The sequence below is a fragment of the Streptomyces sp. NPDC104106 genome (assembly GCF_055584345.1).
This window is the reverse complement of the sequence record NZ_JBVJMF010000007.1, coordinates 113772-169598: the sequence shown is the minus strand read 5'-3', so window position 1 is coordinate 169598 and position 55827 is coordinate 113772. Positions and strand designations below refer to the sequence as shown.

The following is a 55827-nucleotide window of genomic DNA, read 5'->3' as shown; positions in this document are numbered from 1 at the left end:
GCGCGGGGGCGGTGACGCGCGTAGCGAAGGCGTCATGGCGGCACCCGGCATCGGGATCGTGGACGTCGCCGTGGACCACCACCCAGACCGTCACCTCGCCGCGGACGCCGTCCCTGACGCCCCAGTCGTCGGCGAGAGCCGTGATGATGTTGAGTCCGCGGCCGCCGTGCGCGGTCACCGACGGGGTGGCCGGCGCCGGGCGGGTCGGGCCGCCGCCGTCCGTCACCTCGACGATGAGCCGGCCTCGCGGATCGACCCGCCACGCGGCGCGCACATCGCCGTCACCGGCCAGCGCGTCGCCCAGGGGCCGCCCGTGTTTGCAGGCGTTGCTCAACAATTCCGAAAGGATCAGTACGGCATCGTCGACGACCGATTCCGGCACCCCGCCGCCGCGCAGCTGCGCACGCATCCGGTGCCGTGCCTCCCCCACGCCCGCAGGGCCATGGGGTACGGCCATGCTCGACGACGTGGGCACCTCCTGTGCCACCACCAACGCCACCCCCGAGACCTCCTTTGCCCCACGCCACGGAGTGGATGCCCCCTTGACCTGTACCGGAAACCGGCCAATCCCCTTCCGGTGACGCATTCACAACGCCCCTGCACGGAGCGAACGCGCCGGTGCACTCCCTGTGACGACAGCGTCCCGGTGGCTGTCCGGTGGCTGTCCGGTGCGGTCGTCGCGTGGCTGGATTCCGTCGGTGTCGGCCGAGATCGGAGGATTCAGCAGCCGCCGGGCCCGGTCAAGGGATCCGGACGGCTCTTTACCGCCCTCTTGAGGTCACACCGCGGGCATGGGGCGATGACCCGCGTCACATGCGGCTCAGCCGGTGCAGCACCGCGCGCGGGCGGTTGGTGATGATCGCGTCGATGCCCAGCTCCACGCAGAGATCGACGTCCTCTGGCTCGTTCACGGTCCAGACATGCACCTGGTGACCGGCCCGTTTCAGCCGTTCCACGTACCCGGGGTTGTTGCGGAGGATCCGGATCGAGGGGCCCGCGATGTGCACGCCCGCGGGCAGCCGCCCGTCGCGCAGCCGCGGCGTGAGGAACTGCACCAGGTAGACGGTCGGCAGCGTCGGGGCGGCGGCACGCACGCGATGCAGCGACCGGGCCGAGAAACTCATGATCCGTACCGGGGACTCGGCGGCGGTGGCCGGCGCGTCCAGCCCGAACCGCTTCAGCAGGGTCAGCAGCCGCTCCTCGACCTGGCCGGCCCAGCGGGTGGGGTGCTTGGTCTCGATGGCCAGCTCCACCCGCCGCCCGGCGTCCGCGACCAGTTCCAGCAGCCGCTCCAGGGTGAGTACGGAGGTCTCCTCGCGGTCCTCCGGCCGGTGCTCCCAGTCCGGCTCCTCGTCGTCGGAGGTCCGCCCGCGCCAGGCCTCGCGCGTCTTCCGGGAGCCGAAGTCGAGCGCGGCGAGATCGGCCAGCTCCAGGGCGGAGACGGCGCCGCGGCCGTTGGAGGTACGGTTCACCCGGCGGTCGTGGACGCAGACCAGGTGGCCGTCGGCGGTCAGCCGGACGTCGCACTCAAGGGCGTCGGCGCCGTCCTCGATCGCCTTCCGGTAGGCGGCCAGGGTGTGCTCGGGCGCGTCTTCGGAAGCTCCCCGGTGGGCGACCACCTGGATGGAGCGCTGTGGTGCGTGGGTCACCGCGTCATGGTGCCACCGTCCGGGGCCGTGCGGGCATCCGTAATGGCGAGCTATGTGACTTTTGCTTGAAAAGCCCTATGTAAAGACTGGTCATGGACCCACAGCCACGGCTTATGGTGCTCTGACGGCCCGTGGGAAAAGCTGACTCCAGTACAAACGGAACAGTGAAGACTGAGCACAGCACCACGCACCGCTGCCGAGCGTGACCCAGTGCGACCGACAACAACAGCCGTGGATCGAGGAGAAGAGCTGTGAGCACCGAGAACGAGGGCAACGAGGTACCTCCGGCCCCGTCCGCACCTCCTGTGCCGGTGGCCTCTTCCGCCGATTCCCCGCAGCGCCCCGCGCCTGACGGGAACGCGCCGACCACTCCCCTCCCGCCGGTACCGGAAGCCGCCCCCGCCGCGCACGCCCCCGCAGAAGCGCACGCCGCGCAGCCGTCCGGCCCGGCCCCCGACGGCGCCTGGCCGCCCCCGCAGCCGGGCACCCCGCCGCACCCCGGGGTCCCGTCCTACGGTGACGGGGGCGTGGGCGGGGCCGGCGGCTTCGGCGGTCCGGGCGGCCCCGTCTGGGGCGCGTCGTACCAGCAGCCCGCCCCCCAGCCGCGCGGGCGCGGCGGACTGGTCGCCGCGGTCCTGGTAGCCGCGCTGGTCGCGGGCGGTCTGGGCGGCGGCATCGGCTACACCCTGGCCAAGAACCACGACGACAGCGGCTCCACCACCGTCTCCGCCTCCGACAGCGGCGCCACCCAGGTCAAGCGCGCACCGGGCTCGATCGCCAGTGTGGCCGCCAAGTCGCTGCCCAGCACGGTCACCATCCAGGCCGAGGGCACCAACGGCAACGGGGGCACCGGCACGGGCTTCGTCTTCGACACCCAGGGCCACATCATCACCAACAACCACGTGGTGGCGGACGCCCTGAACGGCGGCAAGCTGACGGCGACGTTCCCGAACGGCAAGAAGTACGACGCCGAGGTCATCGGCCACGCCCAGGGCTACGACGTGGCGGTCGTCAAGCTCAAGAACCCGCCGTCGGACCTCAAGCCGCTTCCGCTCGGCGACTCCGACAAGGTGGTCGTCGGCGACGAGACGATCGCCATCGGCGCCCCCTTCGGGCTGTCCAACACGGTGACGACGGGCATCATCAGCGCCAAGAACCGTCCGGTGGCCTCCAGCGACGGCAGTTCCACCAGCAAGGCGTCGTACATGAGCGCTCTGCAGACCGACGCGCCGATCAACCCGGGCAACTCCGGCGGCCCGCTGCTCGACGGCTCCGGCGCGGTCATCGGCATCAACTCGGCCATCCAGTCGACCAACAGCGGCGGCCTCGGCTCCAGCGGCCAGTCCGGTTCGATCGGCCTCGGCTTCGCGATTCCGATCGACCAGGCCAAGTACGTCGCCCAGCAGCTCATCAAGACCGGCAAGCCGGTGTACGCCAAGATCGGCGCGTCCGTCTCGCTGGAGGACTCCACGGACGGCGCGAAGATCACCGACCAGGGCACGGCCGGCTCCGCCGCGGTCGAGGCGGGCGGCCCCGCCGACAAGGCGGGCCTCAAGCCCGGCGACGTGATCACCAAGCTGGACGACATGGTGATCGACAGCGGCCCCACCCTGATCGGCGAGATCTGGACCCACAAGCCTGGCGACAAGGTGACGATCACCTACAAGCGGGGCGGCCAGGAACACACGGTGGATCTGACCCTGGGCTCCCGGGTGGGCGACAACTGACCCACTGCGGACCACTCCGCCCGCCGAACGCCCGCTCCCGGTACGCTGTTACCCGCTCCGTCCCAGGTGGACGGCGCGGGGAGGCGTGCCCGAGCGGCCGAAGGGAACGGTCTTGAAAACCGTCGTGGCAGCGATGTCACCGTGGGTTCAAATCCCACCGCCTCCGCAGAGGTCATAGATATGCTGGTCAGAAGGGGTGTCCCTCGATGAGGGACACCCCTTCTGCGTGCGGTCTGTCTCATCTTGATCCGGCTCTGTCGCGTTGTGGATCAGTGCGTGTGGACCAGGCGTGGACCACGTTCCGGGAAGAAGTCGCAGTTCAGCGCCACGCAGGCAGCCCGGGAATGCCCCGGTCCACGGTGCCCGATGTGCCTGACTGTGGTGAGCGGTCGCTTCCAGGACCAGGCCGGGCAGGTCACGCCCGCCCGCACGGGAGATCGGTATCCCGCGCCGGGTCTCGGCGGCCTGCAGCCAGGCGGTCTCCCGGGCAGCGGCGCGGGCCGTGCGCAGTGCCGCGAGTGCGGTGGTGTCGATGTCGGCCAGCAGACGCCAAGCGGTGGGGGTGGAGGTCACCGGACCGAATACCTCGCGCTGATCGCGCAGGAGGGCCAGGTCCGCGATTGCCTCGCCACCGTCGGCGAGCATCACCGCCAGGTCGACCGCCACCCGGCCCGGATTGTGGCCGGTGCCGCGCGGCCGCAGCAGGCGCAGCGCGTCGGTGAAGGAGCCGGTCAGGCCCGTGGCGTCAGCGAGATCGTCAGCAGGCGGGATCCGGCGTGGCTGACCACTCCGCGACCGTCGGACGAGACGACGAGGTTGGGACGCGACCCGGTAGTGTGCACGCAGAAAGTGCCTTCCTGCTGTGGTGACAGAAGCCCTAGACAAGCCTCATCATCGCAGCTCAGAAGGCACTTTCGTCTTTCCGCTCAAGATCCGGACATGTGCGCAACTGAAACGCGCAGGCGAGACCACTACGGCATCCCCCGGTCGAAGTCCTGGCGAACGCTGGGCAGTTGACCTCGACCGCTCCAAGATCCCCGACAGAGTCAGACTGAGGGGCTGTGCCGGGTCCCGGAAGGGAAATTCAAAAACTCGTTGAACATCCCTGAGTCTTTTCTCGTACATCTCCTCGAACACAGGCGACGCGTTTGTTGCGGGAGCCATCCGTGACTGCTGCTTTCATGACCTCAACCCCCCAACTCGAGTGAGGTATCCCTATGTCCAGGGCTCTTCCGAAATACAAAAAGGGCCGGGTAGCGATCATCGGCGGCTCCGCCGCAGTCGTGCTGTCCGGCGCGATCATCGCTGGTTCCGCCTTCGCTGGCGAGTCGCCCAAGAGCAACACACCTTTCGCAGCCCCCGGAACGATCTCGAGCGCGACGGCCACCCAGCAGGCCGGGGGGAACAACAACAACGGGAACGCGAGCAATGCGAACGCCGCGGACACGATCTCGTGTCCGGACGTGAAGTCGCAGCTCCCGGCGGTCCCTGCCGCCGCCCAAGCCGAGGTCGACCGCAACCTGAAACAACTCGACGACCAGATCGCAAAGGCCAACAAGGAGCTCGCCGCAGCAGTCGGTAATGCGGGCAACGCCGGTAACGTGGGCAATGCGGGCAACCCGGGTGACGCGGGTAACGCCGGTAATGCGGGCAACGCCGGTAATGCGGGCAACGCCGGTAATGCGGGTAACGCCGGTAACGTGGGCAATGCGGGCAACCCGGGTGACGCGGGTAACGCCGGTAATGCGGGCAACGCCGGTAAGGCCGGTAAGGCCGGTAAGCGCGGCAAGGCCGGTAAGCGCGGCAAGGCCGGCAAGGGCGGCCAGAACGCCATCCTCCGCCAGCTCAAGAACAAGCGGGCGGCCACGATCAAGCGCATCGCCAACGCGATCGGCCGCGCGGCTGCCAAGCCGCAGGGGCTGGAGGGACTGGCACAGTGCGCCGTGAATAACGGTGGCGCTGCGAACAATGGTGGCGCTGCGAACAACGGTGGCGCTGCCAATGACGGTGGCGCTGCGAACAATGGTGGCGCTGCGAACAACGGTGGCGCCGCGAACAACGGCGGCGCCGCGAACAACGGCGGCGCCGCGAACAACGGCGGCGCCGCGAACAACGGCGGCGCCGCGAACAACGGCGGCGCCGCCACCCCGAGCGCCGCAGCCACCCAGTAGGCCGGCGGGACCGCCGGGAAGGCGGGCAACGCCGGCACGCTCACCCAGTGACGTGACGGGCGCCCGTGGAGGCCCTCGCCGCCGGCCACGGGCGCCGACAAACGGCTATCGCATCCAGGCCGAACTGGCCGCGGCCGAGCTGGAATGGCAGGAGTGGGCACCGTCCTGGCTCCGGAGGACGGTGACGCCGGCAGCGCGGAGGTCACCCTGGATGCGCGGGTTGCGGACGTGCAGCCGGCGCCCCGGGCCGGGTTGCGGCGAAGCCGAAGTCGCCGGTGCCAGTGTGGCGTGAGGGGCTGACCTGGTCGGTGCTGTCGGTGGACTACGAGCGCATCCTCACCGCGCTCGCGGACCGGGACCGGCTCCATCAAGGGCCGCTGACCTGCCAGGAGTTGGCCGTGATGTTCGGTCTGGACGCGGTGCCGGCCAAGGTGGAGGCGCTGCGGTCGAAGGCGAAGCGCCTGGTCGCCTGGGTCTGGCTGGCCGAGCAGCAGCCGGGTCGGTTCACCTGTCGCATTGAGGTTGTCCGTGGATCTTGCCGTGACCTGCAGACCCGTCACGTTGACTGGGAACTCCGCCACGCCGCGTTCTCAATACAGCTGGCTTCTGCAGAATCCCGGAGGCCGGCCGCACCTGTCCCAGTCAGTCTGGATTAACCGCCATCCGGGTGAGCCGCATTGCCGTGGCTGCGCTCATGAATGCTTCAGGAACCTCAAACCGCATGCCGCGAACACCAAGACGATTCCGACGTTCACCATCAGCCGCTCCCAGAACTGGTGCCTGAAGAACAGAACGTCCACGCCAACCACGACGGCTACCAGCGCGAGCGCGTAGAGCACGACGACAGCCTGTCTTCCCATCCTTCCTTTCTACTACGTGCGGTCGCCGTGAGAGTGGGGCCAGAGGGGCACAATCTCTGAACACAGGCTGGGCGACACACCGCTGGTATCGAGGCAGGAGCCGTGCCCCTCACATGTCGTACCGCGATCGTCGGCTCCGGACAGGCCACCGCGCGGCAAACCCTCAAGCCGCATAGCCCGTGTCCAAGATTCCGGGTCAAGGCCCCCCGCGTCGGCGGAGCCTCCCCGCCCAACCGCCTGCCCGCTCCTGCGGATCAGAAGGATCCGGACGCCTTCCGGCTCCCCAACCACATGGCGCCACGGAGGTGGGCACGCCAGAGGATCCTGCGGTAGCTCTTCTCGCCGGGGACGCCAGCGCAGCCCTAAGCTCGCAGATGCCGGCGTAGGGCTGCGGCCGGGATGCTGATCAGGGCGGTGCCACTGACGTGTGGAACGGAGCCAGTGGACCCCGTGTGGACCACGCCACCCGCCGGACGTTGGATCCCGGAACTCTGTACCCGCTCCGTCCCAGGTGGGCGGCGCGGGGAGGTGTGCCCGAGCGGCCGAAGGGAACGGTCTTGAAAACCGTCGTGGCAGCGATGTCACCGTGGGTTCAAATCCCACCGCCTCCGCACACGCCGTAGAAGACGTGCTGGTCAGAAGGGGTGCTCCTCGGCGAGGGGCGCCCCTTTTGCATGGGGACTGTCTCGACCTTGATCTCGGCCCGGGGTCCCTGGGTGTTTCCCATGTGCCGCGATGGACGCCTTCGTGGTCAACCATCGTCAGCCGACCCATGGCGGCCGTAGAAGTCCTCCCATGCCTGCCGCTGGATCTCCTCGGTGTTCGCGAGGAGCTTCTCCAGAGGCTCCGCGGGCCCAGAAGGGGGAGGGGGCAGCTGCATGAGCGTGTCGTAGAGGAACTCGCAGGCTTCGGCTTCGGTGCCAAAGCGCCGTATGACGTTGTCCTCGGACCGTTGACGCAAGCCGACGGTCCACGCGTCCTCGTCACGGCGCAGGAAGTGGTAGGCATCCAGTTGGATGGGGACGTCGTGGACACCGGGGATGTCGTAGAACGCCTCCGGGACGTCCGCCTGGCGGAGTCTTTCGACGAGTTCTGCGCGGTCCATCAGGTCCGTCCCATCGCCTGCCTGAGGGGTGGCCACCGGCCTGGCAGGCGCGGGGGCCGCCCTGGGCCTGGTCGTGTCAGGTCACATGCACTTCTGCCAATTTGTACGCGTTGATGAGCATGGGGATCGTCGGCTTTGTCACGTACTGGAGGCCCAGGCCTGGCTGGCCGAACCAGGGCCTGATCGGACCCGCCTCGACGGTGAACGGCTGGAGGACCCGGTAGAGGTGGTAGCTGTACGGATACGTCTTGGTGTAGGTGTCGAGATTGCTCGGCGGGATCGCGCGCTTGGCGTACGGCGTGCCCGCGGGGGCGAGGAAGTTGCCGTTTCCGCTGCCGAAGAGGTCGACCAGTTGGCCCTTGCGCAGTGTCACGGAGTGCTCGACCGGCTTGCCGTCCTTCAGTACGAAGCCGTTGTTGTCGGGGTACCACCAACCCGACTTCTTCGTCTGGGGGTCCGTCTGCCAGAAGCACGCGAGGAACCGGTACGCGGAGGTGTGGTCCGTGCGCTGATACCCCCTCAGCATCCTGCCCAGAGCGCCATTCTGGGGAAGGTATGTCGGTCCCAGCCGCCAGTCGTTGAGGTAGTAGCGCTGGTATGCCACTGGCGGGGCGGTGTTGGACCCGCGGCTGCGGTGCGTGGTCGGGCATTGGGTCCCGTTCCCCGCACGGGGGAGGCCGGCCTGGGCCGTGGCCGGTGAGATGCCGATCAGCAGGAGGAGCGATGCGAGGCCGCTCCCCAGGAAGGTGCGCAGTGCGCGCATTCGGTGTCCCCTCTCTCCCGGCGCACACCAGGCGCCGCGTGGGGCGGGCAGCGGGCGGTGACCCGTTGCCGGCCTCATCGTTTTACCGGGCTCATTCCATGCGCGGTGTATGCGCGAGGGGCGGAGGCGTCGCAGATAGTCACCCGAAACGATGAGCGCAGGTCCTCGGATGGCCGAAGACTGGTAACCGCGGCCGAAAGCTTGAGAGAGATCGGTCACGGAATGCGCTGTGGAGCTGCTCGGCCGGCATCAACGGCCGGTTCGCTGGGGCAGGTCAGGGCTGCCGATGACTCCTGGACGTTCCTGTTGTTTTTCACCGAAGACGACAGCGGGCTGATCGCCTACACCGGCGTGCGGCGGGCCCACGTCTGCCCGGGCCGATGGCAGCCAGCCACGCCGCCGATGCCGTCGATCAGAGCGAGCCGCGACAGCCGGTGTGTGACCACGGCCCCGGAGCCCTCAGCTCGGGGCGCTTGCCGAGACGATGTTGGCGTACCAGTGCGGTGCATTGGTCGGATCCCCGGCATAGGCGGCGACCTCCGCACAGGGACGGGCGATCACGATCTCGGTGAGGACGTCGACAGCCATGACCTCAACGCTAGCCCCGCCGCTCATGCTCGGAAGCCCGACACACGTGCAAGTACCGCCGCCGCTGCGGAAGCGCGGCATAAAACCGTCGAGAAGGCAGAGCACAGAATCGGACGCCGTCTTCCCGAACTGCTTCGGCGTGGCCATGCACAGTCAGCGTCCACGAAAGCAACCTGTCAGAAGGCATGCCGCCGTCATGGCTTTTCCTGACCTTCTCATTGACTGCGGTCGACAACCCGGTGCTTCCCTACGCTGACGGCGGGGACGTCTGGCAGGAAGTCCTATGACTGCCCTTCTGGACAAAGGCGACGTCGCTCCCCACGTTCATCGCATTCTGAAACGGTCAGTAGGGCTCACGGCTGGGCTGACCTGGGGTGCAAGGGCCAGATACCTGCGGGCGAGTGAGCTGACTCCCCGGTGCTCCCTGTGGTTTTCCCGCACGATCTGGCACACGTCTGGCACGTGTGGCCGGGTAGTACGGGCCCGGCGTCATGAGGTCCGATGAGGACGCAGTCAGAGGTGCGGCAAATGAATAGGACCCCGGCCCGATTACGGCGGGCCGGGATCCTGTATTGTGCGCCTGGCCGGAGGGCGCCGGCCCAATTGCGGTGGGCCGGCGTTCTCCAGCATGCGCATCAGGTGGCTGCTGGCTTAGTCCTCGCCGAATTCGTCGCCCTCGCCCTTGTGGTGGCGCTTGATGACGCGGAAGCTGGCGATGACGCCGTTCTTGACCTTTACGCCGCCCTCCATCTCCTCGTGGTGCTTGCCCTGCTCGCCGTGCTCGTGGTGCTCGCGCTCCTCGCAGTTCTCGTTCTCGTGCTCGTCCTTGATCCTCGGGCAGACGCCGTTGGCGGAGCTGTGGGGGCCGACGGTGGCGATGGGGGCGCCGTTGTCACAGACGGCCCCGCGGAAGACCTCGACCACGTTGCGGCTGTCGTTGCGGACGTTGATGGTCCTGGCACCCAGGTCGCTGACGACGGTGATGCAGCCGTCGGGGCGGCCGGAGAATGAGCGCTCGTTGACGAAGATCCTGCCTTCGAAGTGGCGGTGATGCTCCTTTCCTTCTCTGCCTTCGTTGCCCTTGCCTTCGTTGCCCTTGCCTTCGTTGTTGGTGGGGGTGCTGGAACCGCCGAGCGGTGCCGCCATGACAGCCGCCGGGGCGGACTGGGGAACCGGCGCTGAGGCGGCCGAGGCGTAGGTGATACCAGTCGCGGTCAGTGCCGCGACGGCCGCGACGGCCGTGGAGATCTTGCGGGAACGGATCATGGACATGTCGCTTGTTCTCCTTCTGAGGCTGAGACAGAAGCGCCCGCTGTGGCAGCTGGTGCGTGATTGAACGTACTAACACCCACTATTGCTGTCATATCGAGCAAATCGGGATCTCGGCTTCATGGGGCTGATCGGGTATGCAGAGGCCCTCTACGTCCACCCACAGACAGAGCTGACGAGGCGTCAAAGTCGCTTTGACTCGGCATGGTTGGCGTGCAGTTAGCCCTAGCAGGTGATCTTCTGGCGCCTCGTCACCCGCGGTGGCTGTGGGTCGCCTGGAATTCTCGGCGAGTCGCTGCTTGACATGAAAGCTGTAACCGTCAGCCGGGCTGGGCCTGCGGTGCTGCGCACCCTGCGAGTGGCGCCGGCCGGAGCGCCTGTCTCATCCTGGTCCCGCTCGGTCGCGTTGTTCGTCCAACCCTGCCGCCGCATGGCCGGTTTCATGCGCTACTCTGCCGCCCACTATTCGAACATCCGATGCATCGGACAACAGAAAACGGGGGTCGTGCCATGCGTGGCATGCGATTTCGTACGGTCGTGGCGGTCGCGGCCGCCACGGCGACGCTGGGCACGATCTCCGCCTGTGGCGGTAAATCCACCTCTGCGACGGGCCAACACGCCTCCGCCGAGCCGACAGCGGTCGCTGTCTCACCGGTCGCCTACCTGCTCAAGGTGGAGGACGCCACGGCCAAGGCTCACTCGGCCAAGCTCGACCAGACCGTCACGGTGGGCACTCTGAGCCAGATGCATCTCGTCGGAGACCACGACTGGGCCCACGGTCTGCAGGGCAACGTCACCATGTCGGTGAAGGCGGCCACTCCGACGCCGGTCCCGGCGATGCAGATGGAGATCCGCAGCGACGCCATGTACGTGAAGGTGCCCGCCCAGAAGGTGGGCAGGATGGGCGGCAAGCACTGGCTCAAGGAGCCGCTCGCCCTTATCGCCGCGCAAGGTGCCGCGGGCAAGGCCAGCACCGACCAGATGAAGCAGGCGAACCCCGCCCTGGCCGTACGGATGTTGATCTCCAGCGGGGATCTGCGCAAGGTCGGCCGGGAGACGGTGCGCGGGGTGAGCGCCACCCACTACGCGGGCACGCTGGACGTGGCCAAGCTGATCGCGAGCAGGCAGGGTCTGACGCCCGAGGACGTGAAGTTCCTCAAGAAGCGGCTCGCGGCATCGGGTGCCTCGGACGACCGGATCGATCTCTGGGTCAACAGCGAGAACCTGCCGGTGGAGACGCAGGAGCGGATGCAGATGGACACCGGCGAGATGACCTCGGTCACCTGCTTCTCCCACTACGGCGTCACGGTCGACCTGTCCGTCCCCGATCCCTCGGACACCTTCACTCTCCACTCGGTGACGGGCGGCGGCCGGACCGGCGGGGCCTGAACCGGGAGTTCTCAGAAGAAGGGGTGCCCCGGATCGGGGGCGCCCCTTCTTGCCGTCACGGCCGGTGGCCGGTCATCCGCGCCGCCGAGGCGATGGTCGCGCGGGCCTCGGCTTCGGTGAGGCCGGTGTGGAGGGCCGCCTCGGTCAGGGGGTCGGCGAGGCCGGGTCCGAGGCCGTTCTCGTAGGCGCGGCAGGCCGCCCAGAACAGGCGGGTGTTGCGCTGGCCCTCGTGCGCGCCGAGCACGAACTGGATCAGGCCCCGGCCGTGGTCGCCGTGGTCCCCGGACGCCCGCGGGGGCGGGTGCGCGGTGCGCGGCGGGGGCAGCAGCAGGCGCAGGAGGGAGGGCGGGCAGGGGGCGGGGGCGAGGTGTCCGGTGCCCGGCGCGGTGGTGTAGACCCCGTGGTCGGTGCGTGAGCCCGGCCCCACCAGGTAGCCGCCGGCGCCCCGGATGTCGATGCCGGGGGCGAGGCGCCCCGCCGAGTTCGGTACGACGACGTCGGGCGGGCCGGTGAGCCACAGGTGGCGGCCGCCGCTCGGGGTGCGGACGACGACCGTCTCCGGGATGGTGAACAGGTGCCGCAGGGCCAGTTCGCGCAGGGCGGCCGAGGCGTCCGTGCCGCCCTTGGTGTCCAGGTCGATGCCGATCAGGTGGTACGGCGGCAGTCCGCAGGCGATGCCGTAGCCGGTGGCCCGGGGAGCGGCGGCGAACATCGCGCGGATGTGGACGGGGTCGGTGGAGGCGTCGTACACGCCGTGTCCGAGGCGGCCGCACGCGCCGTGGCAGCGCGGTCCGGCCGGGGCGGGGTCGTCGCGGTGGGGGGAGCGCAGGGCGGGGAGCTTCGTCCGGGACAGGGGGATGACGGCCAGGCCGCGTTCGGCGGCCGACAGCGCGTGTGCGAGGGCCAGGGTGGTGGCCTGCCGTTCGGTGGGGGCCATGGCTTCATGTTCGTACGTACGTTCGAAAAAGGGAAGGGGGTGCGTGGGGTGCGCCGGGATGGCCGACGGTGGGGGCGGGGGTATGGCGAAACGATTCGTTCCTTGTGTCGCTTGAAGGGTGAAAATGCCGGGACGCGCGTCTTGGGCGGAAAGTGGCGAATGGTGACGGAGAAGGTTTATCGACTTTTCATCACGGTTGCGTGGTAATCACGGCTTCCGGTGTGGTTCGTCGGGGACCGGTGGGCAGCTCTTGCTTCGCGACGTCGTCCATGAAGTCGAGGCGGTCGGCCAACTGCCCTGACATCAGCTGTAGTTCAGTTACTTCCGGCCCTCGGGTCGCTTTCTGGAGGAACAAGAAATGGCAAGCATCCGTACCGCCCGTGTCGTCACCGCCGTGGCCGCTCTTCCACTCGCCGCCGCCCTGTTCACCGGGGTGGCCGCCGCGGACAACGGCGCGATCGCGGGGAACGGATCGAGCGCCGGTGTGGCGAGTGTCGTCGGCAGCGGTGCAGGCCACGACAACTTCGGCAACTCGGCCACCACCCAGCAGAACGCGGTCGGCGCCGGCGCCTCGAACCAGAGCAACACCGCTCAGGTCAATGGCTCGGCCTTCACGAACGTCCAGCAGGGCAACGAGAACACCGCCGTCCACTTCACCCGCCTCTGGTGAGCCGGGGGCGAGGTCCCTCCCGGTGAGGGGTCTCGTGGGGTGTGCTTCGGGGTCATGACACGTCGCGCGGCGGTACTTCGGTGCCGCCGCGCCGGCGTTCTCCCGGGCCCGGCCTTGACACCTCCCCGCATCTGACGGACAGTCAGGAACCGTTCGGGTGGCGAGGTCGGGGAGGGGCGGCGATGACGGCGAGGAGCGCGCAGGCCGACGCGCTGGGGGCGCGGCTCACGGCGTACGAGGGGCGGCCGGCCGCCGCCACGGGGACCGGCAAGGACCCGGTGAACGCGGCGATGATCCGGCACTGGTGCGAGGCCATGGGCGACACCAACCCGGCCTATCGAGGCCCGGACGCCATCGCCCCGCCCACGATGCTCCAGGCCTGGACGATGGGCGGCCTGTCCGGACACGAGAGCCGTACGGGCGCCTACGACGAACTGCTCGCCCTGCTCGACGAGTCGGGCTGTACGTCGGTCGTGGCCACCGACTGCGAGCAGGAGTACCTGCGGCCGCTGCGCCCGGGCGACGAGGTCTCCTTCGACGCGGTGATCGAGTCCGTCTCCGGCCGCAAGACCACGAAGCTCGGCACGGGGTACTTCGTGACGACCCGCATGGACGTCCGGGTCGCCGGTGAGCTGGTGGGCACGCACCGCTTCCGCATCCTCAAGTACGCCCCCGCGCCCCCGAGAACGCCCGTCACGCGCCCCCGGCGGCCCCGCCCGGTGGTGAACCGGGACAACGCCGGCTTCTGGCAGGGCGTGGAGCGGCACCGGCTGCTGATCCAGCGCTGCACGGGCTGCGGCACCCTGCGGCACCCCTGGCTGCCGGGCTGCAGCGCCTGCGGCTGCCCCCAGTGGGACACGGTCGAGGCGAGCGGCGAGGGCGCGGTCTACTCGTACGTGGTGATGCACCACCCGCCCTTCCCGGCCTTCGACCCTCCGTACGCGGTCGGCCTGGTCGAACTCGCCGAGGGCGTGCGGATGGTGGGCAACGTGGTCGGGGTGCCGTACGACAAGGTGCGCATCGGGCTGCCGGTCCGGGTGGAGTTCCGCACGTACGAGGACGCCGGAGGCGGTGAGGGCGCGCTGGTCCTGCCGGTCTTCCGGGCCCGGCAGGAAGTGCCCGGGGAACCGGGGGAGTTGAGCGCGCATGGCCGGTGAGGTCGCGGCCGGACCGCGGGTGGGGGCCGAGCTGCCACCGCTGGAGATCCCCGTCACACGCACGCTGATCGTGGCGGGGGCGATCGCGTCCCGGGACTACCAGGACGTGCACCACGACGCGGAGCTGGCCCGGCGGAAGGGTTCGCCGGACATCTTCATGAACATCCTGACGACGAACGGCCTGGTCGGCCGGTACATCACGGACCACTTCGGGCCGACGGCGGTGCTCCGCCGGGTCGCCATCCGGCTCGGGGCGCCCAACCACCCCGGCGACACGATGGTGCTGACGGGGACGGTCGAGGAGGTCGCCGGCGACACGGCGACCGTGCGGGTCGTCGGCGTCAACCGCATCGGCCGGCATGTGACCGGCACGGTGACGGTCACCGTCCCCGGCACGGGGCCCGTCCCCCTTCCCGGTACGGAGTCCGGTACGGAGCCGGTCCCCCTTCCCGGCGGAGGCGCCTCGTGAGCGCACGGACGCGGGATTCGCTGGGCGGCCGCGCGGCCGTCGCCGGGATCGGGGCCACCGAGTTCTCCAAGGACTCGGGGCGCAGTGAGCTGCGGCTGGCGGTGGAGGCGGTGCGCGCCGCGCTGGACGACGCGGGGCTGGCGCCGGCCGACGTGGACGGGATGGTGACGTTCACGATGGACACGAACCCGGAGATCACCGTGGCCCAGGCCTGCGGGATGGGCGAGCTGTCCTTCTTCTCCCGGGTCCACTACGGCGGCGGCGCGGCCTGCGCGACCGTCCTGCAGGCAGCGCTCGCGGTGGCGGCGGGGGTGGCCGAGGTGGTGGTCTGCTACCGCGCCTTCAACGAGCGCTCCGGCCGCAGGTTCGGCGCGGGCGTGCAGCACCGGGAGCCGTCGGCGGAGGGCGTGGCGCTCGGCTGGGTGCTGCCGTTCGGGCTGCTCACACCGGCCTCCTGGGTGGCGATGGCGGCCCAGCGGTACCTGCACGCGTACGGGCTGACGCCGGAGGTGTTCGGGCACGTGGCCGTGGTCGACCGCAGGTACGCGGCGACCAACCCGGCGGCGTACTTCCACGGCCGTCCGCTCACCCTGGCCGAGCATGCCGCCTCCCGCTGGATCGTGGAGCCGCTCCGGCTGCTGGACTGCTGCCAGGAGACCGACGGCGGGCAGGCGATCGTCGTCACCTCGGTGGAGCGGGCCCGTGACCTGCGGCATCCTCCGGCCGTGATCACGGCGGCCGCGCAGGGCGCCGGGCGGGCGCAGGAGCAGATGACCAGCTTCTACCGGGACGATCTGACCGGCCTGCCGGAGATGGGCGTGGTGGCCCGCCGGCTGTGGCGCACGAGCGGCCTCGGCCCGGCCGACATCGACGTGGGGATCCTGTACGACCACTTCACGCCGTTCGTGCTGATGCAGCTGGAGGAGTTCGGCTTCTGCGGGAGAGGGGAGGCGCCCGGTTTCGTGGCCGAGGAGCGGCTGCCGCTGAACACGCACGGGGGCCAGCTGGGGGAGGCCTACCTGCACGGCATGAACGGCATCGCGGAAGCGGTGCGCCAGCTGCGGGGCACGGCCGTGAACCAGATACCGGGCGCGTCCCGGGCCCTGGTCACGGCCGGCACGGGGGTCCCGACATCGGGGCTGGTGCTCACGGCGGACGAGTGAGGGTGAGGGGACGGGGACCGGCGGGGTGAGGGGGGAGCCGGCGGTTCCAGGGGAGCGACGGCAGCCGGTCGCGGGGCCGTTACCGGCACCGTCCCCGACCCGGCTCAGGGTCGGACCCGCAGACGGGGCGTACCCGTACTCCACCTTCAGGAGGTGGAGCCTGCCCCGCCCCTACAACCTGAGGGGGACTCCGCTTCGGGACCTGCGGGCGATCCGCCGGGGCGCGTCCCGCTCCTAGCGTGGAGCCATGACCACACCCGTCTGCACCAGCGCCTCGGCCGCCGCCGCACCAGCGGGACAGACCCCTGCCCACGGCCGCGTCCGCACGGGCGGCGCGGCGCCCGCGTACCCGTCGTTCGCGTCGTACGTCAGGGCCCGCCAGCCGGTCCTGCTGCGCACCGCGCGCTCGCTCACCGCGAACCCGAGCGACGCCGAGGACCTGCTGCAGACCGCGCTCGCCAAGACGTACGTGGCCTGGGACCGGATCGAGGACCAGCGGGCGCTGGACGGCTACGTGCGCCGGGCCCTGCTGAACACCCGGACCTCGCAGTGGCGCAAGCGCAGGGTGGACGAGTTCTCCTGCGACGAACTGCCCGAGCCCGAGCCGGTGCCCGGCGACGACGATCCGGCCGAGCGGCAGGCGCTGCACGACGCCATGTGGCGGGCGATCACCAGACTGCCGGCGCGGCAGCGGGCGATGGTCGTCCTGCGGTACTACGAGGACCTCAGCGAGGTGCAGACCGCCGAGGTGCTCGGGGTCTCGGTGGGCACGGTGAAGTCGGCGGTGTCCCGAGCGCTCGGCAAACTCCGCGAGGACCCCGAGCTGGGGCTCGTCCGCTAGGCATCGCCCTGTTCCGCCGAGGTGCTGTCGAGTTCCCGTCGGCTTGGTGACGTACCCCCTAGTGACATACCGCGCGGTATGTGCGCAGAATCTGCGCAGCCCTTACTGCCGCGCAGGGCAACGCCGCCCCGGGAGGACCGCCGTGCTGAGCACCATGCAGGACGTACCGCTGACCGTCACCCGCCTCCTCGTGCACGGGACACTGGTGCACGGGCGGTCCCTGATCACCACGTGGACCGGGGAGGGCGAGCCACAGCGGCGCACGTTCGCCGAGGCCGGGACACGCGCCGTACAGCTGGCGAACGCCCTGAGGGACGAACTCGGCGTCCGGGGCGACGACCGGGTCGCGACCCTGATGTGGAACAACGCCGAGCACGTCGAGGCGTACTTCGCCGTGCCCTCGATGGGCGCGGTGCTGCACACGCTCAACCTGCGGCTGCCCGCGGAGCAGCTGGCGTGGATCGTCAACCACGCCGCCGACAAGGTGATCATCGTCAACGGCTCGCTCGTCCCGCTGCTCGCGCCGCTGCTGTCCGAGCTGCCGACGGTCGAGCACATCGTGGTCTGCGGACCGGGCGACCGCTCCCCGCTCGCCGGTGCCACCGCGCGGGTGCACGAGTACGAGGAGCTGATCGCGGACCGGCCGACCACCTTCGACTGGCCGGAGCTGGACGAACGCCAGGCCGCCGCCATGTGCTACACCTCGGGAACGACCGGCGACCCCAAGGGCGTGGTCTACAGCCACCGTTCGATCTACCTGCACTCCATGCAGGTCAACATGACCCAGTCGATGGGCCTGACCGACCAGGACACCTCCCTGGTGGTGGTCCCCCAGTTCCACGTCAACTCCTGGGGCCTGCCGCACGCCGGCTTCATGACCGGTGTGAACATGCTGATGCCGGACCGCTTCCTCCAGCCGGGGCCGCTCGCCGAGATGATCGAGCGGGAGCGGCCGACGCACGCGGCCGCCGTGCCCACCATCTGGCAGGGCCTGCTCGCCGAGCTGGCCGCGCACCCGAGGGACGTCTCCTCGCTCACCCAGGTCACCATCGGCGGCGCGGCCTGCCCGCCCTCCCTCATGGCGGCCTTCGACAAGCTCGGCATGCGGGTCTGCCACGCCTGGGGCATGACCGAGACGTCCCCGCTCGGCACGGTCTCCCGGCCGCCGGCCCATGTGATCGGTACCGAGGAGGAGTTCGCCTACCGCCTCACCCAGGGCCGCTTCCCGGCCGGCGTCGAGGCCCGGCTCACCGGCCCCGGCGGCGCACGCCTGCCCTGGGACGGGGAGTCGGCGGGCGAGCTGGAGGTGCGCGGCCCGTGGATCGCGGGCGCCTACTACAACGGCCCGGACGCCGAACCGCTGCGCCCCGCCGACAAGTTCAGCGAGGACGGCTGGCTGAAGACCGGTGACGTCGGCACCATCTCCCCCGACGGCTTCCTCACCCTCACCGATCGCGCCAAGGACGTCATCAAGTCCGGCGGCGAGTGGATCTCCTCGGTGGAGCTGGAGAACGCCCTGATGTCCCACCCGGACGTCGCCGAGGCGGCCGTGGTCGCCGTACCCGACGAGAAGTGGGGCGAGCGCCCGCTGGCCACGGTCGTCCTGAGGGAGGGCGCGAGCGCCGACTTCACGGCCCTGCGCACCTTCCTCGCCGAGGAGGGCCGCATCGCCAGGTGGCAGCTCCCCGAGCGCTGGACGATCGTCGCGGCGGTGCCGAAGACGAGCGTGGGCAAGTTCGACAAGAAGGTACTGCGCCGGCGGTACGCGGACGGCGAACTGGACGTCACCCGCCTCTGACCGCACACGCCGGGTTCCGCCGCGCCGCCCTGCTGGTGCCCGGCGGTGCCGTGCGGTCCGTGCCCGGCTTCGCGCCATCCGGATCGTGTCCGGCTCTGCCGTCCGGTGTGGGTCGGGCTGCGTGGTTGGGCGTGTCTGGTGCGTGGCCTGGTGTGGGGCCCCGCCGGTTGTCGTCGGCGGCCCCGCGCCCTCGGTCTTCGTGCCGGTCTCGGTCAGCGTCTCGGTACCCCCGGGTCTTCGTGTCGGTCGCTGTCAGCGGCGCCTCGCCGGGCGGCGTGCCGCCGTCGCGGTCCAGCCCAGCACCAGCCACACCGCCGCCACCGCGCACACCCCGGCCCAGCCCCAGTGGCCGAAGGCGGGGCCCGCGGCGGCCGAGGCGAGGGCGCCGCCGGCGAAGCCGGAGACGACGTAGGCCGTGTTGGCGGCGGCCGGGCTGGCGGTGGTGGTCAGGGCGAGGGTCTGGTTGGCGACGTGCGAGGCGACCAGCGCGGCGTGGATGGCGACCGCGGCGGCGAACAGCGCCACGAGCACGTGCCCGCCGAGCCAGAAGAGCGGTACGGACACGACCGCCAGCAGATACGCGGTGCCCACGACCCGCGCGGCGCCGAACCGGTCCACCAGACCGCCGGCCAGCGGGGCCACCGCGCTGGAGGCCAGTCCGAAGAGGCCGAAGAGTCCGGCGGTCGCCGTCGACAGGCCGTAGGCGGGGCCGGTCAGCAGCAGCGCGAGCGAGGTCCACAGCGCGCTCCACGCGCCGAACATCCCCGCCTGCCGCACGCACGCCCGCCACAGCTCCGGCGAGCGGCGCAGCAGCCCCGGTATCTCGGCCATCCCGGCGAACAGTCCGCCCCGCCGCGCGCGCCGCTCCGTGGGCAGGGCCAGCGCGGTGGCGAGGCCGAGCGCGAGGGTGAGCACGGCGGACCCGGCGAAGACCCAGCGCCAGCCGAAGGCCTGCCCGGCCAGAGCGCCCACGACGCGGGCGGCGACGATCCCGGTGAACAGACCGGCGACGACGGCGGCGACATGGCGGGCGCGCCGGTCCGCGGGGGCGCGCTCGGCGACCAGCGGGACCAGCAGCTGCGGTACGACGGTCGCGGCGGCGGCCGCGAACACGGCGACGGCGAGGGCCGTGGTGCCGGGCGACACGGCCGCGCCGACCAGGGCCAGCGCGGTGGCCACGGACAGGGCGGCGACGAGCGGGCGCCGGTTGACGCGGTCGCCGAGCGGGGCGAAGAAGAGCAGCCCGGCGGCGTACCCGAACTGGGCGACCGAGGCGAGCCAGGTCACGGCCGAGGGGACCGTGCCGAAGCCGTGGGCGATCAGGGGGAGCAGTGGGGCCGCGAGATAGATGTTGGCGGCCGTGACGGCGGTGCAGACGGCGATGAGCAGCAGGAACAGCCCACCGCCGGAGCGGACGGGGGACGGCCCCGGAACGGCGGTCGCGGGGATCCGGTCGGCCCGGACCTGCCGGGCGGGGTCGGTGCTGGTCACTGGCGGCATGAGCGGTGGCACTCCTCGAAGCCCGGCGAAGCCTGGGCCGGTCGCTGGCTCTGGTAACCAACTGGTTGGTTGTCTGACCCCAACAGCGTGCCCCGCCCCCGGCCCTTCCGTCAACCAAATAGTTGGTTACCTGATCGGACACTCCGGCCTACCCTGTCCCCATGGCACCAGCAGTGAGGGATCCAGAGGCCACCAAGGCCCGCATCTTCGGCGCCGCCGTGGCCGAGTTCGCGCGGCACGGCATCGCGGGCGCCCGCATCGACCGCATCGCTGCCGAGGCCAAGGCCAACAAGCAGCTGATCTACGCCTATTACGGCAACAAGTCGGAGCTGTTCAGCCATGTCCTCGGCCGGTCCATGACCGACCTCGCGGCCGCCGTCCCGGTCGACCCGGACGACGTCGACGGCTGGGTCGACCGCCTGCTCGACTACCACGCCGCCCACCCGGAGTTCCTCCGCCTGCTGTTCTGGGAGGGCCTCGAGTACGGCAGCGCGGAACTGCCCGACGAACCGGTCCGCCAGGAGCACTACGCCGTCAAGGTCGCCGCTCTCGCCGACGGCCAGGCCCGCGGCGTGATCACCGACGCGATCCCGCCCGGTGACCTGCTGCTCCTGATCACCGCGGTGGTCAACTGGATGGCCGTGGTCCCCCAGATGCGGCGCATCGTCACGGGCACCGAGAGCACCGACCGGGACCGCCTGCGGGCCTCCATCAAAGAGGCGACCCGCAGGATCGTCGCCTGCTGACGTTCCTCCGGTGGGTCCGGTGGGTCAGTTGGTGCCGATCCGCGCCAGCAGATCCACGATCCGGGTCTGCACCTCGCCGCTGGTGGACCGCTCCGCGAGGAACAGCACGGTCTCGCCCGAGGCCAGCCGGGGCAGGTCGGCCTGGTCGACGGCGGCGGTGTAGACGACCAGCGGGGTGTGGTTGAGCCGGCCGTTCACCCGCAGCCAGTCGATGATCCCGGCGAACCCGGCCCCGGCCTGCCTGCGCTGCACCTGCATCAGGTCCATCACCACGAGGTTCGGCCGGAACTGCCCCGCCAGTGTCACCGCGTCGCCGTCGCTCGCTGCCCGCGCCACCTGCATGCCGCGCCGCTCCAGCGTCGCGGTCAGCGCCAGCGCGATCTCCGCGTGCTCCTCGATCAGCAGCACGCGCGGCGGGTGCTGCTCGCTGTCGCGCGGCGCGAGCGCCTTCAGCAGTACGGCGGGGTCGGCGCCGTACGCCGCCTCGCGCGTCGCCTGCCCCAGCCCGGCCGTGACCAGCACCGGCACCTCGGCGGCCACGGCGGCCTGGCGCAGCGACTGCAGGGCCGTACGCGTGATGGGCCCCGTCAGCGGATCCACGAACAGCGCGGCCGGGAACGCCGCGATCTGCGCGTCGACCTCCTCACGGGAGTGCACGATCACCGGCCGGTAGCCGCGGTCGCTCAGCGCCTGCTGGGTCGTCACGTCCGGCGCGGGCCACACCAGCAGCCGGCGCGGGTTGTCCAGCGGCTCCGGGGGCAGCTCGTCGTCCAGCGGCTGCGGCCGCGGCGGGTCCGCGACCTCCACGGCACCGCCGGGACCGTCCAGCGGCTCGGGGCCCTCGGCGGCGTCCGCGTCCGGTGCGCCTATGGCGTACGAGCGTCCGGCGCCCTCGGTGCCCGGCGCGGGCCGGGTCTGCCCGCCGAGCGACGGCTGCGGTACGGCCGGCTGCGCGGGCGCCGCCTCGGCCGCCGGATGCGGCCGGGCCGCCTGCTCAGGCTGCGGCTCCGGGCGGGTGGCCGGGTCGGGGGGCGTGCCCAGCTTGCGCCGGCGGCCGGAACCGCCGGGCGCGTGCGGCGGCGGGGTCTGCGTCTGCGTCGGCTGCTGCACCTGCGCGGCCTGCCGGGCGAACGGCACGCCCTGCCCGAGCGTACGGACGCTGATCGCCCGCCCCTGCGTGGAGCTCGGGTCGGCCGCGGCACCCTCGACGGGCAACGGCTGCGCGGCCCGCGGAGCCGGCGGCACGGCGGGCGCGGGCGCCACGGGGGTGCCCGCACCGGAGGTGTCGTCGGCACCGGGCCACTGCTGCGGCACGGTCACACCGGGCGCGGCCACAGCGGCCTGGGGCTGCCGGGGCTGCTGGGGGGCCGGTGCGGCCTGGGCGGGCAGCGGTTGCGCGGCCGGGGTGCCGCCGGGCGGAGTCGGGGCCTGGGCCTGCGTCTGGGCCGCCTGCTGGGCGGGCAGCGGCTGCCCGGGCGCGGCCCCCACCTGACCCGGAACGACCGGCTGACCCGGGACCTGCGCGGGACCGGCCTGCGCCGGACCCGCCTGTACCGGACCGGCCTGCGCGGGGCCGGTGGACTGGACCGGGATGCGCTGGCCGGCCGTACCCCGCGCCGGGACCGCGCCGTGAACGGGGGTGCCCGGAGCGGCAGTCGGCGGGCCCGCGGGCTTCTGGCCGGGCTGCGCGGGAGCGACCGGAACCCCCTGAGGGGGAATCACCTGCCCGGGACCGGCCACAGGCGAGGGTGCGCCCTCCGCGCCCTCCGCCGCCTGCACCGGCGGTGCGGCCACGGCGCGGCGGCGCCGTCCGGTCGGCGCGCTGGTGGGATGCGGCTGCGGCGGGGTGTGGTCCTCGGACTGGTCGAGCGGTACGGCGTCATGCCGGCCGGCGTCACCGGGCACACGCGCGCCCGTGCCGCCGCCCGTGGTTCCGGGCGCGCCCTCGACGGGCGCCGGGAGCTGCGCGGACACCTGCGGGTGTCCCTGCGCCGGCGGCGGGGCGACGGGCTGCGGTGCGCGGTCGGCCTCGGCCGGCGGCAGGGCGAAGACCGTACGCGGACCGGCCGCCTCCTGTGCCTGGGCGCGCTCGGCCGCGGCGGCCAGCGCCCGCCGGCGCCGCCCGGTCGGCTGGCCGCCCTCGCCCGAGGCGCCCTCCGTATCGGAAGCGTCCTGCGCCCCCTGGACCGCCTGCGGCGTGCCGCTCCCCACGGCCAGGGCCGAGGGCCGGGCCGGGGGCAGCGCGGCCTGGGCCGCCGCCGCGGCCTCGGGGCGGGCCGGAACGCCCTGCGGCGGCACGGCCGCGCCGAGTCCCGCACCGGCGGCGGCCGCACCGGCGGCGTGCTCGGCGGCGGTGACCACGGCGCCCTCGCTCACGCCCGCGCCGTCCCCGGCACCGCTGTCGGCGGGCCGGCCACGGCGTCGCCCGGTCCCGCCGGATGCCGCGGACGGTCCGCCCTCGGCCGGGTCCACGGCGTCGGTGCTCTCCTCGACGGGTGCGGCGGCACGCCGGCGGCGCCGCCCGGTCGGCGCGGGCGCGTCCGCCTCACCGGTCTCGCCCGCGCCGGGTACGTCACTCTCCAGGAAGGCGTCCGTGGAGGCCCGCCGGGCCCGTCGCCGGCCGCCCCCGCCGACCGTCTGCCCGTCGGCCGCACCACTCTCGTCCAGGGCCACCGCGCCGGTCCCGGCCGGCGCGTCGGCCACGGCCGGTGCGGCGTCGGCCGCCGGTGCCGAGGCGGCGGTCACGGCCCCGGCTCCCCCGCCGATCGGCACCTCCAGCACGTACGCGCTGCCGCTCATGCCCGGCACCTCGTGCGTCTGGAGCACCCCGCCGTGGGCCCGCACGATCCCGCGCACGATCGGCTCGTGCACCGGGTCTCCCCCGGCGTACGGCCCGCGCACCTCGATGCGTACGACCTCGCCGCGCTGCGCCGCCGCGACCACGACCGTGTTGTCCAGATAACCGCCCACGGCGGCGGGTGTGTTGCCGGTGGCGTCGACGCCGGCCACGTCCGCCACGAGGTGCGCGAGCGCGGTCGCGAGCCGCCGCGGGTCGACCTCGGCCTCGATGGGCGGCGCGTGCACGGCGAACTGCACCCGCCCCGGCCCGATCAGCTCGACGGCACCGTCCACACCGGCGGCGACGACGGCGTCCAGCATCACCTTCGTACGGGTGATGTCGTCGCTGCCCGCGTCCAGCCGCTGGTAGCCGAGGACGTTGTCGATGAGCGTCGTGATCCGCGAGTACCCGGCGGACAGGTGGTGCAGCACCTGGTTGGCCTCGGGCCACAGCTGCCCGGCGTCGTCGGCGGCCAGGGCCGCCAGCTCGCGCCGCAGTTCGTCCAGCGGCCCGCGCAGCGACTGCCCGAGCAGGGTCAGCAATTGCTCGTGCCGCCCGGCGAGCGCCTCGTACCGGTCCTTCTCCCGCTCGGCGAGCGCCGCGTACCGCTCCTCGGCCGCCGTCACATCCTCGGCGTGCTTCTCGCGCAGCTCCTCGACCTCGGTGACGTGCTGCTGACGCAGCGCGGTCAGGTCGGAGGCGTGCTCCTCGGAGAGCTTCTCCAGCTCCTCGGCGTGCGCCTTCTCCTGCGCGGCCTTCTCCTCGGCGAGAGCCTCGTACGGCCGCCGGTCGGTGAAGGTCATCACCGCGCCGACGAGCTGGTCCCCGTCGCGCACCGGCGCGGTCGTGAGGTCGACGGAGACCTGCTGGTCGCCCTTGGACCACAGCACCTGCCCGCGCACCCGGTGCTTGCGCCCGGAGCGCAGGGTGTCGGCGAGCGGGGACTCCTCGTAGGGGAAGGGCGAGCCGTCGGCGCGCGAGTGCAGCACGAGGGCGTGCAGTTCCTTGCCGCCCAGCTCGCCGGCCCGGTAGCCCAGTATCTGCGCGGCGGCCGGATTGACGAGCACGATCCGTCCGTCGGTGTCGGTGCCGACGACACCCTCGGCCGCGGCCCGCAGGATCATCTCGGTCTGCCGCTGTGAACGGGCCAGCTCCGCCTCGGTGTCCACGGTCCCGGACAGGTCCCGTACGACGATCATCAGCAGCTCGTCGCCCGTGTAGCCGTAACCGTCGTACGCCTGCTGCCCGTTCTCCAGGTTCGCGCTCGTCACCTCGACGGGGAACGAGGACCCGTCGGTCCGCCGCGCGATCATCCGGGTCGGCTTCGTCCGGCCCCGGGGGTCCATGTGGTCGGGCCGCCGCATCGAGCCGGGGATCAGCCGCGAGTCGAACTCGGGCAGCAGATCGAGCAGCCCGCGCCCCACGAGAGCCGTACCCGGCGCCTCGAATGCCTCGAGCGCGATGGTGTTGGCGTTGACGACGGTTCCGTTGGCGTTGACCAGGACCAACGCGTCCGGCAGAGCGTCGAGTATGGCTGCGAGGCGAGCAGCGCCTCGGGATGGCCTGCTGCTCACGAGACGCCTTCCTCCCTGTTACCGCACCTTGCCGACCGCCCGGGCCATCTTGCCAACCGGCCCGCGACGTGTCACGCGAGGGAGTCTATGCGCACGCGTTGCGCTCGGGACGCCGGATGAGAGGGAGGTCCCACGGGGAAGTGACACCGAACCCGTGACCGACCCCCTGACCTCGGCTCCTGCCCCGCCCCCGGCTCCGCAAGACCTTCGCGGGACCTTTACGGCCCGGGTGATACGGGGGCGACGCGCCCCGTCGCCCCCGCCTGCGCCCCCGGTCGGGTGACTGGCCCGATGACCGGCCAGGGGCGCGGTGCCAGGGGCGCGGTCAGGCGGCCGGTCCCGGGGCGGCCGGTCCCGGGGCGGGGAGCAGCGGCACCAGCCGGTCCCACCGCCCGATCTCGCACCCGTTGCTTCGGTTGTAGTCGGCGTCGACCGGCCGGCCGGCCCACCTTCCGGTGACATGGGCGGTGGCCGGGCCGCCGTAGAGCATGGTGCAGGTGGAGCCGGGCGGCACCGGGGCGAAGGTGCCCCGCCCCCACTGCGTCCGCCCGTCCAGCGCCCGGCAGGCCCCGGCCGGGTCCGGATGGTTTCCACCGTCCGGATGACAGAACAGCTCGTACCTCCCGTCCTTCCCGGACCCGGCGTGCTCCACGACGACGGTCAGACGGTCCCCGGCCCCGTCCTCGGGCCGGGCGGGCGGCGGCGCGGCGGGCGCCGCGACGGCGGGTACGGCGGCGAGGGACGCCAGGGCGGACACGGCGGACACGGCGGCGAGAGCGGGCGTACCGAGGAGACGCGCCGCCCGCCGCGGGGAGAGAAAGACCATGCCCTGCCCAACGCCGCCGCCCACCAGACGTTGCGCACCCCGGACGCCGCGCCCTACCTGGCGGAAGCCCTTTGCTTTGCCGGCCGAGTGCCTAGTACCGTGGAGGCCGATTGGTGACAGGGCACTCGGCTGTGTCATCATCTGCACGCACCACTCGCGCGCTCGCGTGAGCGGTTGTGCTGGAGGCGTCGCCTAGTCCGGTCTATGGCGCCGCACTGCTAATGCGGTTTGGGCCTTAAAGCCCATCGAGGGTTCAAATCCCTCCGCCTCCGCCCTGATCCCGAAGCCCCGGTCCACTGGACCGGGGCTTCGGCGTTCCCAGGCACCTGCGCACGCCCCCCTGACGGCGTTTCCGCAGGTCAGAGTGGGTTTGGGGATCGGATTTCACATGACGGCGGCAGTCATGTAATGTTCTTCCTGTCGCCGGGACGGGCCGAAAGGACCGAAACGGAGACGAGAACAAAAGAACAAGCACTCGTAGCTTAACGGATAGAGCATCTGACTACGGATCAGAAGGTTGCAGGTTCGAATCCTGCCGAGTGCACACAGGTCAAAGGCCCCCTGGGATGATCCCAGGGGGCCTTTGACATCAACCACTGACATCAACGCGACCAGAAGTGCCGATCACTCCTCGGTGGCCGACTCTTGCTCGCCCCCTGATCCTTCGCCCGGATCATCCAGTCCCAGAGCGTCGTCCATCCGATCGGCGGCGGCCTTGAGCGTCGTGCTCATCACATGCGCGTAGGTGTCGAGCGTCATCGTGATCGTGCTGTGCCCGAGGGTTTCCATGATCGTGCGAGCGTCCACGCCCTGGGCGAGCAGGAGTGAGGCGCACGTGTGCCGGAGATCGTGCACTCGCACCCGTCGTACGCCAGCGTCCCGACACAGGATGGTGAGCATCCGGTTCAGGCTGCGGGGGTCCGTGACGCGGCCGGTCGTCGTGGTGAAGATCAGACCGTCCGGCTGGCTCGGCGCGGGTTGCCACTTCTTCCCGGCGACCTTGCGTTCCCGCTCCTGCTGGGCCCGGTGCTGCGCGAGTGCCCGCATGCAGTGCTTCGGCAGAGACACCGTGCGGATGGAGCGCATGGTCTTGGGGCTGCCGAAGATCAGCTCACGTCGGATGCGCTGTACGTTCCGGCGGACGCGCAGCTGTCCGTTCGTGAGGTCGACGTCTGCCCAGGTGAGGGCGAGCGCTTCGCCACGCCGCAGGCCCGTGGATACGAGCAGCAGCCACAGGGCGTAGAGGCGGTGGGAGCGGGCGGTTTTGAGCATGAGGCGAGCCTCGGCGGCGTCGAGCGGATGCACCTCCTTGCGGGTGACGGTCGGGGTCTCCACGATCCGTGCGACGTTCCGCGCGATCAGCTCCTCTCGGATCGCCTGCTGAAGCGAGGACCGGAGGACGGCATGGATGTACTGAACGGTCCGGGCGGAGGGGCGACGTTCACAGCAGCGGCCCACGGCGCAGCACGAGCGCTTGCCCTCCGGGCGCTCCGCGTCCGCGCCCCGCAGGCAGCACAGGCAGGAGTCCTTGAACTCCGCCAGGAACCGGCGCACGTCCGCCGGCGACAACCGGTTCAGCCGCTTCTTGCCGAGAGCGGGTCGGATGTACAGGCGGGTAAGCCCCTCGTAGCTGTTCAGCGTGGACGGCTTGAGCCGCTGCGGCGCGATGGTGGCGAGCCAGTAGGTGAGGTAGTCGCCGAAGGCCATGGTGGACTCGGCGGCCGGAATGCCCTGACGGGTCTTCTCCTGCAACTGGGTGAGCTTCTCGGCTACTTCCGTGCGGGTCTTGCCGTAGACGAACTTCCGGGTGCGGGTCCCGTCAGGGCGGTAGACGTAGGCAGCCGCCTGGTAACGGCCGTCTGCCCGCTTGGTGATCGTTCCTTCGCCGTTGGCGCGACGCTTGGCCATTACGCGGCTTCCTCCATACGGTCGTTCATGTACTGACGGACGGCTGCTACGGGGATGCGTCGGCTTCGGCCTTCCGTGTAGGAGGGGAGCCGGCGGGAGCGGATGAGGTCGTAGACCTTGCTGCGGCTCATGCGCAGGTGGGTCATGACCTCCGGGACGGTCCAAGCGGTGGGGACTTCGTCGTCGGGGACGAGCGTGAGCACGCGGCTACCTCCGGTTTGGGGGTGGGGCCTGCGAAGGGGGTTGGTTCTACGGACCTCGGGAGCCCGTGGCTGTCCGAGGTGCGGATTTCTGCGTCATTGCGTCATCAGCGTCATTCGGGCCTCTGACCTGCTGTTTTGCGTGACGCAGCGGTTCGGGGCTGCGTCATCGGTGCGTCATGGGCTGCGTCATCGCATGACGCAGATGACGCAGGATGACGCAGGGCCCGCCGTCTGCGTCATGCCGTAAGCCGCAGGTCAGGGGCAGTTTTTCGGCCTCCATGACGCAGATGACGCAGCGTTTTCCCTCTTAGGACAAAAGAGGGGGTGGCTGTTGTAGTTCGGTGCGCCTCAGAGCGTGAAGAAGGAGCCGCTGCGCGGCGCGACCTTTGGGCGGCGTTCCGCCGAACAGCAAGAGGAGCACCCCTCTGCCGCCTGGTGCTCTTCTTGCTTGTCCGGGCCGAGCGTGCGAGCGCGGTCAGAACATCGGTTTGTGCTGGTGTAGGGCGCGGGCGGCGGTGCGGGTCATTTCGAGGTAGCGGCCCTCGCTGGTGCGGCCCGTGTCGATGAGGACGCCGCGGGCGGCCAGGGTCGGCTGGAGACGCTTGAGACGGTCGGAGAGGACCTTTCCCGTGGTCGGCCAGCCCTTGGGCAGTGCCCGCAGTTCCTCGCCGCTGTAGAGGCGGCTGAGGCAGTGCAGCCACTCGGTGGAGGTCATCCGTTGCGCCGCGCCCGGCTCGATGCCGTCGGCGTGCCTGAGAACGGTCTGGGCGAGGAGATCGCCCTCGATCACGTCGTCGTTGAGGTCGTCCAGGCTGGCCCGGTAGGCGGTGAGCGCTCCGAGACCGGTCGCCGCGTCGAGCTGCGCGCACAGGTGGGCGAAGTCCGCCATCCGCAGGTCGGTAGGGGTCTCCGCCTCAGCTGCACGGACCCTGACCGTGAGATCGAGCAGGGACCCGAGGACGACGGGCAGCACCTGTTCGTACTCCGCCCACAGTTCCGCCTCGGTGCGCCGGACGCGGGGCCGCTCCAGACGGAGCGGCAGGAGCCGTTCGGCGAGGTCGGGTCGGATGACTCCGACGTCGATACCGGTCAGCAGCAGGGGGCGGCGGTAGCCGACACGGAACACGTCCCCGTCGGTGAACAGGGCGCGCTTGACGTTCTCGGCGCCGGTGACAATGCAGCACATGGCGTCGGACAGGTCCGGGCTCATGTGGGAGAGGTTGTCCAGGGCGGTGACCCATCCGGCGGCCACGGCCGCAGTCAGGTTCTCCTCGTCCTTGGGGGCGCGGCGCAGGTCGCCGCTCATGCCCTCGATGACCCTGACGAGCATCCGCCCGCCGGTGGACTTGCCGGCGCCCTGCGGGCCGGTGAGGAACGGCGCGGGGACGGGCACGGACGGCCCGAGACAGCCGATCAGCCAGGCGATGGCCAGGCACTCGGTCTCGGCGTTGGCGAAGTTGCACAACCGCAGCAGCAGATCGATGCCCTTGCCGTCGGTGTCCTTGGCCGGCAGGGGGAGTTCGCCGGTGAGCTGGGTGCGTCGCCAGCAGACCTCGCGCGGGTCGGGGACGGTGATGTCCCAGCCGGTGGGGTGGATACGGACGGACTTGCCGTCGTCGCGGCCCAGGTCCAGCCAGGTTGCGCCGTCGAATCCGGGAGCGACGCGGATGTGGACGGGCTGCACGTCCTCCGTCATCGCCAGTGCTTCGATCAAGTCCAACGCTTCCTTGAGCGCGGTTCCGTTGAACACGCCGATGCCGTCCTTGAACATGCCGACCATGAGTTCCTGGCGGTGGCTGCCCGAGGTTCCCTGGGAGCGCATCGGGCGGGCGACGGGGTGGCCGTTCTTCTGCGCGTACACGGTGCCGTCGGCGGTGCGGAAGTACCGGAAGTGCGCCTGCGCGTAGTCGGCGATGACCTCGCGGGCGGGGTTCTTCTCGTCGTCGGCCATGGTCACAGTCCCAACCGGGTGCGGGCGTTGGTCCACGCGTCGGTGCAGTGCCGCAGGGATTCGCCCTTGGCCTGCGCAGCGGTGAACAACCGCGCGACATGGGCGCCAGTGAGGCAGCCGCACCGGCCGTGGGCGGACAGCACCGCGAGGAACGTGCGGTACACGGTGGTGTGGATCGCGCTGCGGGCCTCGGTGATGCGCTGCTCGGCCATGGCGATCCCACGTTCCAGGTAGGCGGGCGTCCGATGACGGCACTCCCCGCCCCCGGCCTGGACGGGCACAGCGATGGAATGCAGCGCCGGCCGGACCACGGCGGGTTCCTTCACGGCCAGCGCGCGCACGACTCCCGGCAGCGCCGTGATGGTGCCGGTGCCGGGGCCTCGCCAGCGGGCGTAGGCCATCGTGGACTTGATGTCGACGCCGTCGCGTACGCCGTTGGCGGACTGCATGGTGCCCCGGTAGATCCAGTGTTCTCCGCGCGTGGTGGCTACGGTCTGGGTGGGTGGCAGGGCCTCGCGTGCCCAGGCGACGGCGGCCGGGTTGTCGAGGTCCACGACGGTGAGGCCAGCGCCGCCGGGGTGGTAGGCAACGGCTGCAGCCTCGCGCCACGCCAGCGCCCACCGGGCCGAGTTGATGACGTCGGGGTCGGTGGTGGCGGCGGCCCAGGCGTGGCAGGGCGCCGGGCAGGCGCAGGGGCCCGGAGTCTTCATGTTCGGTCGGCCGCCGCACGCGTTCTTGACGCATGCCGGGCAGTTGCCGAACGGCACCTTCCCCGCCCGCAGGGGCAGTACCGGCACGCCCGCCTTCGCGAGGTCCAGCGCGATGCGCAGGTGGCTGGTCGGGGCGAGCACTCGCCCGATGTCGGTCGGATGGGTCATGCTGGGTGACCTCCACTGTTCAGTTGGATGGGTGGAACAAGGGCGGCCCCGGACTTTGGCGAGACGGGGGCCACCCTTGGCGTTGCTACTGGTGGTTGTTGGTTTTGGCCCACACGCCGCGCGTGGTGGTGTGGACGTTGCGCTGGTCCTGGTAGACGGGGCCGGTGTAGTGGTGGTGGGTGTCCGGGGCGGGCTTGGCGCGCTTGGCGAGCTTGGCGAGGGCGAGGAGGAAGGTGGTGGGGGCGCCGAAGACGATCGCGCACACCAGGGGGTTGGCGGTCTGGGAGGCGTACATGACGACGGCGGCGGTGAGGCCGGTCATGGAGACGGCGGCGCCGCCGGACAGCATCAGGACGCTGGCGTCGGTGGCGCCCTGGCTCATCGGGGGCCGGCCGGGCTGGGCGACGGGCGGGGTGGGGCCGTAGGCGGGCAGCGGGGTGGTGTCGCGGTGCGCGGTGGGCACCACGGGCGCGGGCCGGTAGGCCTCGGTGATGATCCGGCGGGCCTCGACGGCGGCCTCGTCCTCGCTCATCGCGGCGGCCACTGGGGCGGTTGCGGGGGTGGTGTCGGAGGTCATGCGGAATCCCTTCCGATGCGTCGTCGGGGAGGCGGCGGCACCCCTTTGGGGGTGCCGTGTGGAGGGGGTTTTCGGGGGTGTGAGCTGGGCGCCTCCCCGTCTCCCCGAAATGATGTTTTCGCTGATCAGCGTGGGGGAGGCGGGGTGGGGGAGGCGGTTGGGGAGTTCTCCCCGCCTCCCCGCGCCGGGCGGGTGCGCCTCCCCGTCATCCGGCGGCGGAAGCGGAACCCTCGTCGTCGCGTTCGGCGAGGGCGCGGAGGACGTCGTCGCGGCGGACGTTCATCAGGCCGTGCGACTTGTACGCCTCGACGCCGGCCGCCTCCAGCACCTCCTTGAGGTCGCCGAACGTCCAGTCGCCGTAGGCATCGTGGTTCAGGGCGTCGAGCCGCTTGAGGATGTCCCGCGTGAGCGTGCGGTCCGCGTCGCCGAGAACGGCCGCGATGTCGGCGAGCGGGTCACGCTCGGCGTCGTCCCGCTCGACGGCGCGCAGGGTGGTCACGCCGGTCCGCAGCGCACGGGCGCGCTCGGCGATGGCCTCGGCCGGCTCGTCGTCGATGAAATGGGTCCGGACCGTGATGAACGACTGTCCCTTCGGCATGGTCATGCCGTCGGTCGTCACCACCAGGGTTCCCTTGTCCAGTCCCTGGCGCAGCATGTGGGGGGCGGCCCCGTCCTCGACCGCCTTGTCCCCGAGCGCCATCTTCGACTGGGATTCGGTGCCCAGTACGAGGGAGGCGCGGGTGTGGGCGCCCTCGCGGACCAGCTTGGGAAGGTTCTCGTCGGTGGGGTCCTGGGTGCCCTGCCACATCAGCACGTCCACGGCGCGGCCCTGGTTGTGAATCTCGCGGACGGCCATGAAGTACCGGGACGTTGCCTTCCTGCCGCCGTAGGGCCGCCTGTTCTCGTCCACGGCCGGGCACATGAACGCCTTCTGTGCCTCGTCCACAAGGACGATCAGGGGCGGGAAGACGGCGTTCGGGTCGGTGCGGCGCACCTCGATCCGCCGGTTCATCTCCGCGACAGCGTCCTCAACCATCTCGGTCGCCTGGATCACGTGGTCATCGGACGGGCCCTCGATCAGGACGTCCGCGATGCCGTAGAACATGCGCCAGTCCCCGACGCCCTTGAGGTCGGCGACCCAGAACTTCACCGACCGGTCCAGGGCCAGCCACAGGGCGACCGCGCGCAGGGATGCGGTCTTGCCCTGGTTCGAGCGGCCGGTGATGAGCATGTGGCGCTGGTACACGCTCAGTTCGGCCGCATCCCCGCGCAGGTCCTGTCCCCACGGGGCCTTGCCGGTCTTGTAGTTCGCCGTCATGGTCTCGTCGGTGACCAGTGGGGACGGGCCGATCGGCTCGTCCAGCGCACCGGAATCGGCGATCCACAGGCGGACCGTGCGGGCTGCCTCGGGGATCGTGATGAACACCTCGTGCTCATGCCGGGACAGGTTCTCCGCCAGCTTCCGGCGTCGCTGTTGAACCTCGTTCGTCGCCACCCCTGAGGGCAGGGTGACGTCGACCTCGACCCCGCACCCGGCGATGGTGATCGGGGACAGCATCGAGGCGCCGGCGTCGCCCATCTCTGTGATGACCTTGCGCAGCGCGGGGACGCCGAGGTCGCGCAGGGCCTTGACCACGATGGACGGGGTGATCGGCTCCCCTTCACCGTTGCGGACGCGGTCGGGAAGGGCCCACTGGGGTGCGGCGTGCTGGTGGGCGCCGACCGACCACAGCGCGAGCAGCGCGAGGAACGGGCCGAGCGTGAGCGCCGGTCCCCACACCACGCGCACGATGGTGACCATCAGGTTGATGAACTTGATGACCGCCATCAGCGGCGTGACGACCTCCGTGGGGTCCTTCGTGGCGATCGCCATGGCGATCCCGAGCAGGACCAGGCCGCCGATGCCCATACCGGCGCTGACGGCCGCGCCCTTGGCCGCGTCCAGGGGCGAGTGCAGCAGGTCCATGCGGCGGCGGTGGCGGGCCTCGCGGTAGCGCTGCCCGCGCTCTTCCCACTCGGCAGCCGCCTCGTGGTTGCCCGCGGCTTCGGCCGCGCGGAGCATCCGCTCGTAGCGGGCGGCGGTGCGGCCGTCCCAGGTACGCCGGGCCGCGATCCGGGCGCCGCCGGCGACGTAGAGGGTGTGCCGGGCGAGGGCGCGGCCGGTGGCCTTGGTGGTCTCGTGAGTGACGAAGCCCTTGATGGCGCGGCCGGAGCGGACCCACAACGGCACGGGTGCCGGCGGTGCGGGGTCGGGGACCACGGTCAGCGTGGTCACGCTCGCCTCATCGGAGATCGGGTCGGTGTTCTTGTGCAGGTGGACGACGTTCTCGGTCATGCTGGCATGGCTCCTGACTACCCCGAGCAGGGGCGGGAGTTGAAGAAGGAAGGGGTGCCGGGGCGGTCGGGTCCGTGGCAGGGACGGCCGCCCCGGCAGCCAGGACGTACGGGCCACGCGTCACCCGGCGGGGAGAACGCGCGGTGGGAACGTGGTCACCACCACCCGGCGGACTTCTTGGCGGCCTTGGCCTGCGCTTCCTCGGTCACGAGCCGCTGCCGCTCGGTCTTGAGCGCGGCGATCTCGGTGACGAGCCGGGTCTCGGCCGAGCTGAACAGGTTGTCGATGCGGTTGTCCGCGCGGGCGGTGCCGTTGCCCCGGTGCAGGCTGTAGGCGCCGCCGGCGGCGGCCCGCAGGATCGCCCGGCGCTCGTGGCCCTCCAGCGGCCACATTTCCTGGTTGCGCACGGCCTGGAGCTTGCGTTCGGTCTGCTGGATCGCCTTGTCCAGGCGGCGGATGTCGGACTTGCTCACGGTCAGGCACTCCTTGCGGCTGGGGAGGGTCCGGGGAAGGCACAGGGCACGCACGTGCCGAGCGAGCGCGGGATGACGTACCCGGCATCCCGCCGGCACTCCGGGCACGTGCGGCGCGCGGTGTTGGCCTTGGCCAGGGCCGCCCACTTCGCCGCCGTCATGGGGCGTACGGGCTGGGCCAGGTCGACGCGGTAGAGGTAGGCGACGAGCGGGCCACGCCGGCGGCGGGGACGTTCGAGCTGGGCGGCCACCGGCTGACCGCCGGGCCGCAGCCCTTGCACCCTCAGTTGGCGGTAGGTGGCGTAGCCGTCCGGGGCGAGGCGCCACCGGAACACCGGCAGCGCCGCCATCACGCGGCCCGCTCAGCGAGCAGCGCATCCCGCAGCACGCGGGCACGGGCCGGGGAGACACGCAGCTCCCGGCGGATGCGCTCCCCGGTGAGGTGGGACTGAGGCCAGTCGGCCGTCAGGGTCCGCGCCTCAGCAAGGAGCTGTTCCTCCGTGCGCCTGACGCGGGGCGTCTTCGCGGCTTCCGGCACCCGGAACGTGGCCCGCACCACCGGGCGGGCCGACTCGGCCGCAACCGGCCGACCCGATCGAGCCGGCCCCGCCGGGGTCGATCCGATCGAGGGCGCGAGGGCCGGGAGCGGCTTGAGGGGGAGACTCGACTTCCCCGCATCGGCCGGGACCGGATCGGGCACCGCAAGCCGGGTCAGCGTGACCACGGGCGGGGTCGATTCCGGCAGGTCAGCCGTAGACCGAAACCTCTCGGTCTGGGACGAATCCTCCGCATTCACGGTCGTAGTATCGGGCGGGTCGATCGAGCCGAGCGGGGGCGCCGGAACCGGCTCGATCGGGCCCCACACCGGAAGAGCCCAGGACGGTGCGACATCGGGTGCGGGACGGCTCGTGACGCTGGCCAGGGCCCGGCCGGTGTCCTCACGGGCACGCGACTTCTCCAGCTTCGACCACGCCCCGGCAAGGGTCGTGGCGGTGGTGGCCTGGACGCGGGCGACGCGGGCGCCGGCGCCGGTCACCGCCGTCAGCCGGGTCTCCTCGGTGACGGCTTCCGCCCGCAGCCGGGCGCGGTCGACGGCCGCCCTGTCGCGGGCTTCCTGCTGGATTCCCCGGATCTGTGCCAGGGCGGTCGGGGTGAGCGCGGTGCGCTCCCACAGCGCGTGTACCAGCCAGAGCGCCTTGGCCGCGAGCGGGAACCAGGCCACGGCCAGCCACGCGGCGGCGTAGCCGGCGGTGAGCGCGTGGGCGACCAGGACGCCGGTCGCGATGACGCCGAAGGACCAGCCGACGCCAGTGACGACGTTGCTGTGGTCGCCTTGGGCGGCGAGACGGCGCTCGTAGGCGAGGGTGGCCAGCCATCCGCCGTCGATCCCCAGACCGACGATGAGCGCGATGGGCCACGGCACCGCAGTGCCCAGCCACATCACGACCACGGCCAGCGTGAGGACCATGGACACCGCCGTCATCGCGACGGCGGGCAGCGCGGTCTTGGCCTTCATGCCGAACCCCCGTCATCGGGCCAGGGGGTGTAGGTGAGCGGCCGTTGCGCCGTCCACGTACGCAGCGATTCGGCGGCGCCGGTGAGACCGTGGTTTTCGTCCAGGACACCGGCGAGGATGACCCGCACGTCGGACACCCGGCGCTCAATCAGGGTGGTGTACGCGCGTTCGTCGCCGTCGCTCAGGCCCGGAAGGGGGATGTTCAGCGCGTCGTGGACCGCCCGCAGCAATGCCACGGCCCCGTCGGGCAGGCCGTCCGGGCGTACGGGGAACTCGTTCATGCCGCACCGCCCGGCAGGATCGCCGTGGCCGTGCGGTTGGCCAGCGCCGCCCGCTCAGCCAGGACCCGGCGGCGGGCCCGGCGCAGGCGGCGTGCGTCCAGCTCGCTCGGCGTGCGGTCCAGGGTGGTGATCTGCGCGTCCAACAGGTCGACCTCCGCCAGGATCAGGGGGAGTTCCTGCTCGATCGCGTCCAGCTCCGCGTTCGTCGGCTCCATGAAGTCGGCGAACGCAGTAACAGCGTCCTGAACAGTGACGATGTGCTCCATTGGGTCGTGGATTCCTCTCACAGGTGAACGGCCCGAACAGCGGCTCCCGGGAGGCACCCCGGGAGCCGCGCGCCGTTTCAGATGGGTGGGCGTTAGAGGAGCTAGCGGCCGTTGACGTCGCGGATCTTGACGTTCCTGCCGTAGCCGTCGCGGTGACGGACGAGCTTGAAGTAGCTGCCCCCGACGTCCGTGATCCGGTGCCACTCGCCCTCGTACTGGACGTCCGTGCCGACCTGGTCCACGTTCGGGTGCTTGGGGTTGGTGATCCTCCGTCGCATGCGCGCGTCCTCTCGGGTCGGGAATGGAGACCGGGCGCGGAGTGGTGCTCCGACTCCCCGCACTCCTGTCCGTACGGCACCGCCGAAGCGGCCGGACGGGCGGGAGAGGCAGCCGGCCGCAGCGGCAGACGCTGCGAGACCAGGGAGCGGACCGGGCGCCGCCGGCCGGTCCACGGACCGGCGGCGCTAGGTATGTCGTCGGTTCACACCGACCTCCCGCGAGATCGCAGGGACACGGCTTCACCGGCGCACCGTTGCCACGGCAACACCGGTCCCGAGCCGGGAAAGTCGGGCGCGTCATCGTCACTGTTCTGACGCCAGCAGGGCGGCGCGTACCGGGTGGCACCCCTGAGGCTGGCCTCCACGCAATGAAGGGATGGTCCCCAGGGCTGTTCTCCAGAGCCGATACGCGGGACAGGACACGTTCACCTGTCACGAAGTGGCCGCCGGCGGCCGTCACCCGGGCCGTTGCGGGGACGGGGACTCGAACCCCGTCGATTCGACACACTGTTGAATTCTCAAGTAACTGACGCTTCCTTCGTACTCACCCCTGACGGGCTTTCCTCCGGGCGGCATCTTGTACAGCAGAGCCGTACGGGCTACCTCGTCCGCCTTGTCTGGAGGAGTGCCGCTGGCATGAGATTGCACGAGTCTTACTTGGAGAGTCAAGCCCCCTGGTCTAACTTGTACGGAGGAGTCGGAGCGGAGGAGACGTCTTAGTGGTGCGACGCGGTATGACGAAGGCGCAGGAAATCGCCTATGACCTGCGCGAACAGATCCTGTCCGGCGCGCTGGCGGGGGGTGAGGCCCTGCCGAGTGAGTCCAAGATGATGGGCCAGTACGGCTACAGCCGCGAGACCATCCGCGCCGGCGTACGCCTCCTGATCGAGGAAGGCTTGGTCGTCACCGGACAGGGACAGGGCAAGTACGTCCGCGAGGACTACCCCCCTGTCGTGTGGAACTGGACGACACTCGAGAGTCGAAGCCGGCACGCCAACGCGGTTGAGGGCCGCACGGCTGGCGACCAGTGGGCGAGCGCAATCGCAGAGAACGGAAACGCTCCCCGCCAAGAGATCTCGGTGTCCATCGTCGTGCCCCCACCCCACGTTCGAGAGCGACTTGGACTCTCTGAGGGCGGGTTGGCTGTGGCTCGCAAGCGTGTCCGGTTCATAGACAACCGGCCCTATGCACTCGCCGACTCGTACTTCCCTCAGGAACTGGTGGTCGGCACCCCCCTGATGGAGCCCCGAGACGTCTCCGCACCCGGCGGCATCCTCGCGTCCGTAGGACTCGTGCAAGCCAAGTACGTGGACGAAATCTCAGTCCGTATGCCGACTCATCAGGAAGCGGAGCAACTTGGCCTTCCCGCAGCTACTCCAGTCGCAGAGCACACCCGAACGGGCTATGACGCGGATGACCGCCCCCTCCGCTGCATGGTTACCATCCTCCCCGGAGACAGGCACAAGATCCTCTATGAAGTCAGTACGGACTGAGTACCTTCGCCCCGCAGCGGCGGAGGACGTACCCGCCCTTCTGGCCCTTCGAGCAGAAGCCGAAGGGTGGCTACGGACCAAAGGGACCGACCAATGGAGCGACCCGGAGACTGGCGAGCGCGCCATCTCGAAGTGGCGCGCGAGCATAGACGAGGGACGGGCATGGGTTATCGTCGGCGCAAGTGACCAAGTGCTTGCCACCGTGAGCCGTGGCCCTGTCGACCGGGACTTCTGGACCGATGCCGATCGTCCCGAAACAGCGCTGTACCTCTACAAGCTGATCGTCGCTCGTGAAGCGTCCGGCCAACAACTCGGAACGCGTCTCATCGACTGGATGTCCCGCCTTGCCGCTCTGGAAGGGCGAAGCTGGGTGCGCATCGACACCTGGCGTACGAATACCGGGCTGCACGCCTATTACGAGGGGCTTGGCTTTCGCCACGTCCGCACGGAGTCGCCGGCGCACCGGCGGTCAGGGTGGCTTGCTCAGCGGCCCGCGGGTGAACTAGTCATGCCCGATGACCTCTTGCCCGTCTTCCCGAACGTTGGGAGCCAGAGCGGGTCGCTTACTGCTGACTCCCAGGTGCCGCATCAGCGAGGATGACGTCTCAGCCCTTCCGCTGTCGCGCGAGCGCCCCCCGAATGTGGAAACGCGATCGGGGGGTCTTCCCTGTGCCGCCCTCAAAGCTCTGCCGGAATGCTTCCTCAGCCTGCCTCTCGCCTACGGAGCCCGTGTGGCAAGCGCTGCACGAAATGCTGTCGCGCAGAGTTACGGGACATTAATTGACTGTCAGGGGCAGATACGGTCGACCGTGTTGCTCCAGAGAAGGCCGGTGAGGTCGCTCGGGTCACGTCGGCCGTCGTTGGCAGAGAAACTGATATTAACGTCGCGCGAAACGCATGGGATCTGGAGACCGGCGGTTACCGTGCCATCGTTTCGGGCTTTGATCGGCCGCCAGTAATAGAGGTGATAGACGCGAGGTCCACCGATGTAGTCAGGTCCAATCCTTGCTAGCCGGATCGTCACATCTGCGCCACTCCGGTATCCAGATCCCGTCACGTAAAATATACTGCTGGCCCCGGATCCGCTTGTTGACACCGCTAGGCGAGGACGAGTCGGGGGTGGCGGCGGAGGCGAGATGTCCCCCGGATCGATCCTTTCGCCCACCGGAATCGTCCAACCATGCCAGCAGCGGTTGGGACCAACGGGTCGGGTGTCGCATCCTTCCACGACGAAGGACCACCATCCAGGTTCGTTCAGAGCAAATGTCCACCAACCTTCAGTATTGCCGGAAATATCCATCTGGCCCCTATTTTGGCCGTCCTTGTCCCAGCGGATGATGAAGTAGTCATACCTATAGTCACTGTTGGTGTTCCAGTGAACGTGGATGCGATTCTTCTTCTTGATGGTCCAGATCGTCATTTTTGGCGCTTGATCGGGGGACCAAGCCATTTGGCCATTCTCGAAGTCCTGGATCCGTCCATTGCGATTCGGGACATTACGCTCAAGGTTGATGGGGCACTTGAGCCTGTCATCGAACACTACTGTTTTGTTCCCGCCCATGACCCCAATATTTCCACCCTCTTTCCACGTATCACCGATCAAGCCGGACGGCATGAAGTAGCATGGCGCCTGCTCGGTCGTCTTTGGAACGGCCGCTACGGCTGGTGAGATCAGGCCGCCAGCTCCAGAGAGGATTACTGCCGAAGCCGCAGCTATCGCTCGTCGTGTACGCCTGTTCTGGCTCATGGATTCTCCTGCGACTTGAGCCCATGGGGCGAACCGAAGGGTTGTGACGACAGCGCGTCATGCTCCGCCAGCCGCCATACCCCCAGGCTGAGAAGCAATGCTCCTAATGCGCCTGAGGTCCAGTGCAGGTGAGCTACTTACTCACCGAGCGCTTGTAATCCCCCTTCAGTACACAGAGATCTGTGTACTCCTGGGTAATATTCGTTGGCGGCATATGCATGACGGTGTCAAATGCAACCCCGTCGATGCGTGCATCCATTGCGGACGGGTTGTCGTCCATCTCGGAGAATTCGGGCAACTCGACCGTGAAGAGAGTTGAGCCCGCATCAAGCGTACGCTTGAGAGTTACAGTCAAGGCCAATGCTTTGGGGTTGGAAATTTGCGAGACCGAAATTTTGTCACCGCTGTATTCCTTGGGCCCTTGCCCCACATCGACAGTCAGCTTTGGTGCGGGAACGATGTCGGGTTCGATACCGCCATCTGAAATGCGGTGAGACACAGTGTAGTTCACCGAGACCTTCTCGTTCTTCAGGCTGTAACGTTCAGTCACGAGTGGCATGGTCGATCTCTCTCTGTGACGCATCACCGGTAGCCATCGAGCTACCTTGTGAGTAGAGGTGTCAACGTCCTATGGGGATGACCTTGGGGCATCGCACCAAGAACGGACTGAGCAGAAGAGGAAGTAAATCCACCGTCCGGGCAGCCAATTTGCGTGCCACCTCCTAGCGTTGCACGTCTCGCGCTTGACCGCATCTGGAGACGTCAGGCCTGTCGCAGGGCTGACAGAGATTGAAAGTCAGATGGATGGGTGCACCGTTATTCAGGTTGAACTCCTGGTGTCCGGTGGGCTGATCGCGTCCAGGTCCGTGGTCTGTCCGGCTCGTCTGCTCCAAGAGTCCCGCCAGACGTCCGCTGCCCTAGCTGTGCTCGACCGCCTTCGTGGCCGACAGGATGTCAGCGCGAAGGCGCGAAACCACCGGAGGCCCCGCTCGGCGAGTGGGAGTCAGGGCGAAACCAATGGCCAACGACGGCTTGACCAGTGAAGACGCGCCGTCACGCTGACATCAACGCCTGACATCAACAGCCGTGCACACCAGCACACAACAACGGAGCAGTATCGGTCCACCCTCCGGACTGACGGCGCTGAACGGCTGGTTGGCGCCTCATGCTTCCAGGGTGAACGCGCCTACGGATCAGAAGGTTGCAGGTTCGAATCCTGCCGAGTGCACAACAGACCAGAGGCCCTGTGGAGTGATCCACAGGGCCTCTGGCTTTGCTGGGTACTGCTACTCATGCGTCCGCCTCGCTCGCACGAGCAAGATGGCGCGCATGAACTTACCCGTCGCCCCGCCGGCCTTCGACGCGACCACCGGCCCTGGACCGCACCGGCGTGCCGACCGGGGCGCCGACATCGGAGCCGGGTGCGGTCTGGTGTTCCTGGAGCTGATCGCCTTGGCGGTCATCTTTGGACTCTGGTTCCTGTCCGGGTTGGACCTCGACCCGGGCAGGACCGTCACGACCGACGCGTTGTGGGACTACCTGGCCGCCGCCGGCGGGGTCGGAGCCCTCGCCATCGCGGCGGCCGCGCTCGCCGCGCGGGCCCGGGCCGCCGTAACGGTCGTCACCCAGGCCGTCATGGCCGCCCTGATCTGCGTCATCCTCTCCGGTGGGGCTGCGGCGCAGGCCCACCAGGACCGGCTGTGCCGTGACATGCCGTCAGCCACGGGCTGCAAGGACAGCCGCTAGCTGCGGTTCGTCCGTCCGGCGCAGGGCGATCAACTGCCGATGCACCGCACGCAGCGGCTCCGGATCCGTCACTTCCCGGGGTATCACCTGGGCTCATGGTGCGACCACTAACGTCTACATGAATGTAGACGTTAATCCGCGTGTTGCCTGTGGGCTTGTTCCGGGCCACACGTGCGCCATGCGTTCCGCGGAGGGTCGGGCACGAGCCCCCCACCCTCACGGCTTAAGGAATGTCATGGCAAAGGCGTCCACCAAGTTCGTCCGCATCTGCGCGGGAACCGTCGCGGCTGCGGCCGTCACCGGGCTCGGCTACTCCGCGTCGGCGAGTGCCGCGACGACCCCGGCGACCGTGCCCGCGGGCTTCTCCACGACCGTGTTCGCCCATGCCGGGGGAAAGCTGACCGGGGCGGACGACATCGCTCGGCTCGGCGGCAAGCTCTTCGTCGGTTACCAGAACGGCGTCGGCTCCCAGGGCGAGCCCGCTGCCGACGGCACCAGGAACAGCACCGTGGTGGAGTTCGACAAGCACGGCAAGGAGGTCGCGCACTGGGACGTGGCCGGCAAGGTCGACGGTCTCGGCGCCGACAAGCGCACCGGGCAGGTCATCGCCACGGTCAACGAGGACGGCAACAGCAGCGCTTACACCATCGACCCGGACAGCAGGCACCACGCCGTCAAGCACTACCGCTTCAGCTCGCTGCCGCACGGCGGCGGCACCGACAACGTCAGTGTCCGGCACGGCGTCGTCTACATCGTCGCCTCCAACCCGACCGCGGACGCCAAGGGCAGCACCGCCGGCCGCCCCGCGCTCTACAAGGTCACCTTCCACGGCACCACCGCCAAGACCACCCCCGTCTTCGACGACAACATCACCGCCACCAACCTGGTGACCGGCAAGCCCGGCGCGCTCAACCTGACCGACCCGGACGCCAGCACCTTCGTCCCCCGCGGCGTGCCCGGCCTCGGCGGCAGCCTGCTGCTCGACGGCCAGGGCGACCAGCAGGCGGTCTTCGTCAAGAACTGGGGGACGAAGAAGCAGCACGCCGGCGTCCTGCCGCTGAGCCAGCAGGTCGACGACACCGCCTTCGCGACCTCCACCGAGGGCACGCTCTACGTGGTGGACAGCGCCAAGGGCGAGGTCATCGCCGTCACCGGCCACTTCGCCAAGGGCGAGGCGTTCGTCTCCGCGAAGGGCGGTCTCGGCACCCTCAGCCTGAAGACCGGCGCGGTCACCGCCTTCGGCAACGCCGTCTCCAGCCCGAAGGGCCTGCTCTTCGTCGCCGCCGACCGCGACGAGCGGAAGTAGACCGTTCCCCGCCCCGTAAACACCGACGGCCCCGGACATCTGCGGGGCCGTCGGTTTGTGTGCACTCGGCAGGAACCGAACTGCCCGTTGACTCGCCCTTACGGCGCGATCACCGGTACCGGCAACGCCTGAACTGCGCCGACAGGCCACGGACCATCGATACCCACCCTGGAACTCGAATGGCCGAGGAAAGGGAGTCGTGAACCTAAATGAAAGTCCGACCATGCGAATGTTGAGACGCTCGGCCCTCGGACGGAGTTCCAGGCTCGAAATGCCAGGCGAAATGGCGCGAGAGTCCGCAAGGGCCGGATCAGGTACCCGAAGGTTCCTACCGAGCAACCAGGAGGAGTACTCGTTATGCGAGTAGCTGCCCAAGCAAAGACGCAGTCGCGACGGCCGGGCCGGAGCGCCCGGCTCGTCGGCGTCGGCCTGACCACGACCGTGGCACTCGGCATCGCCGCCGGCCCCGCGTTGGCCCAAGCCGGTCCCGCGAGCGATGCAGGCGTGCAGCCCGTGCAGGTGGCGGACAACCCGCCTGTGTCCTGCCCCACGGGCGCGACGGGATTCAGGGTCGACAATCCCGCGACAGGCACCGTCTCGATCCCCGGTGACGGAACCTTCCAGCTCACTGTCACCAACACCCCCCAGGGACAGGTGTTCGGCTTCAACATCCCCCCGAATGACCACCGCGCGGCGGTCAAGGTCACCGCGAAGGGCGGAGCCGGCGGGGCCAACGTCTACACCTACGACAGTTCGACCGGTTTCCCCGCCGGCATTGCGGCCGACGGATCGCTCCACACCCCCATCAACCCGAGCGGCAAGTACGCGGACCTCAGCCACATCGACTTCTGCGTCGTCGTCAGCCGCTACCCCTGAGACGCCGACGGCGGACACTCACGAGGCCCCGGAGAGATCAGGGGCCTCGTGCGTTTGTGCGGCAAACGGGGCATATCGGGCTAGCGTGGAAGAGGGGGGCGTCGGGCAGATGCCCGGCGTCGGCCGATCGAACGGGGTGAGCCATGACCACTCACGCACGCACGACAGGTTCCGAGGCGGCGGCTTCCGGTGCGCCGGTTTCCCTCGTGCGGTCTCACGGGCCCCGCGCTGCGGCTGAGCACGTCGTCGCCGGCGATGCGGTGACCCTCCGCCTGGGCGGCGTGCGGCTGGAGCTGCCGCCCAGGGACCAGCTGGCGTTCCTCGCGGGCCTCGGCGTACTGACCGCACTCGAACTCATCGAATGGCCGGTCGCCCTCGCCATAGGTGTCGGGCACGAACTGGCCCGCAGCCGCCACGGCAAGGTGCTGCGTGAGTTCGGGGAGGCTCTGGAGGACGCGTGACACGCGTGACGGACGTCAGTTCAGCTGGAAGGTCGTCTCGACCGGGTAGTGGTCGCTGGGGGCGTCGGTGTCGGTCTGGCCGGTGCTCCAGCCGGACTGGGGGTCGAAGTCGACCTTGACGGCGGACGTCGCGGCCGGGACCGGGCGGCCCGGGGCGTCGAGGTAGCCGATGTAGTCGAGGTCGTCGCGGTAGTCCTTCGGGAAGGACTCGACGCCGGACATGTACTGGCACCAGGCGGAGACTGGGCAGTCCATGGTCCGCAGGGCCTGGCCGGGGTCGGTGGCCGGGGTGCCGAGGACGCCGTTCACCGCGCTCTGGGCGTTGGCGTGGTCGCCGCGCGCCTGGCCGCCGTAGTACTCGATGTTCATGTCGCCGCCGATCAGCACCGGCCCGCTCGGGCCGGCGACGCCGTCCACCCAGTTGCGGATCTCACCGAGCTGGGCGAGTCGGGTGGACTGGGTGGTGTCGGTGGACGTGCCGGACTGGTCGGCCTGGAGGTGGGTGCCGACCACCCAGCTCTTCACCCCGTTCTTGTCGATCTGCGCCAGCGCCGCGCCCTTGTTGGCCTGGTAGTCCCAGGTGCCGGTGGTCGAGTTGCTGAAGACGTGGGCGTACTGGGCGGTGATCGGGTACTTGGAGAGGATCATCGTGCCGCCGTTGATGACGAACGGCGAGTTGGAGCAGTCGCCGCTGATCCCCGTCCAGCCGCCGCCGGAGCAGACCTGGCCGACCACGGGCGTGTGGTACGGGTACAGGTCGGCGAGCTTGCCGGTGATGTCGGCGGTCGAGGTGTTGTTGAAGTCCTCGTCGAGCACCACCACGTCCGCGCTGTGCCGGCGGATGACCGACTCGATCACCGGGGTGCGCTGGGCCGCCTTCTCGTTCTGGGTCGTGTCGACGATCGGGGTGCCGAGGTCGACGTTCCAGGCGAACACCGACAGGCCGGTGCCGGTGGCCGCGCTCGCGGCGGGGGCCGTGTAGCCGCCGGCCCCGAGCAGCAGGGCAGCCGCGGCGGCGGTGAGGGTGGTGGCGGTACGACGCGGGACCATGCGCTCTCCTGAGGGGTTGGGGGCGCGTACATGACAGCGCGACAGACTCTAGGTACTCGCGGGTACGGCCGGAAGGGCGTCGGCGCGAACAGTGGCGGACCGGCGCGTGGAGAAAAGGTGTCTGGACAAGTCGCGGACGGGGGCCGTCGTCGCGGCGGGCTTCGCCGCTTCAGCACTCCTCGTCCGGGTCGTTCCGGTGCGGCTTCTCCAGGTACTCGTGCGCGAGGCCCGAGGCCCGGGTGAACCACGGCCCACTGTCAGACCCACCCTCTACGCTCGCGAGTGATGGCACGCGAATGGAGATGCTCGGGGGTGCGCTGGTCGTCGGACGGTCCGGTGCTGGTCTGGGACGGCGGGCGGCGCAGTGCGCTGCCGTGGGGGAAGCGGATCGCCTTCGCCGTGCCGGAGGACGGGGGGCGCCGTTGCGTCGGGGCGCGGGGGCACGGCTGTCCGGTGCGGGCCGCGGTGTCGGGCAGGAGCACGGGGGCCCGGTGCGAGGAGTGCGCGCGACTGGACCGGGCGCACTCCGTGGCCGCCGACACGATCGCCGACGACCCCCGGCCGTACCGGGTGTACCTGGCGTGGTTCGGGCCCGGGATGGCCAAGGTCGGGATCACCGCGGCCGAGCGGGGGGACGCCCGGCTGCTGGAGCAGGGAGCCGTCTGCTTCAGCTGGCTCGGTACCGGCCCGCTGATGGCCGCCCGGCGGACCGAGGAGCTGTTGCGGGCGGCTTTGAGGGTGCCGGACCGGATTCCGTACGCGCAGAAGCGGGCGGTGCGCTCGGCGCTGCCGCGGACCGGGGACGAGCGGGCCGCCGAGGTGCGGGAGCTGCATGCCCGGGCCGTGGCGCTCCCGGCGTGGCCGGAGTCCCTGCGGCCCGCCGCGTGCCACGTCGTCGATCACCTGACGGCGTTCGGGCTCGACCGCGCGGCGGCCGCGTCCGGTGAGGTCACCGAGCTGGTGCCGGGCGGAGCCGTCGGCGGCGAGCTGGTCGCGGCCGCCGGGCCCGATCTTCATCTGGCGGCCGGCGGGCGCGGGGCCGTCGTGCTCGACACGCGGCTGATGACCGGCTGGGACCTGGTGCCCCCGGCGGGCCCGCCATCCCACCGACTCGACCTTCCCGTACGGGAGTTCCGGGCCGCGCAGGACGGCCTCTTCTGAACGGGGCGGACATTCACCACGGGTGCGGACGCGGACGTGAGGAAGCGGGCGCGAAGAAGCGGACGTAAAGAAATGGATCCCGGACGGATCCCCTTCTGCAAGGTCTGTCGACGCCAGGCCGGCGCGCCCGCGAGAGTCGTGCCATGACCGAGCGGACAGACCACGAACCCCCTTACTACGCCGTCGTGTTCACCTCCCTGCGCCGGGCCGGCGACGAGGACGCGTACCAGCGGACCGCCGCCCGTCTCTCCCGTCTCGTCCGGGACGTCCCCGGGTTCCTCGGCGAGGACTTCGCCCGTGGGCCGGGGCCGGACGGGCTCGCCATCTCCGTCGCCTACTTCCGCGATCTCGAGGGGATCGAGCAGTGGCGGCGGCACCCCGAGCACCTTCAGGCCAAGCGGCGCGGACGGGAGCGGTGGTACGAGCGGTACGCCGTGCACATCGCCAAGGTCGAGCACGCGTACGGCTTCACGCGCGAGTGAGCGGGGGGGAGCGCTCGCCCAGGTCCTGCCTGGGAGCCGCCTGTGAGTTTCTCAGGGAAATCACAGATTGCGGAAAGCGTCTTCTCAGAGGACCCGGACAGGGTGTGCACCATGACCACGACCTCGCCCCAGGGGCGCACCGAACTGCTGAGGCCGGACGGGAGCCCCGTCCGAGTGCTTGTGGTGGACGACGAGCTGTCGATCACCGAACTCCTGAGCATGGCTCTTCGTTACGAGGGCTGGCAGATCAGGAGTGCGGGGGACGGACAGGGCGCCATACAGACCGCGCGGGAGTTCCGGCCCGACGCCGTCGTGCTGGACATGATGCTGCCCGACATGGACGGGCTCGCCGTCCTCGGCCGGCTGCGCCGGGAACTGCCGGACGTGCCCGTGCTGTTCCTGACCGCCAAGGACGCCGTCGAGGACCGTATCGCCGGACTCACCGCCGGCGGGGACGACTACGTCACCAAGCCGTTCAGCCTGGAGGAGGTCGTCGCGCGGCTGCGCGGGCTCATCCGCAGGTCCGGGGCCGCCGACCGGAGGTCGGACTCCGTGCTCGTCGTCGGGGACCTGACCCTCGACGAGGACAGCCACGAGGTGTCGCGGGGCGGCGAGAACATCCACCTGACCGCCACCGAGTTCGAGCTGCTGCGCTTCCTCATGCGCAATCCGCGGCGCGTGCTCAGCAAGGCGCAGATCCTGGACCGCGTGTGGTCGTACGACTTCGGCGGGCAGGCCAACGTGGTCGAGCTGTACATCTCGTATCTGCGGCGGAAGATCGACGCCGGGCGCGAGCCGATGATCCACACGCGGCGCGGGGCCGGTTACCTGATCAAGCCCGCCGTGTCATGAGCGGGCGGCGGCGGTCGGGTCTGCCGCAACGGCAGAAGCGGCGGAAGCGACGGGCGGGCCGGCCGCGTACGCTGCGGACCCGGCTCGTCGTCGCGTCGGTGACGCTGATCGCGGTGGTGTGCGCGGTGATCGGCACGGTGACGACGCTGGCGCTGTGCTCCCATCTGTACGTCCAGCTCGACGGTCAGCTGCGCGAGGTCGGGAAACGGGCGTCCGGCCAGTTCGGCCCGCCCGGCCAGGGCAAGGACGAGACGCTGCCCGGCGGTCGGCCGGACGGCCGGCAGAGCGGCCACCGGGTCGACCTCGACCAGTTCGTCAGCCGGGGCCCGCAGCCGTCGCAGAGCACGGTCGTGGCCATGGTGCGGAGCGGCACGGCGAGCGAGGGCAGGGTCGGTCACAAGTCCGCCGACGACTTCTCCATGAGCGCCAAGTCGCTGACCAAGGCGCAGCTCGCGGCGCTCGGCGCCGTGCCCCGCGACGACGGCACGCACACCGTGGACCTCCCCGGCCTGGGCAGCTACCGCGCGCAGTACGTCACCGGACCCAACGGCACCTACTACGTGGCCATCCCGACCCAGGCCGTCGACGACAACATCAACGCCCTGATCCTGATCGAGGTCAGCGTCACCGTGGCCGGTCTCGTGGCCGCCGGCATCGCCGGGTACGTGCTCGTCGGCGTCGCCACCCGCCCCCTGCGCAAGGTCGCCACCACCGCCACCCGGGTCTCCGAACTCCCGCTGCACACCGGCGAGGTGAACCTCAGCGAGCGGGTACCGGAGTCCGAGTGCGATCCGCACACCGAGGTCGGCCAGGTCGGCGCCGCGCTCAACCGCATGCTCGACCATGTGCACGGCGCCCTGCACGCCCGGCAGCAGAGCGAGATGCGGGTACGGCAGTTCGTCGCCGACGCGAGCCACGAGCTGCGCACGCCGCTCGCCTCGATCCGGGGCTACGCGGAGCTGACGCGGCGCGGGCGCGAGCAGGTCGGGCCCGACACGCGGCACGCCCTCGGCCGTATCGAGTCCGAGGCCGGCCGCATGACCCTCCTCGTCGAGGACCTCCTCCTCCTCGCCCGGCTCGACGCCGGGCGGCCGCTGCAGTTCGAGCAGACCGATCTCATCCCGCTCGTCGTGGACACCGTCAGCGACTCCCGCGCGGCCGGCATGGACCACAACTGGCGGCTCGACCTGCCCGACGAGCCCGCGCTCGTCTCGGCGGACGCGGCCCGGGTCCAGCAGGTGCTGGTCAATCTGCTCGGCAACGCGCGCAAGCACACACCACCCGGTACGACCGTCACCGCGCGCGTGCAGCGCCGGGGGCCGTGGACGTGCGTCGAGGTGGAGGACAACGGGCCGGGCATTCCCCCCGAGTTGCTGCCGCACGTCTTCGAGCGGTTCGCGCGCGGTGACTCGGCGCGCTCGCGGGCCACCGGGTCGACCGGGCTCGGCCTCGCCATCGTGCAGGCCGTGGCGACCGCGCACGGCGGCGCCGTGACCGTGGACAGCGTCCCGGGCCGCACGGTGTTCACCGTGCACCTGCCCGCGCTCGCCCAGGCCGTCGCGCACCCCGCTCCCGCCCCCGAGGCCGACCGGCGAGCGCACTCACAGGCGCAGCACAGTGCCACCACATGGGTGCGACAGGGCGCTTGAGTTGAGTCGGTTCCATGCGAACCGACTCTTCTCCCGGCACGCTGCCGGCGCGGGAGCACCTCCCGGCCGCAGCCGCCGGTACGCCTGTCCTGGACGTAGTGATCCCCGTCTACAACGAGGAGAAGGACCTCCAGCCGTGCGTGCGCAGACTGCACGACCACCTCACGCGCACCTTCCCGTACGCCTTCCGCATCACCATCGCGGACAACGCCTCGACGGACACCACCCCCCAGGTGGCGGCGCGGCTGGAGCAGGAGATCCCCGAGGTCACCAACTTCCGCCTGGAGCAGAAGGGCCGCGGCCGGGCCCTGCGTACCGTGTGGGCCGCGTCCGACGCGCCGATCCTCGCCTACATGGACGTCGATCTGTCCACCGACCTCAACGCCCTGCTGCCGCTGGTGGCGCCGCTGGTCTCGGGCCACTCCGACCTCGCGATCGGCTCCCGGCTGGCCCGGACCTCGCGGGTCGTGCGCGGACCCAAGCGGGAGTTCATCAGCCGCACGTACAACCTGATCCTGCGCGGCTCGCTCCAGGCGCGCTTCTCGGACGCGCAGTGCGGCTTCAAGGCCATCCGGCGCGATGTGGCGCAGGTGCTGCTGCCGCTGGTGGAGGACACCGGCTGGTTCTTCGACACCGAGATGCTGGTGCTCGCCGAGCGCGCGGGCCTGAGGATCCACGAGGTGCCGGTCGACTGGGTCGACGACCCGGACTCCACCGTGCACATCGTGAAGACCGCGACCGACGACCTCAAGGGCGTCTGGCGGGTCGGCAAGGCGCTCACCACCGGTTCGCTGCCGCTGGACCGCCTCGCCCGCCCGTTCGGTGACGACCCGCGCGACCGCGACATCCAGGACGTGCCCAAGGGACTGGCACGTCAGCTCGTCGGCTTCACCGCCGTGGGCGTCCTGTCCACCCTCTTCTACCTGGTGCTGTACAGCCTCTTCCGGCAGTTCTCCGGCTCCCAGGTCGCCAACGCGCTCGCCCTGCTGGTCTCGGCGGTCGCCAACACGGCCGCCAACCGCCGGCTCACCTTCGGGGTGCGCGGCCGGGGCGGCGCCGTCCGGCACCAGGCGCAGGGCCTGGTCGTCTTCGGTATCGGACTCGCCCTGACCAGCGGCTCGCTGGCCGCCCTGAACGCGGCCAGCCCCAGCCCGGCGCACTCCACCGAGCTGGCGGTGCTGGTCGCCGCCAACCTCGCCGCGACCGTGCTGCGCTTCCTGCTCTTGCGCGCCTGGGTCTTCCCGGACCGCGGCGACGCCACCCCGGCGCACGGCGCGAGCACGGCCCCGGCCACCGCGCCGTACGCCCCGAGCACGGCCCCGTACGTGCCGCTGCCGCAGCGCCGGCTGCCGCACCAGCAGTCGTACGGGCAGCCGCACCGGACCACTCAGGTCCGCGCCGGTGAAGCCGCGGACGGCAGCTGGAGGGACGCCACCATGCGGTTGCAGCCGGTGCGCCCTCATGACACCGATCCGGGGGACCCCCGATGACCACCGACCAGCAGAGCGGTACGACCGTCTGGGGGGCGCCCCCGACCGCTCCCCCGCGGGCCCCCGCGACCGGTGAGCCCGGGCAGACGGGCCTGCGCGGACTGTGGCGCGGCCGGCCCGAGGACCCGCGCTGGGCGCGCCCCGCCCTCCTCGGCCTGCTGGCCGCCACCCTCGTCCTCTACCTGTACGACCTCAGCGCCTCCGGCTACGCCAACTCCTTCTACTCGGCGGCCGTTCAGGCCGGCAGCACGTCCTGGAAGGCGTTCTTCTTCGGCTCGCTGGACGCGGGCAACGCCATCACCGTCGACAAGCCGTCCGCCTTCCTGTGGCCCATGGAGCTGTCGGTCCGCGTCTTCGGCCTGAACTCGTGGGCGATCCTCACGCCCGAGGTGCTGATGGGCGTGGGCACGGTGGCGGTCGTCCACGCGTCCGTGCGCCGCCGGTTCGGCCCGGCCGCCGGTCTGATCGCGGGCGCGGTGCTCGCGCTCACCCCCGTCGCCGCGCTGATGTTCCGCTTCAACAACCCGGACGCGATGCTGGCCCTGCTGATGGCGCTGGCCTGCTACTTCGTCGTGCGGGCGGTGGAGGACGGCCGGACCAGGTGGCTGGTGTGGGCCGGGGCCGCGATCGGTTTCGCCTTCCTCGCCAAGACGCTCCAGGCGTTCCTGATCCTGCCGCCGCTCGCGGTCGTGTACGCGGTGTGCGCTCCCGTGCCGGTGCGGAAGCGGCTCGGCCAGCTGGCCGCCGCGACCCTCGCGCTCGTCGTCGCGGGCGGCTGGTGGGTCGCGATCGTCGAACTGTGGCCGGCCTCCTCGCGCCCCTACATCGGCGGTTCGCAGAACAACAGCTTCCTGGAGCTGACCTTCGGCTACAACGGGCTCGGCCGGATCAACGGCGACGAGACCGGCAGCGTCGTCCCCGGTGGCAACGGCACCAACGGCGGGGGCGGGATGTGGGGCGCCACCGGCTGGAACCGGATGTTCAACTCCGAGATCGGCAGCCAGATCTCCTGGCTGCTCCCGGCCGCGCTGATCCTGCTGGCCGCCGGGCTCGTGGCGACCAGGGAGCTGAAGCGGACGTCCGCCACCCGCGCCTCGTTCCTGGTGTGGGGCGGCTCGCTGCTGATCACGCTGGTGATCTTCAGCTACATGGCGGGCATCTTCCACCAGTACTACACGGTGGCCCTCTCCCCGTACCTCGCGGCCGTGACCGGCATGGGCGCCGGGCTGCTGTGGGAGAGGCGACGGGAGTTGTGGGCGTCGAGCACCCTCGCCACCTCCGTGGTCGCGGCGGCGGCCTGGGGCTACGTCCTGCTCGACCGCACGCCCGACTACCTGCCCTGGCTGCGGTGGCTGGTGCTGATCGGCGGTCTGGCGGCCGCGCTGGGCCTGGTCTTCACGGGCCGGATCTCCCGGCAACCGGCCCTCGGGGCGGCGGCCGTGGGCCTGGTGGCCGCGCTCGCCGGTCCCACGGCGTACAGCCTCAGCACGGTGGACTCCGCGCACACCGGCTCCATCCCGACGGCCGGTCCGGCGGGCGCGAGCGTGAGGGGCTTCGGCGGCGGTCCGGGCGGCGGCAGGGGCGGCATGCGCGGCGGCTTCGGCGGCGCGATGCCCGGCCGGCAGGGCCAGGGGCAGAACGGCAACGGCTTCCCGGGTGGTGGCGGGTTCGGCGGCGGTGCGCCGGGCCAGAGCCGGCAGAACCAGCACCAGCACCAGACGCCGCAGAACGGCAACGGCGGCACGCAGGGCCAGGGGCAGCCGGGCAACGGTTTCCCCGGCGCGGGCCGGACGGGCGAGGGCGGCATGGGCGGCGGCGGTGGCGCCGGCGGCCTGCTGAACGGCGCGAACGTCTCCGCCGCCGCCAAGCGGCTGCTGGCGAAGGACGCCTCCCTGTACACCTGGGTCGCCGCGTCCGCCGGCTCCCAGAACGCGGCCAGCTACCAGCTCGCCACCGGTGACCCCGTCATGGCGATCGGCGGCTTCAACGGCACCGACCCGTCCCCGACGCCGGCCCAGTTCAAGAAGTACGTGGCGGAAGGAAGGATCCACTACTTCATCGCCGGCGGCGGCATGGGCGGCAGCAGCGGCGGCACCGCCTCCCAGATCAGCTCGTGGGTCCAGAGCACCTTCAAGAAGGTGACGGTCGGTTCGGCCACCTTCTACGACCTCACCCGGAAGAACGGCGGCTGAGCGAAGGAGACGGCGAGCCCGACGGCCAGGATGTGCGTTGTACACCGTATAGTTACGGCTATACGGTGTACAACATGACCGCTTCCCCAGGCCATCCCCAGCGCTGGCTGATCCTCGGCGTCATATGCCTGGCCCAGCTCACCGTGGTGCTCGACAACACGGTCCTGAACGTGGCCATCCCCTCGCTGACCCGCGAGCTGCACGCGGCGACCGCCGACATCCAGTGGATGATCAACGCCTACTCGCTGGTGCAGTCGGGACTGCTGCTCACCGCGGGCAGCGCCGCCGACCGCTACGGCCGCAGGAAGATGCTGACGGCCGGGCTCGCCCTGTTCGGCATCGGCTCGCTCGTGGCCGGACTCGCCCACTCCACCGGTCAGTTGATCGCCGCGCGGGCCGGCATGGGCATCGGCGGCGCGCTGCTGGTGACCACCACGCTGGCGGTGGCGATGCAGATCTTCACACCCGAGGAGCAGCCGAAGGCGATCGGGATCTGGAGCGCGGTCAACGCCCTCGGCTTCGCGGCCGGCCCGCTGATCGGCGGCTTCCTGCTGGGCCACTTCTGGTGGGGCTCGATGTTCCTGGTCAACATCCCGGTCGCGGCGCTGGCCCTGGTCGCCGTCGTGGCCCTGGTACCGGAGTCGAAGGACCCCCGGGGCGACCGTCCGGACCTGCTCGGGGCGCTGCTGTCCACCATCGGCATGACCGCGGTCGTCTTCGCGATCGTCTCCGGCCCGCACCATGGCTGGGCCTCGCCGCGGGTGCTGGTCACGGCGGCCGTCGCGGTGCTGGTCCTCGCGGCGTTCGCCTGGTGGGAGGGCCGGGCCACGGAGCCGATGCTCGACCCGCACTTCTTCCGAGACCGGCGCTTCACGGGCGCGGTCGCGGGGGTCGTGCTCATCACCTTCGGCATGACCGGTTCGCTGTTCCTGCTCACCCAGCACCTGCAGTTCGTGCTCGGCTACGAGCCGCTGGAGGCCGGCCTGCGCACCGCTCCGCTGGCGCTGACGGTCGTCCTGCTCAACTCCACCGGTGTCGCGGCGAGGTGGTCCACGAGGCTCGGGACGCCCGGGTCGGTCGCCCTCGGCATGGCCTTGATGTCGGCGGGCCTGGCCGCCATCGCCGAGATCGACACGAACGGCTACGCCGGTACGCTGCTCGGCCTGCTGCTGATCGGCGTGGGCTGCGCGATCGCCAACCCGGCGATGGCACACGCCATCATGAGCGCGATCCCGCCGGAGAAGGCGGGGGTGGGGGCCGGGATCAACGGCACGCTCGGCGAGTTCGGCAACGGGCTCGGGGTGGCCGTGCTGGGCGCCGTCCTCAGCTCCTCCGTGGCGTCGGGCGCGTCCCTGTCGTCCGGTCTGGGCGCCGGTCAGTTGGTGGGGGCGGTCGCCGTGCTGGCCGGGGGGTCGGTCGCGGCCGGGCTGCTGCGGCGGGCGGAGCGGCAGGCCGCCCGAGGGGCCGGGGCCGGCGCAGGCCCCGCGGCTTAGAGTTGGACCACTTGGCCGGAACCGTAAAGGGAGGCGCCGATGGCGGAGCAAGGTGCGCGGTCGGCGCGGGACAGTGTGTGGCTGCGGGAGGTGAAGGCACAGCGCAGCGGACGCAGCGCCCAGCCCTCCGGGCTCGACCGGAAGCGGATCACCGAGGCGTCCGTACGGCTGCTGGACACCGAAGGGCTGGCGAAGTTCTCCATGCGGCGGCTGGCCGCCGAGCTGAACGTCACCGCGATGTCCCTGTACTGGTACGTCGACACCAAGGACGACCTGCTCGAACTCGCCCTGGACGCCGCCTACGGCGAGCTGCGGCTGCCCGACCCGGAGGACGAGCGGGCGGACTGGCGCGAGCAGTTGCGGCGGCTGGCCGCGGAGTACCGGGCGCTGCTGGTGCGCCACCGCTGGCTCTCGCCGCTGGCCGGCCGGTACCTGAACATCGGCCCCACCTCGCTCGCCTTCTCCCGCACCGTCCAGCGCGTCATCCGCCGCACCGGTCTGCCGACGCACCGCGTGATGGGCGGCATCTCGGCCGTCTTCCAGTTCGTGTACGGCTACGGCACGCTGGAGGCGCAGTTCATGTCCCGGATCGCGGACTCCGGACTGACACCGGACGACTACTTCCAGCAGGCCATGGCCTCGGCGGAGCAGGACGCCGAGGCCGGGCACTACGTCCAGGAATCCAAGGTGATCATGGAGGCCCGCGGCGGTGACACGGTCGCCGAGATGATGGACCGCGACTTCGACTTCGCCCTGGACCTCCTGATCGCCGGCATCGAAGCCATGGTCGACCGGGGCTGACGCCCCCGCCGCCCCTACTCCCCGACCACGAGCCGGGCGGGAAAGCCTCCGGTGGCCAGGGGGCCCCAGCGTTCGGGGGTGAGGCGGATGATGGACTTGCCCTGTTTGACCATGGCGGCGCGAGCCCCCTTTGTCTGCGTCCCTCGCACTGCTTCGCAGGCTTCGGGACGCGGCGCCGGACTCCGTCCGTCGGTTGTCGTGGGGCGGTGTCGTCAGTCGTTGGTGACGAGCCGGGCGGGAAAGCCTCCGGTGGCCAGGGGGCCCCAGCGTTCGGGGGTGAGGCGGATGATGGACTTGCCCTGTTTGACCATGGCGGCGCGA

49 protein-coding genes, 4 tRNA genes and 5 pseudogenes (1 of these 58 cut by a window edge) are annotated in these 55827 nt (G+C 70.6%); 29 read left to right on the top strand and 29 right to left on the bottom strand.

The window, feature by feature from the left end:
- Both ACZ60X_RS18745 and ACZ60X_RS18740 read right to left on the bottom strand, forming a co-directional pair.
- Window positions 1-586, bottom strand: partial view of an ATP-binding protein gene (locus ACZ60X_RS18745; RefSeq protein WP_469599551.1) — the 5' portion only. It extends 65 nt beyond the left edge of the window; only the first 586 of its 651 coding nucleotides appear in the window; it begins with the start codon at window positions 584-586; its stop codon lies beyond the left edge, outside the window.
- Between the two features lie 223 nt (window positions 587-809).
- On the bottom strand, window positions 810-1649 hold the full coding sequence (locus ACZ60X_RS18740; protein ID WP_469599549.1) for a glycerophosphodiester phosphodiesterase: 840 nt from the start codon (window positions 1647-1649) through the stop codon (window positions 810-812).
- A gap of 251 nt (window positions 1650-1900) precedes the next feature.
- On the opposite strand from ACZ60X_RS18740, the gene ACZ60X_RS18735 reads away from it, so the two are divergent.
- Entirely contained in the window at window positions 1901-3376 is a 1476-nt protein-coding gene (locus ACZ60X_RS18735; protein WP_469599547.1) for a S1C family serine protease, read from the top strand.
- 79 nt (window positions 3377-3455) lie between these two features.
- Window positions 3456-3542: transfer RNA gene (locus ACZ60X_RS18730), tRNA-Ser, on the top strand.
- A 218-nt stretch (window positions 3543-3760) separates the two neighbouring features.
- On the opposite strand, the pseudogene ACZ60X_RS18725 reads toward ACZ60X_RS18730, so the two are convergent.
- Window positions 3761-4248, bottom strand: a pseudogene (locus tag ACZ60X_RS18725) (transposase); the annotation flags it as partial.
- Between the two features lie 345 nt (window positions 4249-4593).
- Here ACZ60X_RS18725 and ACZ60X_RS18720 point away from each other — a divergent pair.
- Together ACZ60X_RS18720 and ACZ60X_RS18715 are read left to right on the top strand one after the other, a co-directional pair.
- On the top strand, window positions 4594-5547 hold the full coding sequence (locus ACZ60X_RS18720) for a hypothetical protein (RefSeq protein ID WP_469599545.1): 954 nt from the start codon (window positions 4594-4596) through the stop codon (window positions 5545-5547).
- A gap of 52 nt (window positions 5548-5599) precedes the next feature.
- Window positions 5600-6056, top strand: a pseudogene (locus ACZ60X_RS18715) (hypothetical protein); the annotation flags it as partial.
- 183 nt (window positions 6057-6239) lie between these two features.
- Here ACZ60X_RS18715 and ACZ60X_RS18710 read toward each other — a convergent pair.
- A complete protein-coding gene (locus ACZ60X_RS18710) occupies window positions 6240-6386 on the bottom strand; it encodes a hypothetical protein (RefSeq protein WP_469599543.1) in 147 nt (48 codons plus the stop codon).
- A 545-nt stretch (window positions 6387-6931) separates the two neighbouring features.
- Between ACZ60X_RS18710 and ACZ60X_RS18705 the strand changes: the two genes are divergently transcribed.
- A tRNA-Ser gene (locus ACZ60X_RS18705) sits at window positions 6932-7018 on the top strand.
- A 140-nt stretch (window positions 7019-7158) separates the two neighbouring features.
- On the opposite strand, the gene ACZ60X_RS18700 is transcribed toward ACZ60X_RS18705, so the two are convergent.
- From ACZ60X_RS18700 to ACZ60X_RS18685, 4 genes are all read right to left on the bottom strand, one after another.
- Window positions 7159-7512 carry a hypothetical protein gene (locus ACZ60X_RS18700; RefSeq protein ID WP_469599541.1) on the bottom strand — a complete coding sequence of 118 codons (354 nt, stop codon included), beginning with the start codon at window positions 7510-7512 and terminating at the stop codon, window positions 7159-7161.
- A 76-nt stretch (window positions 7513-7588) separates the two neighbouring features.
- On the bottom strand, window positions 7589-8116 hold the full coding sequence (locus ACZ60X_RS18695) for a TNT domain-containing protein (protein WP_469599539.1): 528 nt from the start codon (window positions 8114-8116) through the stop codon (window positions 7589-7591).
- Between the two features lie 618 nt (window positions 8117-8734).
- Entirely contained in the window at window positions 8735-8863 is a 129-nt protein-coding gene (locus ACZ60X_RS18690; protein ID WP_469599537.1) for a hypothetical protein, read from the bottom strand.
- A gap of 651 nt (window positions 8864-9514) precedes the next feature.
- Window positions 9515-10135 carry a hypothetical protein gene (locus ACZ60X_RS18685; protein WP_469599535.1) on the bottom strand — a complete coding sequence of 207 codons (621 nt, stop codon included), beginning with the start codon at window positions 10133-10135 and terminating at the stop codon, window positions 9515-9517.
- A 516-nt stretch (window positions 10136-10651) separates the two neighbouring features.
- Here ACZ60X_RS18685 and ACZ60X_RS18680 point away from each other — a divergent pair.
- Window positions 10652-11521: an SCO4651 family lipoprotein gene (locus tag ACZ60X_RS18680; protein ID WP_469599533.1), complete on the top strand. Its 870-nt coding sequence runs from the start codon at window positions 10652-10654 to the stop codon at window positions 11519-11521.
- A 55-nt stretch (window positions 11522-11576) separates the two neighbouring features.
- Here the strand turns inward: ACZ60X_RS18680 and ACZ60X_RS18675 are convergent, their stop codons facing one another.
- Complete coding sequence (locus tag ACZ60X_RS18675) at window positions 11577-12458, bottom strand: bifunctional DNA primase/polymerase (RefSeq protein WP_469599531.1); 882 nt, start codon at window positions 12456-12458, stop codon at window positions 11577-11579.
- A 358-nt stretch (window positions 12459-12816) separates the two neighbouring features.
- On the opposite strand from ACZ60X_RS18675, the gene ACZ60X_RS18670 reads away from it, so the two are divergent.
- The 6 genes from ACZ60X_RS18670 (at window position 12817) to ACZ60X_RS18645 (ending at window position 18556) form a co-directional block, all read left to right on the top strand.
- Entirely contained in the window at window positions 12817-13128 is a 312-nt protein-coding gene (locus ACZ60X_RS18670) for a hypothetical protein (protein ID WP_469599529.1), read from the top strand.
- A gap of 182 nt (window positions 13129-13310) precedes the next feature.
- The gene (locus ACZ60X_RS18665) at window positions 13311-14285 is read left to right on the top strand and encodes a bifunctional MaoC family dehydratase N-terminal/OB-fold nucleic acid binding domain-containing protein (protein WP_469599527.1); all 975 of its coding nucleotides are present in this window, start codon (window positions 13311-13313) and stop codon (window positions 14283-14285) included.
- The gene (locus ACZ60X_RS18660; protein WP_469599525.1) at window positions 14275-14754 is read left to right on the top strand and encodes a MaoC/PaaZ C-terminal domain-containing protein; all 480 of its coding nucleotides are present in this window, start codon (window positions 14275-14277) and stop codon (window positions 14752-14754) included. Before ACZ60X_RS18665 ends, ACZ60X_RS18660 begins: the two co-directional genes overlap by 11 nt.
- The gene (locus ACZ60X_RS18655; protein ID WP_469599523.1) at window positions 14751-15917 is read left to right on the top strand and encodes a lipid-transfer protein; all 1167 of its coding nucleotides are present in this window, start codon (window positions 14751-14753) and stop codon (window positions 15915-15917) included. The genes ACZ60X_RS18660 and ACZ60X_RS18655 overlap by 4 nt, the downstream gene beginning before the upstream one ends.
- Window positions 15918-16164: 247 nt before the next feature.
- Window positions 16165-16758: a SigE family RNA polymerase sigma factor gene (locus ACZ60X_RS18650; protein WP_469599521.1), complete on the top strand. Its 594-nt coding sequence runs from the start codon at window positions 16165-16167 to the stop codon at window positions 16756-16758.
- A gap of 142 nt (window positions 16759-16900) precedes the next feature.
- The gene (locus tag ACZ60X_RS18645) at window positions 16901-18556 is read left to right on the top strand and encodes a long-chain fatty acid--CoA ligase (RefSeq protein ID WP_469599519.1); all 1656 of its coding nucleotides are present in this window, start codon (window positions 16901-16903) and stop codon (window positions 18554-18556) included.
- 252 nt (window positions 18557-18808) lie between these two features.
- Here ACZ60X_RS18645 and ACZ60X_RS18640 read toward each other — a convergent pair whose 3' ends face one another.
- A complete protein-coding gene (locus ACZ60X_RS18640) occupies window positions 18809-20056 on the bottom strand; it encodes an MFS transporter (RefSeq protein WP_469599517.1) in 1248 nt (415 codons plus the stop codon).
- A gap of 161 nt (window positions 20057-20217) precedes the next feature.
- Here ACZ60X_RS18640 and ACZ60X_RS18635 point away from each other — a divergent pair, with 161 nt between their 5' ends.
- On the top strand, window positions 20218-20802 hold the full coding sequence (locus tag ACZ60X_RS18635; protein ID WP_469599515.1) for a TetR/AcrR family transcriptional regulator: 585 nt from the start codon (window positions 20218-20220) through the stop codon (window positions 20800-20802).
- Window positions 20803-20826: 24 nt separating this feature from the next.
- Here the strand turns inward: ACZ60X_RS18635 and ACZ60X_RS18630 are convergent, their stop codons facing one another.
- Window positions 20827-25215 carry a PAS domain-containing protein gene (locus ACZ60X_RS18630; RefSeq protein WP_469599513.1) on the bottom strand — a complete coding sequence of 1463 codons (4389 nt, stop codon included), beginning with the start codon at window positions 25213-25215 and terminating at the stop codon, window positions 20827-20829.
- Between the two features lie 325 nt (window positions 25216-25540).
- Entirely contained in the window at window positions 25541-26041 is a 501-nt protein-coding gene (locus tag ACZ60X_RS18625; protein ID WP_469599511.1) for an SSI family serine proteinase inhibitor, read from the bottom strand.
- A 181-nt stretch (window positions 26042-26222) separates the two neighbouring features.
- Between ACZ60X_RS18625 and ACZ60X_RS18620 the strand changes: the two genes are divergently transcribed.
- Both ACZ60X_RS18620 and ACZ60X_RS18615 read left to right on the top strand, forming a co-directional pair.
- A tRNA-Ser gene (locus ACZ60X_RS18620) sits at window positions 26223-26313 on the top strand.
- A gap of 199 nt (window positions 26314-26512) precedes the next feature.
- Window positions 26513-26585: transfer RNA gene (locus ACZ60X_RS18615), tRNA-Arg, on the top strand.
- 80 nt (window positions 26586-26665) lie between these two features.
- Here the strand turns inward: ACZ60X_RS18615 and ACZ60X_RS18610 are convergent.
- From ACZ60X_RS18610 to ACZ60X_RS18555, 12 genes and pseudogenes are all read right to left on the bottom strand, one after another.
- The gene (locus tag ACZ60X_RS18610; protein ID WP_469599509.1) at window positions 26666-27949 is read right to left on the bottom strand and encodes a tyrosine-type recombinase/integrase; all 1284 of its coding nucleotides are present in this window, start codon (window positions 27947-27949) and stop codon (window positions 26666-26668) included.
- Window positions 27949-28152 carry a helix-turn-helix domain-containing protein gene (locus tag ACZ60X_RS18605; protein ID WP_469599507.1) on the bottom strand — a complete coding sequence of 68 codons (204 nt, stop codon included), beginning with the start codon at window positions 28150-28152 and terminating at the stop codon, window positions 27949-27951. Before ACZ60X_RS18605 ends, ACZ60X_RS18610 begins: the two co-directional genes overlap by 1 nt.
- Before the next feature lie 475 nt (window positions 28153-28627).
- Window positions 28628-30103: an ATP-binding protein gene (locus ACZ60X_RS18600; RefSeq protein WP_469599505.1), complete on the bottom strand. Its 1476-nt coding sequence runs from the start codon at window positions 30101-30103 to the stop codon at window positions 28628-28630.
- 2 nt (window positions 30104-30105) lie between these two features.
- Complete coding sequence (locus ACZ60X_RS18595; RefSeq protein ID WP_469599503.1) at window positions 30106-30981, bottom strand: bifunctional DNA primase/polymerase; 876 nt, start codon at window positions 30979-30981, stop codon at window positions 30106-30108.
- Window positions 30982-31066: 85 nt separating this feature from the next.
- Window positions 31067-31558, bottom strand: coding sequence for a hypothetical protein (locus ACZ60X_RS18590; RefSeq protein WP_469599501.1), 492 nt, complete (start codon window positions 31556-31558; stop codon window positions 31067-31069).
- 205 nt (window positions 31559-31763) lie between these two features.
- Complete coding sequence (locus tag ACZ60X_RS18585) at window positions 31764-33893, bottom strand: FtsK/SpoIIIE domain-containing protein (RefSeq protein ID WP_469599499.1); 2130 nt, start codon at window positions 33891-33893, stop codon at window positions 31764-31766.
- Between the two features lie 155 nt (window positions 33894-34048).
- Window positions 34049-34366: a hypothetical protein gene (locus ACZ60X_RS18580; protein WP_469599497.1), complete on the bottom strand. Its 318-nt coding sequence runs from the start codon at window positions 34364-34366 to the stop codon at window positions 34049-34051.
- Window positions 34367-34368: 2 nt separating this feature from the next.
- Window positions 34369-34716, bottom strand: a complete 348-nt coding sequence (locus tag ACZ60X_RS18575; protein WP_469599495.1) for an RRQRL motif-containing zinc-binding protein — start codon at window positions 34714-34716, stop codon at window positions 34369-34371.
- A gap of 475 nt (window positions 34717-35191) precedes the next feature.
- A pseudogene (locus ACZ60X_RS18570) lies at window positions 35192-35882 on the bottom strand (protein spdB); the annotation flags it as partial.
- Window positions 35879-36163 (bottom strand): hypothetical protein, encoded by a 285-nt coding sequence (locus ACZ60X_RS18565; RefSeq protein WP_469599493.1) that lies wholly within the window; start codon window positions 36161-36163, stop codon window positions 35879-35881. The gene ACZ60X_RS18565 and the pseudogene ACZ60X_RS18570, both read right to left, overlap by 4 nt.
- Window positions 36160-36429 carry a DUF6284 family protein gene (locus tag ACZ60X_RS18560; protein WP_469599491.1) on the bottom strand — a complete coding sequence of 90 codons (270 nt, stop codon included), beginning with the start codon at window positions 36427-36429 and terminating at the stop codon, window positions 36160-36162. The genes ACZ60X_RS18565 and ACZ60X_RS18560 overlap by 4 nt, the downstream gene beginning before the upstream one ends.
- A 101-nt stretch (window positions 36430-36530) precedes the next feature.
- On the bottom strand, window positions 36531-36707 hold the full coding sequence (locus ACZ60X_RS18555) for a hypothetical protein (protein ID WP_469599489.1): 177 nt from the start codon (window positions 36705-36707) through the stop codon (window positions 36531-36533).
- 734 nt (window positions 36708-37441) lie between these two features.
- Between ACZ60X_RS18555 and ACZ60X_RS18550 the strand changes: the two genes are divergently transcribed.
- On the top strand, window positions 37442-38200 hold the full coding sequence (locus tag ACZ60X_RS18550; protein ID WP_469599487.1) for a GntR family transcriptional regulator: 759 nt from the start codon (window positions 37442-37444) through the stop codon (window positions 38198-38200).
- On the top strand, window positions 38112-38801 hold the full coding sequence (locus tag ACZ60X_RS18545) for a GNAT family N-acetyltransferase (protein WP_469599485.1): 690 nt from the start codon (window positions 38112-38114) through the stop codon (window positions 38799-38801). Before ACZ60X_RS18550 ends, ACZ60X_RS18545 begins: the two co-directional genes overlap by 89 nt.
- A 186-nt stretch (window positions 38802-38987) precedes the next feature.
- Here the strand turns inward: ACZ60X_RS18545 and ACZ60X_RS18540 are convergent, their stop codons facing one another.
- Together ACZ60X_RS18540 and ACZ60X_RS18535 are read right to left on the bottom strand one after the other, a co-directional pair.
- Window positions 38988-39947 (bottom strand): hypothetical protein, encoded by a 960-nt coding sequence (locus ACZ60X_RS18540; RefSeq protein WP_469599483.1) that lies wholly within the window; start codon window positions 39945-39947, stop codon window positions 38988-38990.
- A 133-nt stretch (window positions 39948-40080) separates the two neighbouring features.
- The gene (locus tag ACZ60X_RS18535; protein ID WP_469599481.1) at window positions 40081-40497 is read right to left on the bottom strand and encodes a hypothetical protein; all 417 of its coding nucleotides are present in this window, start codon (window positions 40495-40497) and stop codon (window positions 40081-40083) included.
- Between the two features lie 779 nt (window positions 40498-41276).
- Here ACZ60X_RS18535 and ACZ60X_RS18530 point away from each other — a divergent pair.
- From ACZ60X_RS18530 to ACZ60X_RS18515, 4 genes are all read left to right on the top strand, one after another.
- Entirely contained in the window at window positions 41277-41693 is a 417-nt protein-coding gene (locus ACZ60X_RS18530; protein WP_469599479.1) for a DUF6234 family protein, read from the top strand.
- A 235-nt stretch (window positions 41694-41928) separates the two neighbouring features.
- Complete coding sequence (locus tag ACZ60X_RS18525; RefSeq protein WP_469599478.1) at window positions 41929-42999, top strand: hypothetical protein; 1071 nt, start codon at window positions 41929-41931, stop codon at window positions 42997-42999.
- 357 nt (window positions 43000-43356) lie between these two features.
- On the top strand, window positions 43357-43875 hold the full coding sequence (locus ACZ60X_RS18520; RefSeq protein ID WP_469599475.1) for a hypothetical protein: 519 nt from the start codon (window positions 43357-43359) through the stop codon (window positions 43873-43875).
- 260 nt (window positions 43876-44135) lie between these two features.
- A complete protein-coding gene (locus ACZ60X_RS18515) occupies window positions 44136-44336 on the top strand; it encodes a hypothetical protein (RefSeq protein ID WP_469599473.1) in 201 nt (66 codons plus the stop codon).
- 15 nt (window positions 44337-44351) lie between these two features.
- On the opposite strand, the gene ACZ60X_RS18510 is transcribed toward ACZ60X_RS18515, so the two are convergent.
- Window positions 44352-45386 (bottom strand): sphingomyelin phosphodiesterase, encoded by a 1035-nt coding sequence (locus ACZ60X_RS18510; protein WP_469599471.1) that lies wholly within the window; start codon window positions 45384-45386, stop codon window positions 44352-44354.
- A gap of 285 nt (window positions 45387-45671) precedes the next feature.
- On the opposite strand from ACZ60X_RS18510, the gene ACZ60X_RS18505 reads away from it, so the two are divergent.
- The 8 genes from ACZ60X_RS18505 (at window position 45672) to ACZ60X_RS18470 (ending at window position 55506) form a co-directional block, all read left to right on the top strand.
- The gene (locus ACZ60X_RS18505; protein WP_469599469.1) at window positions 45672-46547 is read left to right on the top strand and encodes a DUF2797 domain-containing protein; all 876 of its coding nucleotides are present in this window, start codon (window positions 45672-45674) and stop codon (window positions 46545-46547) included.
- 143 nt (window positions 46548-46690) lie between these two features.
- Entirely contained in the window at window positions 46691-47029 is a 339-nt protein-coding gene (locus ACZ60X_RS18500) for an antibiotic biosynthesis monooxygenase family protein (RefSeq protein ID WP_469599467.1), read from the top strand.
- A 111-nt stretch (window positions 47030-47140) separates the two neighbouring features.
- On the top strand, window positions 47141-47881 hold the full coding sequence (locus tag ACZ60X_RS18495; protein ID WP_469599465.1) for a response regulator transcription factor: 741 nt from the start codon (window positions 47141-47143) through the stop codon (window positions 47879-47881).
- Window positions 47878-49530: an ATP-binding protein gene (locus ACZ60X_RS18490; RefSeq protein ID WP_469599463.1), complete on the top strand. Its 1653-nt coding sequence runs from the start codon at window positions 47878-47880 to the stop codon at window positions 49528-49530. Before ACZ60X_RS18495 ends, ACZ60X_RS18490 begins: the two co-directional genes overlap by 4 nt.
- A gap of 14 nt (window positions 49531-49544) precedes the next feature.
- Complete coding sequence (locus tag ACZ60X_RS18485; RefSeq protein WP_469599461.1) at window positions 49545-51020, top strand: bifunctional glycosyltransferase family 2/GtrA family protein; 1476 nt, start codon at window positions 49545-49547, stop codon at window positions 51018-51020.
- Window positions 51017-53212: an ArnT family glycosyltransferase gene (locus ACZ60X_RS18480; protein WP_469599459.1), complete on the top strand. Its 2196-nt coding sequence runs from the start codon at window positions 51017-51019 to the stop codon at window positions 53210-53212. Before ACZ60X_RS18485 ends, ACZ60X_RS18480 begins: the two co-directional genes overlap by 4 nt.
- Window positions 53213-53286: 74 nt before the next feature.
- Window positions 53287-54705, top strand: coding sequence for an MFS transporter (locus ACZ60X_RS18475; protein ID WP_469599457.1), 1419 nt, complete (start codon window positions 53287-53289; stop codon window positions 54703-54705).
- 39 nt (window positions 54706-54744) lie between these two features.
- Window positions 54745-55506: a TetR/AcrR family transcriptional regulator gene (locus tag ACZ60X_RS18470; protein WP_469599455.1), complete on the top strand. Its 762-nt coding sequence runs from the start codon at window positions 54745-54747 to the stop codon at window positions 55504-55506.
- 14 nt (window positions 55507-55520) lie between these two features.
- Here the strand turns inward: ACZ60X_RS18470 and ACZ60X_RS18465 are convergent.
- Both ACZ60X_RS18465 and ACZ60X_RS18460 read right to left on the bottom strand, forming a co-directional pair.
- Window positions 55521-55628 (bottom strand): annotated as a pseudogene (locus ACZ60X_RS18465) (PPOX class F420-dependent oxidoreductase); the annotation flags it as partial.
- 90 nt (window positions 55629-55718) lie between these two features.
- Window positions 55719-55827: pseudogene (locus ACZ60X_RS18460) on the bottom strand (PPOX class F420-dependent oxidoreductase); the annotation flags it as partial.

Bases quoted from the DNA above. Each gene is read 5' to 3' on its own strand.
- ACZ60X_RS18565 (WP_469599493.1), bottom strand. From the start codon at position 36,163: ATGAACGAGTTCCCCGTACGCCCGGACGGCCTGCCCGACGGGGCCGTG.
- ACZ60X_RS18635 (WP_469599515.1), top strand. From the start codon at position 20,218: ATGGCACCAGCAGTGAGGGATCCAGAGGCCACCAAGGCCCGCATCTTC.
- ACZ60X_RS18625 (WP_469599511.1), bottom strand. From the start codon at position 26,041: ATGGTCTTTCTCTCCCCGCGGCGGGCGGCGCGTCTCCTCGGTACGCCC.
- ACZ60X_RS18590 (WP_469599501.1), bottom strand. From the start codon at position 31,558: ATGACCTCCGACACCACCCCCGCAACCGCCCCAGTGGCCGCCGCGATG.
- ACZ60X_RS18550 (WP_469599487.1), top strand. From the start codon at position 37,442: ATGACGAAGGCGCAGGAAATCGCCTATGACCTGCGCGAACAGATCCTG.
- ACZ60X_RS18680 (WP_469599533.1), top strand. From the start codon at position 10,652: ATGCGATTTCGTACGGTCGTGGCGGTCGCGGCCGCCACGGCGACGCTG.
- ACZ60X_RS18685 (WP_469599535.1), bottom strand. From the start codon at position 10,135: ATGTCCATGATCCGTTCCCGCAAGATCTCCACGGCCGTCGCGGCCGTC.
- ACZ60X_RS18545 (WP_469599485.1), top strand. From the start codon at position 38,112: ATGACGCGGATGACCGCCCCCTCCGCTGCATGGTTACCATCCTCCCCG.
- ACZ60X_RS18500 (WP_469599467.1), top strand. From the start codon at position 46,691: ATGACCGAGCGGACAGACCACGAACCCCCTTACTACGCCGTCGTGTTC.
- ACZ60X_RS18690 (WP_469599537.1), bottom strand. From the start codon at position 8,863: ATGGCTGTCGACGTCCTCACCGAGATCGTGATCGCCCGTCCCTGTGCG.
- ACZ60X_RS18660 (WP_469599525.1), top strand. From the start codon at position 14,275: ATGGCCGGTGAGGTCGCGGCCGGACCGCGGGTGGGGGCCGAGCTGCCA.
- ACZ60X_RS18595 (WP_469599503.1), bottom strand. From the start codon at position 30,981: ATGACCCATCCGACCGACATCGGGCGAGTGCTCGCCCCGACCAGCCAC.
- ACZ60X_RS18475 (WP_469599457.1), top strand. From the start codon at position 53,287: ATGACCGCTTCCCCAGGCCATCCCCAGCGCTGGCTGATCCTCGGCGTC.
- ACZ60X_RS18505 (WP_469599469.1), top strand. From the start codon at position 45,672: ATGGCACGCGAATGGAGATGCTCGGGGGTGCGCTGGTCGTCGGACGGT.
- ACZ60X_RS18675 (WP_469599531.1), bottom strand. From the start codon at position 12,458: ATGGCCCCCACCGAACGGCAGGCCACCACCCTGGCCCTCGCACACGCG.
- ACZ60X_RS18640 (WP_469599517.1), bottom strand. From the start codon at position 20,056: ATGCCGCCAGTGACCAGCACCGACCCCGCCCGGCAGGTCCGGGCCGAC.
- ACZ60X_RS18510 (WP_469599471.1), bottom strand. From the start codon at position 45,386: ATGGTCCCGCGTCGTACCGCCACCACCCTCACCGCCGCCGCGGCTGCC.
- ACZ60X_RS18610 (WP_469599509.1), bottom strand. From the start codon at position 27,949: ATGGCCAAGCGTCGCGCCAACGGCGAAGGAACGATCACCAAGCGGGCA.
- ACZ60X_RS18470 (WP_469599455.1), top strand. From the start codon at position 54,745: ATGGCGGAGCAAGGTGCGCGGTCGGCGCGGGACAGTGTGTGGCTGCGG.
- ACZ60X_RS18485 (WP_469599461.1), top strand. From the start codon at position 49,545: ATGCGAACCGACTCTTCTCCCGGCACGCTGCCGGCGCGGGAGCACCTC.
- ACZ60X_RS18585 (WP_469599499.1), bottom strand. From the start codon at position 33,893: ATGACCGAGAACGTCGTCCACCTGCACAAGAACACCGACCCGATCTCC.
- ACZ60X_RS18490 (WP_469599463.1), top strand. From the start codon at position 47,878: ATGAGCGGGCGGCGGCGGTCGGGTCTGCCGCAACGGCAGAAGCGGCGG.
- ACZ60X_RS18520 (WP_469599475.1), top strand. From the start codon at position 43,357: ATGCGAGTAGCTGCCCAAGCAAAGACGCAGTCGCGACGGCCGGGCCGG.
- ACZ60X_RS18665 (WP_469599527.1), top strand. From the start codon at position 13,311: ATGACGGCGAGGAGCGCGCAGGCCGACGCGCTGGGGGCGCGGCTCACG.
- ACZ60X_RS18540 (WP_469599483.1), bottom strand. From the start codon at position 39,947: ATGAGCCAGAACAGGCGTACACGACGAGCGATAGCTGCGGCTTCGGCA.
- ACZ60X_RS18560 (WP_469599491.1), bottom strand. From the start codon at position 36,429: ATGGAGCACATCGTCACTGTTCAGGACGCTGTTACTGCGTTCGCCGAC.
- ACZ60X_RS18555 (WP_469599489.1), bottom strand. From the start codon at position 36,707: ATGCGACGGAGGATCACCAACCCCAAGCACCCGAACGTGGACCAGGTC.
- ACZ60X_RS18480 (WP_469599459.1), top strand. From the start codon at position 51,017: ATGACCACCGACCAGCAGAGCGGTACGACCGTCTGGGGGGCGCCCCCG.
- ACZ60X_RS18495 (WP_469599465.1), top strand. From the start codon at position 47,141: ATGACCACGACCTCGCCCCAGGGGCGCACCGAACTGCTGAGGCCGGAC.
- ACZ60X_RS18600 (WP_469599505.1), bottom strand. From the start codon at position 30,103: ATGGCCGACGACGAGAAGAACCCCGCCCGCGAGGTCATCGCCGACTAC.
- ACZ60X_RS18650 (WP_469599521.1), top strand. From the start codon at position 16,165: ATGACCACACCCGTCTGCACCAGCGCCTCGGCCGCCGCCGCACCAGCG.
- ACZ60X_RS18575 (WP_469599495.1), bottom strand. From the start codon at position 34,716: ATGGCGGCGCTGCCGGTGTTCCGGTGGCGCCTCGCCCCGGACGGCTAC.
- ACZ60X_RS18670 (WP_469599529.1), top strand. From the start codon at position 12,817: ATGGCAAGCATCCGTACCGCCCGTGTCGTCACCGCCGTGGCCGCTCTT.
- ACZ60X_RS18720 (WP_469599545.1), top strand. From the start codon at position 4,594: ATGTCCAGGGCTCTTCCGAAATACAAAAAGGGCCGGGTAGCGATCATC.
- ACZ60X_RS18530 (WP_469599479.1), top strand. From the start codon at position 41,277: ATGAACTTACCCGTCGCCCCGCCGGCCTTCGACGCGACCACCGGCCCT.
- ACZ60X_RS18700 (WP_469599541.1), bottom strand. From the start codon at position 7,512: ATGGACCGCGCAGAACTCGTCGAAAGACTCCGCCAGGCGGACGTCCCG.
- ACZ60X_RS18525 (WP_469599478.1), top strand. From the start codon at position 41,929: ATGGCAAAGGCGTCCACCAAGTTCGTCCGCATCTGCGCGGGAACCGTC.